47 protein-coding genes and 2 tRNA genes (1 of these 49 running past the window's edge) are annotated in these 57,671 nt (G+C 40.3%); 28 read left to right on the top strand and 21 right to left on the bottom strand.

Going from position 1 to position 57,671, the window contains the following annotated elements:
• The coding region (locus C7B70_RS27780) for an AMIN domain-containing protein (protein ID WP_146134056.1) at nucleotides 1-887 on the bottom strand (887 nt) is incomplete at its 3' end.
• A 783-nt stretch (nucleotides 888-1,670) separates the two neighbouring features.
• On the opposite strand from C7B70_RS27780, the gene C7B70_RS13995 reads away from it, so the two are divergent.
• The gene (locus C7B70_RS13995; RefSeq protein WP_233220934.1) at nucleotides 1,671-1,946 is read left to right on the top strand and encodes a hypothetical protein; all 276 of its coding nucleotides are present in this window, start codon (nucleotides 1,671-1,673) and stop codon (nucleotides 1,944-1,946) included.
• Here the strand turns inward: C7B70_RS13995 and cobJ are convergent.
• Nucleotides 1,943-3,751, bottom strand: a complete 1,809-nt coding sequence (gene cobJ, locus C7B70_RS14000) for a precorrin-3B C(17)-methyltransferase (RefSeq protein WP_106369648.1) — start codon at nucleotides 3,749-3,751, stop codon at nucleotides 1,943-1,945. The genes C7B70_RS13995 and cobJ overlap by 4 nt on opposite strands.
• 153 nt (nucleotides 3,752-3,904) lie before the next feature.
• Complete coding sequence (locus tag C7B70_RS14005) at nucleotides 3,905-5,464, bottom strand: NAD(P)H-quinone oxidoreductase subunit N (RefSeq protein WP_106369649.1); 1,560 nt, start codon at nucleotides 5,462-5,464, stop codon at nucleotides 3,905-3,907.
• Nucleotides 5,465-5,864: 400 nt separating this feature from the next.
• On the opposite strand from C7B70_RS14005, the gene topA reads away from it, so the two are divergent.
• From topA to C7B70_RS14020, 3 genes are all read left to right on the top strand, one after another.
• Nucleotides 5,865-8,483: a type I DNA topoisomerase gene (topA, locus tag C7B70_RS14010; protein ID WP_106369689.1), complete on the top strand. Its 2,619-nt coding sequence runs from the start codon at nucleotides 5,865-5,867 to the stop codon at nucleotides 8,481-8,483.
• Nucleotides 8,484-8,542: 59 nt separating this feature from the next.
• Complete coding sequence (locus C7B70_RS14015) at nucleotides 8,543-9,373, top strand: SWIM zinc finger family protein (protein WP_106369650.1); 831 nt, start codon at nucleotides 8,543-8,545, stop codon at nucleotides 9,371-9,373.
• A gap of 64 nt (nucleotides 9,374-9,437) precedes the next feature.
• Entirely contained in the window at nucleotides 9,438-10,112 is a 675-nt protein-coding gene (locus C7B70_RS14020; RefSeq protein ID WP_106369651.1) for a VWA domain-containing protein, read from the top strand.
• Between the two features lie 60 nt (nucleotides 10,113-10,172).
• Here C7B70_RS14020 and C7B70_RS14025 read toward each other — a convergent pair whose 3' ends face one another.
• The 5 genes from C7B70_RS14025 to C7B70_RS14045 form a co-directional block, all read right to left on the bottom strand.
• A complete protein-coding gene (locus C7B70_RS14025) occupies nucleotides 10,173-11,567 on the bottom strand; it encodes an MlaD family protein (protein WP_106369652.1) in 1,395 nt (464 codons plus the stop codon).
• 62 nt (nucleotides 11,568-11,629) lie between these two features.
• Nucleotides 11,630-12,451: an ABC transporter ATP-binding protein gene (locus C7B70_RS14030; protein WP_106369653.1), complete on the bottom strand. Its 822-nt coding sequence runs from the start codon at nucleotides 12,449-12,451 to the stop codon at nucleotides 11,630-11,632.
• A 135-nt stretch (nucleotides 12,452-12,586) separates the two neighbouring features.
• Nucleotides 12,587-12,658, bottom strand: a tRNA-Gly gene (locus C7B70_RS14035).
• Between the two features lie 36 nt (nucleotides 12,659-12,694).
• A complete protein-coding gene (locus C7B70_RS14040) occupies nucleotides 12,695-15,775 on the bottom strand; it encodes an efflux RND transporter permease subunit (RefSeq protein WP_106369654.1) in 3,081 nt (1,026 codons plus the stop codon).
• Between the two features lie 2 nt (nucleotides 15,776-15,777).
• Complete coding sequence (locus C7B70_RS14045) at nucleotides 15,778-17,100, bottom strand: efflux RND transporter periplasmic adaptor subunit (protein WP_233220935.1); 1,323 nt, start codon at nucleotides 17,098-17,100, stop codon at nucleotides 15,778-15,780.
• 175 nt (nucleotides 17,101-17,275) lie between these two features.
• On the opposite strand from C7B70_RS14045, the gene selD reads away from it, so the two are divergent.
• Both selD and C7B70_RS14055 read left to right on the top strand, forming a co-directional pair.
• Nucleotides 17,276-19,468, top strand: coding sequence for a selenide, water dikinase SelD (selD, locus tag C7B70_RS14050; protein ID WP_106369655.1), 2,193 nt, complete (start codon nucleotides 17,276-17,278; stop codon nucleotides 19,466-19,468).
• 632 nt (nucleotides 19,469-20,100) lie between these two features.
• A complete protein-coding gene (locus C7B70_RS14055) occupies nucleotides 20,101-22,197 on the top strand; it encodes a cytochrome-c peroxidase (protein WP_106369656.1) in 2,097 nt (698 codons plus the stop codon).
• A 69-nt stretch (nucleotides 22,198-22,266) separates the two neighbouring features.
• Here the strand turns inward: C7B70_RS14055 and C7B70_RS14060 are convergent, their stop codons facing one another.
• Complete coding sequence (locus C7B70_RS14060) at nucleotides 22,267-23,670, bottom strand: hypothetical protein (protein ID WP_106369657.1); 1,404 nt, start codon at nucleotides 23,668-23,670, stop codon at nucleotides 22,267-22,269.
• Between the two features lie 82 nt (nucleotides 23,671-23,752).
• Between C7B70_RS14060 and C7B70_RS14065 the strand changes: the two genes are divergently transcribed.
• A complete protein-coding gene (locus C7B70_RS14065; protein WP_106369658.1) occupies nucleotides 23,753-26,995 on the top strand; it encodes an alpha-mannosidase in 3,243 nt (1,080 codons plus the stop codon).
• A gap of 104 nt (nucleotides 26,996-27,099) precedes the next feature.
• On the opposite strand, the gene psbN is transcribed toward C7B70_RS14065, so the two are convergent.
• The gene (gene psbN, locus C7B70_RS14070; protein ID WP_106369659.1) at nucleotides 27,100-27,231 is read right to left on the bottom strand and encodes a photosystem II reaction center protein PsbN; all 132 of its coding nucleotides are present in this window, start codon (nucleotides 27,229-27,231) and stop codon (nucleotides 27,100-27,102) included.
• A gap of 86 nt (nucleotides 27,232-27,317) precedes the next feature.
• Here psbN and psbH point away from each other — a divergent pair, with 86 nt between their 5' ends.
• From psbH to pth, 3 genes are all read left to right on the top strand, one after another.
• Nucleotides 27,318-27,527 carry a photosystem II reaction center phosphoprotein PsbH gene (gene psbH, locus C7B70_RS14075; protein WP_106369660.1) on the top strand — a complete coding sequence of 70 codons (210 nt, stop codon included), beginning with the start codon at nucleotides 27,318-27,320 and terminating at the stop codon, nucleotides 27,525-27,527.
• 126 nt (nucleotides 27,528-27,653) lie between these two features.
• The gene (locus tag C7B70_RS14080; RefSeq protein ID WP_106369661.1) at nucleotides 27,654-27,965 is read left to right on the top strand and encodes a TatA/E family twin arginine-targeting protein translocase; all 312 of its coding nucleotides are present in this window, start codon (nucleotides 27,654-27,656) and stop codon (nucleotides 27,963-27,965) included.
• Nucleotides 27,966-27,982: 17 nt separating this feature from the next.
• Nucleotides 27,983-28,618, top strand: a complete 636-nt coding sequence (pth, locus tag C7B70_RS14085) for an aminoacyl-tRNA hydrolase (RefSeq protein ID WP_106369662.1) — start codon at nucleotides 27,983-27,985, stop codon at nucleotides 28,616-28,618.
• 60 nt (nucleotides 28,619-28,678) lie between these two features.
• Here pth and rpsU read toward each other — a convergent pair whose 3' ends face one another.
• Complete coding sequence (rpsU, locus tag C7B70_RS14090) at nucleotides 28,679-28,858, bottom strand: 30S ribosomal protein S21 (RefSeq protein WP_009632535.1); 180 nt, start codon at nucleotides 28,856-28,858, stop codon at nucleotides 28,679-28,681.
• Between the two features lie 205 nt (nucleotides 28,859-29,063).
• Nucleotides 29,064-30,734, bottom strand: a complete 1,671-nt coding sequence (locus C7B70_RS14095) for a transglutaminase domain-containing protein (RefSeq protein ID WP_106369691.1) — start codon at nucleotides 30,732-30,734, stop codon at nucleotides 29,064-29,066.
• 215 nt (nucleotides 30,735-30,949) lie between these two features.
• Here C7B70_RS14095 and C7B70_RS14100 point away from each other — a divergent pair, with 215 nt between their 5' ends.
• The 3 genes from C7B70_RS14100 to C7B70_RS14110 are packed head-to-tail and all read left to right on the top strand — an operon-like array spanning nucleotide 30,950 to nucleotide 35,759.
• On the top strand, nucleotides 30,950-33,748 hold the full coding sequence (locus tag C7B70_RS14100; RefSeq protein WP_106369663.1) for a cation-translocating P-type ATPase: 2,799 nt from the start codon (nucleotides 30,950-30,952) through the stop codon (nucleotides 33,746-33,748).
• A 55-nt stretch (nucleotides 33,749-33,803) separates the two neighbouring features.
• Nucleotides 33,804-34,925 carry a DNA replication/repair protein RecF gene (recF, locus tag C7B70_RS14105; RefSeq protein ID WP_106369664.1) on the top strand — a complete coding sequence of 374 codons (1,122 nt, stop codon included), beginning with the start codon at nucleotides 33,804-33,806 and terminating at the stop codon, nucleotides 34,923-34,925.
• A gap of 42 nt (nucleotides 34,926-34,967) precedes the next feature.
• Nucleotides 34,968-35,759 (top strand): peptidoglycan recognition family protein, encoded by a 792-nt coding sequence (locus tag C7B70_RS14110; RefSeq protein ID WP_106369665.1) that lies wholly within the window; start codon nucleotides 34,968-34,970, stop codon nucleotides 35,757-35,759.
• Between the two features lie 74 nt (nucleotides 35,760-35,833).
• Here the strand turns inward: C7B70_RS14110 and C7B70_RS14115 are convergent, their stop codons facing one another.
• Nucleotides 35,834-36,208 carry a hypothetical protein gene (locus tag C7B70_RS14115; RefSeq protein WP_106369666.1) on the bottom strand — a complete coding sequence of 125 codons (375 nt, stop codon included), beginning with the start codon at nucleotides 36,206-36,208 and terminating at the stop codon, nucleotides 35,834-35,836.
• A 347-nt stretch (nucleotides 36,209-36,555) separates the two neighbouring features.
• Between C7B70_RS14115 and C7B70_RS14120 the strand changes: the two genes are divergently transcribed.
• Entirely contained in the window at nucleotides 36,556-39,396 is a 2,841-nt protein-coding gene (locus tag C7B70_RS14120; RefSeq protein WP_106369667.1) for a UPF0182 family protein, read from the top strand.
• A 47-nt stretch (nucleotides 39,397-39,443) separates the two neighbouring features.
• Nucleotides 39,444-39,515: transfer RNA gene (locus tag C7B70_RS14125), tRNA-Cys, on the top strand.
• A gap of 211 nt (nucleotides 39,516-39,726) precedes the next feature.
• On the opposite strand, the gene C7B70_RS14130 is transcribed toward C7B70_RS14125, so the two are convergent.
• A complete protein-coding gene (locus C7B70_RS14130; protein WP_106369668.1) occupies nucleotides 39,727-40,335 on the bottom strand; it encodes a CAP domain-containing protein in 609 nt (202 codons plus the stop codon).
• A gap of 148 nt (nucleotides 40,336-40,483) precedes the next feature.
• On the bottom strand, nucleotides 40,484-41,224 hold the full coding sequence (locus C7B70_RS14135) for a metallophosphoesterase family protein (RefSeq protein ID WP_106369669.1): 741 nt from the start codon (nucleotides 41,222-41,224) through the stop codon (nucleotides 40,484-40,486).
• 149 nt (nucleotides 41,225-41,373) lie between these two features.
• Between C7B70_RS14135 and C7B70_RS14140 the strand changes: the two genes are divergently transcribed.
• Nucleotides 41,374-41,982 carry a tRNA-(ms[2]io[6]A)-hydroxylase gene (locus C7B70_RS14140; RefSeq protein WP_106369670.1) on the top strand — a complete coding sequence of 203 codons (609 nt, stop codon included), beginning with the start codon at nucleotides 41,374-41,376 and terminating at the stop codon, nucleotides 41,980-41,982.
• Between the two features lie 189 nt (nucleotides 41,983-42,171).
• Here C7B70_RS14140 and C7B70_RS14145 read toward each other — a convergent pair whose 3' ends face one another.
• From C7B70_RS14145 to ndhC, 3 genes are read right to left on the bottom strand one after another with little or no spacing between them, the layout of a single operon-like run.
• Nucleotides 42,172-42,711 carry an NAD(P)H-quinone oxidoreductase subunit J gene (locus tag C7B70_RS14145; protein ID WP_106369671.1) on the bottom strand — a complete coding sequence of 180 codons (540 nt, stop codon included), beginning with the start codon at nucleotides 42,709-42,711 and terminating at the stop codon, nucleotides 42,172-42,174.
• Nucleotides 42,712-42,713: 2 nt separating this feature from the next.
• Complete coding sequence (locus C7B70_RS14150) at nucleotides 42,714-43,445, bottom strand: NADH dehydrogenase subunit K (protein WP_106369672.1); 732 nt, start codon at nucleotides 43,443-43,445, stop codon at nucleotides 42,714-42,716.
• Nucleotides 43,436-43,798, bottom strand: coding sequence for a photosynthetic/respiratory NAD(P)H-quinone oxidoreductase subunit C (ndhC, locus tag C7B70_RS14155; protein ID WP_106369673.1), 363 nt, complete (start codon nucleotides 43,796-43,798; stop codon nucleotides 43,436-43,438). The genes C7B70_RS14150 and ndhC overlap by 10 nt, the downstream gene beginning before the upstream one ends.
• A gap of 321 nt (nucleotides 43,799-44,119) precedes the next feature.
• On the opposite strand from ndhC, the gene C7B70_RS14160 reads away from it, so the two are divergent.
• The 6 genes from C7B70_RS14160 (at nucleotide 44,120) to C7B70_RS14185 (ending at nucleotide 46,409) form a co-directional block, all read left to right on the top strand.
• Complete coding sequence (locus tag C7B70_RS14160) at nucleotides 44,120-44,452, top strand: rubredoxin (protein ID WP_106369674.1); 333 nt, start codon at nucleotides 44,120-44,122, stop codon at nucleotides 44,450-44,452.
• Between the two features lie 90 nt (nucleotides 44,453-44,542).
• The gene (locus C7B70_RS14165; protein WP_106369675.1) at nucleotides 44,543-45,550 is read left to right on the top strand and encodes a photosynthesis system II assembly factor Ycf48; all 1,008 of its coding nucleotides are present in this window, start codon (nucleotides 44,543-44,545) and stop codon (nucleotides 45,548-45,550) included.
• A 183-nt stretch (nucleotides 45,551-45,733) separates the two neighbouring features.
• Entirely contained in the window at nucleotides 45,734-45,982 is a 249-nt protein-coding gene (gene psbE / locus C7B70_RS14170; protein WP_009634024.1) for a cytochrome b559 subunit alpha, read from the top strand.
• Nucleotides 45,983-45,988: 6 nt separating this feature from the next.
• Nucleotides 45,989-46,117: a cytochrome b559 subunit beta gene (gene psbF, locus C7B70_RS14175; protein WP_106369676.1), complete on the top strand. Its 129-nt coding sequence runs from the start codon at nucleotides 45,989-45,991 to the stop codon at nucleotides 46,115-46,117.
• 9 nt (nucleotides 46,118-46,126) lie between these two features.
• Entirely contained in the window at nucleotides 46,127-46,249 is a 123-nt protein-coding gene (locus C7B70_RS14180) for a photosystem II reaction center protein L (protein ID WP_106369677.1), read from the top strand.
• 40 nt (nucleotides 46,250-46,289) lie between these two features.
• A complete protein-coding gene (locus C7B70_RS14185) occupies nucleotides 46,290-46,409 on the top strand; it encodes a photosystem II reaction center protein J (RefSeq protein WP_106369678.1) in 120 nt (39 codons plus the stop codon).
• 83 nt (nucleotides 46,410-46,492) lie between these two features.
• Here C7B70_RS14185 and psaI read toward each other — a convergent pair whose 3' ends face one another.
• Nucleotides 46,493-46,615 carry a photosystem I reaction center subunit VIII gene (gene psaI, locus C7B70_RS14190; RefSeq protein ID WP_106369679.1) on the bottom strand — a complete coding sequence of 41 codons (123 nt, stop codon included), beginning with the start codon at nucleotides 46,613-46,615 and terminating at the stop codon, nucleotides 46,493-46,495.
• A gap of 164 nt (nucleotides 46,616-46,779) precedes the next feature.
• Nucleotides 46,780-48,105 carry a hypothetical protein gene (locus tag C7B70_RS14195; protein WP_106369680.1) on the bottom strand — a complete coding sequence of 442 codons (1,326 nt, stop codon included), beginning with the start codon at nucleotides 48,103-48,105 and terminating at the stop codon, nucleotides 46,780-46,782.
• A gap of 139 nt (nucleotides 48,106-48,244) precedes the next feature.
• On the opposite strand from C7B70_RS14195, the gene C7B70_RS14200 reads away from it, so the two are divergent.
• From C7B70_RS14200 to C7B70_RS14225, 6 genes are read left to right on the top strand one after another with little or no spacing between them, the layout of a single operon-like run.
• Nucleotides 48,245-48,724 (top strand): hypothetical protein, encoded by a 480-nt coding sequence (locus C7B70_RS14200; RefSeq protein WP_106369681.1) that lies wholly within the window; start codon nucleotides 48,245-48,247, stop codon nucleotides 48,722-48,724.
• Nucleotides 48,724-50,229, top strand: a complete 1,506-nt coding sequence (locus C7B70_RS14205) for a tubulin-like doman-containing protein (protein WP_106369682.1) — start codon at nucleotides 48,724-48,726, stop codon at nucleotides 50,227-50,229. Before C7B70_RS14200 ends, C7B70_RS14205 begins: the two co-directional genes overlap by 1 nt.
• 12 nt (nucleotides 50,230-50,241) lie before the next feature.
• Nucleotides 50,242-53,565, top strand: coding sequence for a hypothetical protein (locus C7B70_RS14210; RefSeq protein ID WP_106369683.1), 3,324 nt, complete (start codon nucleotides 50,242-50,244; stop codon nucleotides 53,563-53,565).
• Nucleotides 53,547-54,575: a hypothetical protein gene (locus C7B70_RS14215; protein WP_106369684.1), complete on the top strand. Its 1,029-nt coding sequence runs from the start codon at nucleotides 53,547-53,549 to the stop codon at nucleotides 54,573-54,575. Before C7B70_RS14210 ends, C7B70_RS14215 begins: the two co-directional genes overlap by 19 nt.
• A gap of 52 nt (nucleotides 54,576-54,627) precedes the next feature.
• On the top strand, nucleotides 54,628-55,464 hold the full coding sequence (locus C7B70_RS14220) for a hypothetical protein (RefSeq protein ID WP_106369685.1): 837 nt from the start codon (nucleotides 54,628-54,630) through the stop codon (nucleotides 55,462-55,464).
• Nucleotides 55,465-55,482: 18 nt separating this feature from the next.
• Nucleotides 55,483-56,493 carry a hypothetical protein gene (locus C7B70_RS14225; protein WP_106369686.1) on the top strand — a complete coding sequence of 337 codons (1,011 nt, stop codon included), beginning with the start codon at nucleotides 55,483-55,485 and terminating at the stop codon, nucleotides 56,491-56,493.
• A 191-nt stretch (nucleotides 56,494-56,684) separates the two neighbouring features.
• Here the strand turns inward: C7B70_RS14225 and hisS are convergent, their stop codons facing one another.
• Nucleotides 56,685-57,671, bottom strand: the 3' portion of a protein-coding gene (gene hisS / locus C7B70_RS14230; protein ID WP_106369687.1) for a histidine--tRNA ligase. 297 nt of this gene lie beyond the right edge of the window; 987 of the gene's 1,284 nt are visible here — the last part of the coding sequence; its start codon lies off the right edge, out of view; it ends in the stop codon at nucleotides 56,685-56,687.

A 57,671-nucleotide genomic window follows, 5' to 3' on the forward strand; every position in this document is an offset into this window, starting at 1 on the left:
ATTAGTCCGCTTTCTGTAAAGCTGTCTTTGAATCCATCTCTCAAGGTCGTTGAATCTGCAAAACCTCGAATATTGAAGTTATCGATAGTACCGCCGAAGTTGTTTCCCGAAAATACGCCGCTAACATTTCGCAACGCTTCTTCTAACCGAGTCACCTGGCGATCTTCTAAAACCTGTCGCGGTACTACCTGAATAGATTGAGGAATATCGCGGATTGGCGTATCTGTTCTAGTGACTGTGGTTGCTTCAGGAATATTGTAGCCGTCTTCTTGTCTCCCCGTAACCAGAATTTCCGGTATTTCCTCTGGTTCCTCCGGGGGTGTTGTAGAGGGTTGTGACGGCAGTGTTTGTGCTTCCTCTAATCCTGTACTTGGTTCTGCCGAGGGTGTTGCAGAAGGCTGTGACGGCGGTGTTTGCGCTGTACTTGCCGTTGGCACAATGCCAAAAATTAAACCCTCCTCGCCGTCAAATAACTCAATTTGTGGTGCGGCATTTTCTCCGTTTACTGTGACGCGGATAGTATTAGCATCAGAGTTAGTAATGCTTACGCCAGCAATTCCCCTAACAGGTTTGTCTTGATTGAATACCGTCCCAGAGGGTAAGCGCAATTGAGCGTTTTTGATATCGGCAATAAAACTATTTCCCTCACTCCCCTCGACAACTTCCAATTTTTCGCTGTTGGGAGACTGCAATATTAGCTCAATTCCAAGCTCGGTAGGGTTGATTTTAACTCCAGTAATTTTTACTACTGCTGGTGTTTGTGCTAACTGAGTAGGAGTTGCGATTACTTTTTGTCGATCTTGTCCCTGTACTCGCTTTGTTTTTACCTCCTGAGCAAGGGCGGAATCGATCGCCAATACCCCAGCTAAACCTGAAACCAATAGCATCTGAAGTAACTTCTGTAGCTCCACTTTTAAACCCCAAACTTAACTGTCCTTCATTAGCCGTAGTCAATCGGTACTTATTGAATAGTCTTGGCACTACTTAGGCTAGTAGACTCAGAGTTTATTGCAAATAATACTTATCACGGTCAAAAGTGATTATTGCAAACTATTTGCATTTTTAAAAGTAGGCAACCAAGAATAAATTTAAAGTTACGCTGGAAAATTGAGCTAAGTTTTTAGAACATAGTAAGTAGAACTATTGCATAGCAAGACTTTTGAGGTTTTAGACTCAATTGTAATAAAAAGCTAATTTGTTTTCATTTAAACAAATTATTATTTTTTTGAGCTGATAAACGAATTGACATCTATCTTTAGACGTAAATAAGTATAATCTATTAAAAAATGCAGACACATCTTATTGCAAATATTTGTAAATATATAGAGGTTAAATGTGACTAAACTAATAAAGTAATTTTGTACAATTGAGAAGTAGTAGCAATAAAAACTTAGATTAGCACTCAGATAAATATTTCCGCTCCAGAGCGGTTTACCGTGCCAATTACTGCACAAGAAGTCTATAACTAAGTCGTTCGGAGCTTGCCATCAACCGACGAGTAGTTACGTAGCGATTGCCACATTGCCTGTTAAAATGGTTAGTAGGTTATCAGAGTGCTTACTGCTGCCCAATTAGAGACTTTATATCCCGTCGGCTATTAACTGATATACATCATCCTTCAGCCCATACATCTCATTTGTGTTGATAATCCGACTCGTAACGTTTATACATTGGCTGGATATAACGCAGAAATTGAGTTTCAAATCTTACCCCATGGGGGTTTGCGGATGAGCCGAGCTAATTATGATGCAATGTCTAAGGCTGAGTTGAAGCAATATTTTCTTACTCATCGTGGCGATCGCGCTGCTTTACAAGCATACTTAGATAGAATCAATGAGCGTCCCCTGATAGTTATTGCTCATCTTAGCGATCCTGATTTTGATGAAAAAGTCCAAGCCGCGATTCGCCAAAAACTTGAAAAAGCTACTTGTAGCGATCGTGTTTAGCTGATATTTAAAGCCTTTGCATCGCCAAAACCAAGATAACCGCGTGGGGTAATCATCCAATTATTGTGAGTGCGAGTAGTTTGGTTGCCAATTAATACTGTAGTCAACATATCAACAGATGTATCGAGTAATTTATCTAAAGTAGTTAGAGTAATTTGCTCATCGGGGCGATAGGCAGAACGAACGATCGCAACAGGGGTACTTGGATCGCGGTATTGTAAGAAAATGGCTGTTGCGCTCGCTAATTGTTGGGTGCGAGTTTGCGACTTAGGATTGTACAAAGCTGTAATAAAATCGGCTTGGGCGGCGGCGGTAAGCCGTTTTTCGATGGTTTCCCAAGGTGTAAGTAAGTCGCTTAAGCTAATAGCACAAAAATCGTGCATTAAAGGCGTTCCCACGCGAGAAGCAGCAGCTTGTAAAGCACTAATTCCCGGAAATAGCTGGACGCTGGGGGTTTTTCCATCCCAGTTAGCTGCTTGCAATTGTTCCATTACTATCCCCGCCATCCCATAAATACCGCTATCGCCGGAAGATACTACAGCCACCGTTAAACCCCAATTTGCAAGCTCTATAGCTCGTTCGGCGCGTTGGCGTTCCTGGGTAATGGGCATTGCTTCAATAATTTGCTCTTTTTGCAGTAAGGGGGCAATTAAATCTATATACAACGAATAACCAATAACTACATCAGCAGATGCGATCGCAATTTGCGCTGCGGGGGTAATTTGGTCTAATTGTCCTGGCCCCGTACCAACTAGCAATAGTTTACCTGTACGCCCAGTATATTCTTGTGCTGAAAGTGCGATCGCAATTGTTACCGCACCCATAGATTTAAAAATCTGTTTAGTAACTAATAGGGTTTGACTACCAGAAGCACTCAAAGCGGCGGCTTCGGCAACGCTGGGGGTTCCAACTTCCGATTTAACGACTTGCGAAGGGTTTGGAACAGTAACAGCGCTTAAAACCTCTTTACTAAAGGTAATTAAAGGTAAATCCCGTTCTTGGCATAGTTCAAGTAATCCCACTTCATCAGCTTTTATGTCGATAGTTGCAATCCCGGCGATCGCACTTTCTGCTAACTCATACTCTAAAAATACCTTTGTAATAGCCTTTGCGATCGTTTCAGTAGGCGTTCCACGTTCGCAGCCAATCCCCACCCACAAAACTCGCGGATGCCACTGTATATACGGATTTAATACAGGTTCAACAGTTCGAGCAGTAATATATATTTGGGCTTGGGGCGATGGGGAATCGTTAAAACTATAAGCTTTTTGCCACAAGGTAGAACCTGCTTCTTGAATCACTTGTACTGATTCACCCCGCGCTACCACCGCACTTACACCCGTCCAATCGCCGCCACCACGTCGCCAACCAAAGGGAACTCCTAACATATCTATAGCAGGAAGCCCCAAAGACGAGGAAACTCCTGTTAATACTGGGGTTGCACCGATTAATTGAGCAATTAATGTTGTTAATTTATCAGCACCGCCTTGATGTCCGCTACATAGGCTAATTACAAATTTACCCGCTTCATCTACTACTATCACCGCCGGATCGGTTGATTTATGCTGCAATAAAGGAGCAATTAACCTGACGACAGCCCCCGTTGCTAAACAAAATACTAATGCTTGCTGTGTTTCCCACAAAGTAGCTACATGAGTTTTTAAATCTCCCTTATATATTTTCGCTGCGGCAATATTGGCGAAAGATTCGGGAACCCAAAGCTGCGCGCCGATAGTATGACATAAAGGCTGTAAAGTTTTGGTAGCATTCGGAGTAAGTGCGATCGCAGCTATCGATTGATTCATCAAATTACCTATATTCCATAAACGAAGGGCGCACTACTCAAGTACGCCCCTAAACAATTGTCTTTAAATTAGTAGCTAGTTAGGTAACTCACTTCTTAAAAAGGAAGACTTCAAAACTTTTCCCTCTTTGTTGACGTGGGTTAGGGGGGATCTTTACTCGCTGACAACTTCCTTTAAATTAGCTGCCGTTTTCAAAGTGCTAACAATCGAAGGTTGCAATATTGGCGTATTGGCAACAGAATTATTAGCCAAAGTAAACAACGGATTAGACAAAATCCCCGCTAAAGAAGTCGCTACCAAAGTCAAGATTAAACATACTTGTATTGGGCGCATTCCGGGCAAATCCCAGCGAATTTCGGGATAATTCTTCACCGATTCCGACATTTCTTGAGGTTCTTTGACTACCATCATCCTAACTACGCGGATGTAATAGTAAATCGAAATTACCGTAGTTACAAGACCTAGCAAAACTAACCAATATTGCCCAGCTTGCCAACCTGCCCAGAATAGGTAAATTTTCCCAAAAAAACCAGCCAAAGGCGGAATCCCACCCAACGACAGCAAGCAAATACTTAAACCCAAAGTCAAAAGCGGATCTTTTTGGTATAAACCAGAGTATTCGCTAATTTGGTCAGTTCCCGTGCGTAAAGAAAAGAGAATCACGCAGCAGAATCCGCCCAAATTCATAAATAGGTAAATTATTAAGTAAAATACCATACTAGAATAACCAGCTTCCGTCCCTGCAATCAAGCCAATCATCACAAAGCCAGCTTGAGCAATGGAAGAATAAGCCAGCATTCGTTTCATGCTAGTTTGAGCTAGGGCGACAACATTACCCAAAACCATACTAAGTACAGCAAGGGCGGTAAATACAAATTGCCACTCGGCGGTAATTAGCGGAAAAGCTGTTGTCAAAAGCCGAATTGCTAAAGCAAAACCCGCAGTTTTTGAACCTACCGATAAAAAAGCAATAACTGGAGTTGGTGCGCCTTCATAAACGTCTGGTGTCCATTGGTGGAAAGGTGCAGCAGATATTTTAAAGCCAATTCCGGCAATTACAAATACTAAAGCAATTAGCAATCCTAAAGATTGTTCGCCGTTGATGTTGGGAATATTAGCCGCAATAATATCTAACTGGGTTTCTCCGCCGGAAAGCCCGTACAGTAAAGAGACTCCGTACAAAAATACTGCGGTACTCGAAGCGCCAATTAGCAAATATTTCAACGCGGCTTCATTTGATCGCGGATCGCGCTTAGTGTAACCTGCCATCAAGTACGATGAGATACTCAGAGTTTCTAGGGAGATGAAAATCATTACAAGTTCGTTCGCCCCAGAAAGGAACATTCCCCCCAAAGTCGCACTCAGCATAATTGTAATAAATTCAGCTAACGCCGTACCCGATTGCTCAATGTAGCTAATTGACATCAAAATTGTGACGGCGGTAGATAAAACAATAATCCCGCGAAAGACAATACTTAAGTCATCGCTATTGAATGCACCCAAAAAGCCGATGGGGTTGGGATTATCCCATTGCCAGTATAAAGCTGCGATCGCACTTAATAATCCGGCGATCGCTCCGTAGGGAATCCAACGCGCAGCACTGCGCCCCCCAATTAAGTCACCGACTAAAACCACCAGAAGGGTAGCAATAATTATCCCTTCAGGTAAAATTGTCCCAGCGTTCAACTGGGCTGCAAGCGTGGCAAAATCCATACTTTGTATAGGCTGCCGTTATCAGGCATAAAAACTAACCGTGTTTATTGTATTGTCTCTCCAACGGATTAGGGACATTTTGTTGATTTATTTCTGCAATGTTTATCCTCAAACTTAGCGATTTTACCTTTAGCAATCTAAAAAACCTTAAACCCTTACCAAGTCTGCAAGGAATTTTGACACCATTTACAAAACTCCTAAAAAGCATAGCTGGCAGCAATTGCACGCCCATTCTCTACCCCTAGTTGTAGGCACTAACTGTAAATATAGGTTAAAGATTGAAATAACTTACTTTAAATAAATATTATCCGCTTAAAAAATTCTCTCTCTTGACAACAGGAGGGAAATTCTTTAATCCTTGGACTTATTAGCCTCGTTGCTACTTGCTCAAAAAGTTCCCATGCCAACCCTCGTTATTGTTGAATCTCCGACTAAAGCCCGTACTATTCGCAATTATTTACCCGCAGGCTACCGCGTGGAAGCTTCGATGGGACACGTGCGTGATTTGCCCCAATCGGCTAGTGATATTCCGGCGGCAGTAAAGTCGGAAAAATGGGCTAATTTGGGGGTGAATGTAGAAGCGGATTTTGAACCTCTGTACATCATCCCCAAAGATAAGAAAAAAATTGTTACTCAACTAAAAGAGGCACTCAAAACTGCCGATGAATTGATACTTGCCACTGATGAAGACCGAGAAGGGGAGAGCATAAGTTGGCATTTATTGCAAATATTAAAGCCAAAAGTACCCATCAAACGGATGGTGTTTCATGAAATTACCTCCGAAGCAATTAAAAAAGCCTTAAAAAATTGCCGCAATATTGACGAGCAAGTAGTCCGCGCTCAAGAAACTAGACGAATTTTAGATCGTTTGGTAGGCTACACTTTATCGCCCTTGCTGTGGAAAAAAATAGCTTGGGGACTGTCTGCCGGACGAGTACAATCGGTAGCAGTATTGTTGCTAGTAATTCGAGAACGTCAACGCCGCGCTTTTCGCCAAGGTAGTTATTGGGATTTGAAGGCAACTTTAGAAAGAGAAAAAACCCCTTTTAGTGCCGTATTAACAACTCTTGCAGGCACGAAAGTAGCCACAGGTAGTGATTTTGATGAAGCAACAGGGCAAATTATCGCTGGGCGCAAAGTAACGCTACTTAGCGAAACAGAGGCGCGAAATCTCCAAAAACGTCTAAAAGGTAAGCCTTGGCAAGTAACCGGGTTAGAGGAGCGTCCTGTCACCCGCAAACCAGCCCCACCCTTTACTACGTCTACATTGCAACAAGAATCTAACCGCAAACTGCGATTATCAGCACGGGATACAATGCGGACGGCGCAAAGTTTGTACGAGCAAGGGTACATTACCTATATGAGGACAGATTCGGTGCATTTATCCGCCGAAGCGATCGCCGCGTCCCGTAGTAGTGTAGAAAAACTCTATGGTAAAGAGTATCTTAGCCCCGCCCCTCGGCAGTATACAACCAAAAGCAAAGGCGCTCAAGAAGCCCATGAAGCCATCCGTCCGGCGGGTAATACTTTTCGCACTCCTCAAGAAACAGGTTTAAGCGGTAGAGAAGCGTCTTTATACGATTTGATTTGGAAGCGGACAGTAGCAAGTCAAATGGCTGATGCGAGACAAACCCAAGTATCTGTGCAAACTAAAGTAGAAGATGCTGGTTTTCGTTCGAGTGGCAAACGAATTGATTTCCCTGGGTTTCTCCGCGCCTATGTAGAAGGTTCTGATGACCCCAATGCGGCGTTAGAAAATCAAGAAGTAATCTTACCAGCTTTGAAGGTAGGCGACTCTCCAGATTGTACTAAACTAGACGCGGTAGGTCACGAAACCCAACCCCCCGCTCGTTATACCGAAGCTTCATTAGTCAAAACTCTAGAAAGTGAAGGCATTGGGCGACCTAGCACCTATGCAAGTATTATTGGCACAATTATCGATCGCGGTTACGCCCAGTTGACAAATAATGCTTTAATTCCCACTTTTACCGCTTTTGCTGTCAGCGCCTTATTAGAAGAACACTTCCCCGATTTTGTAAATACTAGCTTTACGTCAAAAATGGAGCAAACTTTAGATGATATCGCAACGGGAGAAGTTAAATGGTTGCCTTACTTGCGCCAATTTTATTCTGGAGACAAAGGATTAGAAACTTTAGTTAAAGAAAGAGAAAGCCAAATTGACCGAACTAAAGCTACAACTGTACAGTTAGACGATTTAGAAGTCAAAGTCCGCATTGGTAAGTTTGGCCCCTACGTTGAATCAAATAACGGGAATGGAACAGTTACAGCTTCAATACCACCAAACTTGACTCCCGGCGATATCAGTTCCGAACAAGTGGAAGCGCTGTTAAAAGGGCCAAATAAAGTTGGTCAGCATCCCGATACGGGAGAAACAATTTATCTTAAAATTGGCAGCAATGGCTATTACTTGCAGTTGGGCGAACCTTCCGAGGAAAACAAAAAACCTAAAACTGCTTCATTACCTGCGGGTGTGACTCCTGAAAATGTGACTTTAGAAATAGCTGTTAATCAATTAGCTTTACCTCGCGCTTTGGGGGTTCATCCGGCTACTAATGGTAAAATCCAAGCAGGACTCGGCAAGTTTGGGCCTTTTATTGTCCATAATCAAAGCAAGGATGAGAAAGACTACCGCAGTCTTAAAGGTACTGATGATGTATTTACAATTTCTTTAGAACGAGCTTTAGAGATTTTGTCAGAACCAAAAAAAGCTGGGCGAAACAAGTCTAAGCAAGCTTTAAAAGAGTTGGGTTCTCATCCGGTGGACAATGAACCTGTAAATATCTACGATGGCCCCTATGGTGCGTATATCAAGCACGGCAAAGTTAATGTCGGTTTAGCTGAAGGTCAAACTGTTGAAACAACCACCTTAGCTATGGCTTTAGAGTTATTGGCGACTAAAAAACCTGCCAGTACCCGCACTACTAAAGCTAAGTCTACAACTACTACTAAAAAGACTACAACAACTAGGTCTAAAGCTAAATCAAGTTCAAAACTATAGGCTATGCGATCGCCTTATTGTCATAATAAAGAGCGATCCATCACATTACTCCTGAAAAAATGACAACTTACAACGCGCTTACAAGCCGTGAATGGTGGGCGCAACGCTGGTTAGATTTATTAGACTCCTACCGCTTCAAAAAGCGTCTAGAACGGGCGAGAAACTACTCAAGACAAGGAAACGTCCTTAGCATCAAGTTTCAGGGCGCTAAAGTGACAGCCGAAGTCCAAGGAACAGAAGTAGAACCTTATCAAGTTTCTTTGTCTTTAGAGTCTTTTACAGAAGAACAGTGGGGTTTTGTGATTGAAACAATGTCCCATCGAGCATTTTTTGCCGCCAAATTGTTAGCGGGAGAAATGCCCCAAAATATTGAAGAAGTATTTACAAGTAACGGCGTATCGCTATTTCCGTTTAGTTTGAGCGATATTCGTAGCAAGTGTTCTTGTCCTGATAAAGCTAACCCTTGCAAGCATATAGGCGCAGTATATTATCAATTGGGCGATCGCTTTAGCGAAGATCCCTTTGTCTTATTTCAACTGCGCGGTAGTTCTAAAGACAAAATTATCGCCTCTTTGCGCCAGCTACGCAGTCATAGCAATATTGAAGAAACTCCCGAAATTAACAGCAATTGCGCTCCTAATCGTTCTCCTACCCTAACTATTGCTCAATTTTGGCGCTATGACCGCCCTTTAGATCCTAATTTAGTTGTAATTGCACCCCCCGTCAGCAGCGAATCAATATTAGATATATTAGGGCCCATACCGCTATCGATAGATGGGACAGGAAACTCTAACTTTGATGCTACAGTCTCAGAAGCTGCGATCGCCTATTTAAGTAATGCCTACGAACAAGTTAGCCAAAAAGCCGCAATTTCGGCGATGAATCTGTAAAGCAGATGCGAGGATTCTACTCGTCCAGTAAACTAGAAATTCTAGTCCTATAATTGCTCTTACTATGCCTGATTTTTTAAGACTTGAGGATGCGGTTGAATTTGCTGAAAACCCAGAACCCCGTTGTCCGTGCGTATTGTTACTAGATACTTCTGGTTCAATGCAAGGAGAGGCAATTAACGCCTTAAATGAGGGATTGAAAACCTTTAAGGAAGAACTAAACCGCGACAACTTAGCCAAAAAGCGAGTTGAAGTAGCAATTATTACCTTTAATAGCGATGTAAATATCGTCCAAGATTTTATTACCGCCGACCAATTTGACCCACCAACCCTCAAAGCCCAAGGCTTGACAGTCATGGGTTCGGCTATTCATAAAGGTCTAGATATGGTAGCTAGTCGCAAAGCCCAGTACAGCGCCAACGGGGTAGCTTATTATCGCCCTTGGGTATTTTTAATTACTGATGGCGAACCTCAAGGTGAACCCGATAGTCTCATAGAACAAGCCGCACAACGCATTAAAGAAGATGAAGATAATAAGCGTGTAGCTTTCTTTGCTGTCGGTGTAGAAGGAGCAAATATAACTCGCCTTTCGCAAATTGTTACCCGTAGTCCTTTAAAGTTAGTCGGTTTAAACTTTCAAGAGATGTTTATCTGGCTTTCTGCAAGTATGCAGCGCGTATCGCAATCAAGAATGGATGAGCAAATACCTCTACCTCCTCCTGGTTGGGGCATTATTTGAGTTTTGGGATGGGAGGATATCTAACTTCTTTCCCCGCCAATCCAAACAGGGAAACAATTTTTATGGCGCTTCCTTTCTGTCTTCCTGCTCCACTAAAGGTAAGATAGGTTTTAGAGTTTTTCGTAGCTCGAAAAACTCTGCTTTATCAAAGGGCATGACAGAAATAGGATAACTATTAGCAGTCATATTTAAACTTTGCTCTATTGATGTATCATCTAAACTTTCAGCTACTTGTACTTGCTGTTTTAAACTATGCTCTAGTGATGTGCCATCTAAACTTTCAGCTACTTGTACTTGCTGTTCTAATTGTTGTGTGGAAGATACCAAACCACTCAAACCATCAACGATTTGGCGGACGTTTTGGCGAAACTTAGGATCTCCCGTTAGTTCGTCTAAATCGGAAGTAATTTTTTGGGCATTAGCAAAAGTTACCCGTGCCGAGTCTAAAGTTTGCTGCAATAACAATATATTACTAGGGTCGTTTAGCGCGTTAGAAGCATTGCGGAGGTTTACCGAAGCTTCCGCAGCGTTAGCCGATAGGGTTTCTAAGTTTTGGATTAGTTGCCCTTGGTTAAAGCGATTTAGAGTTGGGGATAATCCGCTAAAGGTTCCTTGCAACTGTTCGCTTGCCTGATTGAGATTATTTAGGGTAGTAACTAAAGTCGAGCGATTCGTGGTCACTAAATTATCGACATTATTTACTAAGCGATTGACATTAGCAGTTGTAGTATTTAGCCTGTCGGCAGTAGTGCCAAATTGAGTGATAGTTTTACTGCTAGAAGCGCTAATCTCATTGGCGGCTTGCTGTACTGAAGTTGCCGCCGTAGAGAATGTTCCTAATTGCTGGCGAGTAGACTTTGATAATCCTTCAAGTTCGCGGGTAAGTTGGGTTACTCCCGCCGCCGCAACGGCAGCATTATTTACGGCTGTATTAAGGTTTGTGTATAGTTTTTCATTGCCGTAGATACTGGCAAAATTGGTAGAAGAACGAATCAGCGCATCTAGACTAACGCCAATTTTACCTTGGAGCTTAGAGCCGTTACAAATAATTAAATTACGATCGCAATTTTCATCTAGAGGTTTAGCAACAACTAATTGCGGCGGTAACTGACCTTGGGGAGTAATATCAATACTAACCTCGCTAATTAAACCCGATTGATTAGCTTCAATTACAGCATTGCGGGGAATAATAATATCGGCAGGACTAATTTCTATTTCAACTTCTACGCCGTTTGCGCCTGGTTTAATTGCCGCGACACTACCTATATTTACCCCACGATAGCGCACGACTGCCCCGTTTTGGATGCCGCCGACATTGCTAAAAGAGACAATGGCTTTATAGGTGCGTTGATTTAGTTGTACTCCCCGCAGCCAAAGAATCGATCCGCCTAATATTGCTAATCCTAGGAGAATTAATAAACCAACAGAGCCTTCTCGAACTGTGCGCGATCGCATTAAACTATTCTCCTACCTATTAGCATTTTGCTTGCTTTGTCCGACCGGGGTAAAAGGCTGCTTCACCCAATAATATGAATGGGCCCTTCTACACTACCGCTCATAAATTGCTTAATCAACGGATGATCGGTAGTTTGAGTATCGTTTTGGGTTCCCTCCCATTGCACTTTACCCTGATATAAAAAGATGATGCGATCGGCAGTGCGGCGAATTGTACTATCTTGGTGAGTAACGATCGCATAGGTGCTACAAACTCCGTGGACGCACTGCAACTGACGGATCAAGTCTTCAATTACTGTAGAGGCAATCGGATCTAGTCCGGCGGTAGGTTCATCGTACAGTAACACCTCTGAGGCATCTTTGGGATTATTAGGGTTTGACATAATCGCCCGTGCAAAACTGACACGTTTACGCATTCCTCCCGATAACTCGGCTGGGTAACGGCTACCAGCGTCTCCTAAGCCTACCATTTCTAGTTTTTGCTTGACCAGTTCTTTGATGTGCGACTTTTTGAGGCGGGAATGCTGAAACAACGAAAATCCCACGTTTTCCTCTACCGTCAGCGAGTCAAATAGGGCGGCTTGTTGAAATACCATGCCAATACCAATGGGATCGTTACCATCTTCTATTAATCCCGATCTTAAGTTTCCTTCTACATAGATTTCTCCCGCATCTGGCGCTAGTAACCCTGCTATAATCCGTAAAATCGTTGATTTACCCGTACCCGAAGGGCCGATAATTGCTAAGGCTTCTCCTCGGTAAAGTTTTAGATCGACATCATCTAAAATTACACTTTCTCCAAACTTTTTACTGATGCCTTTTAACTCAATGATTGGATCAGTAGTTTTAGGTAAGGGAGGTTCACTTGTGTTAATGTTCTGCATTTCACCTCATTACTGAAATCTGACAATTTTGGTATAGGGGGAGAAACTGCTGTTTAATTTTTCTTAATCGTCAGCTAGTAGAAAGTTACATCAGCGCGATCGCATCAATTTGGATAGTAACTGCAAAACGTTAAAAGCGGGTAATCGGACTCGAACCGACGACATTCAGCATGGGAAGCTGACGTTCTACCACTGAACTATACCCGCAAAACTGACTAATATTATACCACTATTTAGCGTCAGTTATTCTACAACTTGCTTTACTTTTGATTTTTTGCGCCAGCCATGCTTAAACTTTTTAAGTAGCCAGGATTGGAAACTATCTACATAAGTAAATAGGACTGGTACTACTACCAAAGTTAGCAGTGTAGAAGTTGTAAAACCGCCCATAATCGCAATGCCCATCGGACTGCGAACTTCAGCCCCCGCCCCCAATCCCAAAGCTAGGGGGATAGTTCCGGCTACAGTGGCGAGGGAAGTCATCAAAATTGGTCGGAGGCGCGATAACCCAGCTTCTATTAGTGCTTGACGCTGGGTTTTACCTTCTTCTAAGTTCATGAGGGTGTAATCTACTAACAAAATTGAGTTTTTGGTCACAATTCCCATTAATAAAACAATCCCAATTAGGGCGTAAAGTCCAAGGGCTTTTTGGGCAATCAATAAACCTAATAGCGCCCCACCCAAAGATAAAGGTAGTGCCACCATAATTGTAAGCGGGTGCAGGAAGTTATTGTATAACAGTACCAAAATGGCATATATACACATAATCGCCAAGGCTAAAGCGCCGCCAAAACGCCCAAAGATTTCTTGCATAATTTCCGCATCTCCCGCACTTTGGCGCACAACGTCAGGAGGCAAGCGATTTAAAGCTGGTAACTTGTCTACTGCTTTCACCCCATCGCCTAGAGCAATACCTTGTAAGTTCGCTTCTACAGAGATTTGACGGGATCTATCGTAGCGATCAATTTGCGCTGGGCCACTACCATAACGGATCTCTGCTACGGCGGTTAAAGGAACTAAAGTATTGTTTCCACCAGGTACGCGCAGATTTTTTAAAGTATTAATATCTTCCCTGGCAAATTCTGCAATTTGAACGCGGATGGGAATTTGGCGATCGCTTAGATTAAATTTAGCTAAGTTCGCTTCATTATCGCCAATAGTAGCTAAGGATGCTGTTTGAGCAATTGATTGAACTGTAACCCCCAAATCAGCAGCTTTTTCAGGATTGGGAATAATCAAAATTTCGGGTTTAACTAAGCTTGCAGTAGAAGCAACTTCTACTAATCCTGGTACGGTTCGCATTTGCTTTTCTAAATCATTAGCTACTTGTGTTAAAGCTTGCGGATTTTCGCTTTTGAGGACAATAGTTAAATCTTTTGAACTCCCCGCCGATCCTTGGCTTTGAAAACTAATTCTCGCCCCAGGAATTTTTTGCAGTTGGGGACGCATTTGTTGCTCGTATTCTACTTGAGATAATTCTCTTTCCGTTTTGGGTTTAAGGTTAACACTCAGCGTTGCCGAATCTATTTTTTGAGTAGTTAATATATTTTTAACGGCGGGATTAGCGCGGAGAATATCTGTAGCTTGGGCGGCTACTTTGCTTGTGTCTGCTAGAGTTGAGCCGGGAGGCAATTCAAGCGTAACTGTAGAGATACCTAAGTCACCGTTATCGACAAATCCTTGGGGAATGAGTGGAATTAGGGCTAAACTACCAATGAAAAAAGCGATCGCAATTAAGATAGTTGTCAACCGATGACTTAAAGCCCAACCTAGTAACTGTCTATAAGGTTGAAATCGCCGCCTGCTATTACGGGTTTCATCTTTTTGAATTTGCTTAGTTGTTTTGGCTTTAAACCAAGTAGCCCCTAACATCGGGGTAATAGTCCGCGCTACTAAGGTTGAAAAAATCGTTGAAACTGCAACTGTTACGCCAAAAGGTTGAAAAAATTGCCCAGGAATACCGCCCATAAAAGCCACAGGCAAAAATACTGCAATAATCGTTGCAGCGCTGGCTAATACCGCTAACCCAACTTCCGCCGCCGAGTCAAAAGCCGCTTGACGGGGAGTTTTGCCCATAGCGATATGCCTTTCCATATTTTCGACTTCAACAACGGTATCGTCTACCAAGTTGCCCACCGCCAACGCCAACGCCAGCAAAGTCATGTTGTTGAGGGTGTAGCCCAATGCTTGTTGGACAGCAAAAGTCGGCAGAATAGATAGAGGAAGTGCGATCGCTGTAATTAAAGTTGCCCGCCAATCGCGCAAAAATACTAAAATTGTCAGGACGGCTAGAGCAGAAGCTTGGATCAAGTCGTCAATGGTGCTTTCGTAAGATTCGCGGACAAAATCACCGCGCGTAAAAATTAATTCTAGTTTTACATCCCCAGCGAGGGTTTTTTGCAGCTTTTCTACAGCTTTAATAACTCCTTCTTCTACCGATACTAAGGTTGTACCTGTGCTACGCAGTACCGAAAAAGCAACTACGGGCTGATTATTGAGATAAGCTGCTGTCCTTTGTTCGCCAAAACTGTCTTCAACTTCCCCTAAACTAGCTAAAGGAACAAAGCTACCATTGGGTAGCACTATTTGATAGTTTTGCAATTCTTTAACTGTAGCGGCGCTACCGAGAGTGCGAATACTTTGTTCGCTACCGCCTACTTCGGTTCTTCCACCGGGTAAATTGACGTTAAAGGCGCGGAGTTGATCGTTTACTCCCGTTGCTGTAATTCCCAATGCTTGCAAGCGATCAGGATCGATATTTATTCTAATTTCTCTATCTACACCACCATCGCGGCGGATTTCGGCAACGCCTTTAACTGATAAAAGGGCGCGGCTAATTGTTTCGTCTACTAAATTGCTTAATTGCTCTACCGATTGTCGCTCAGACACTACGGCATAAGTCATAATTGGGCCGCCAGAAAATTCTAACCTTTGAATAATCGGCTCGTTAATGTCTTGGGGTAAATTTTGGCGAATTTGGGCTACAGCGTTGCGGACATCATTAGTAGCGCGATCGCTATCTGTCCCCAAATCAAAGTTAATAATTGTCGTGGAAACGCCATCGTTGACGGTAGAAATTGTATTATCAATGTTGCCTAAACCCGCTACCGCGTCTTCTATGGGCTTGGTTACTTGAAATTCTAATTCTGTGGGGCCCGCCCCTGGTTGGCTAACGGTGATGGAAACGGCAGGAACATCAATATTTGGATTGATATCAATTCCTAAACTTGTAAAGGAAAACCAACCAATAATTGTGAGAAATAAAAATAAAACTATTGTCGGTACGGGGCGACGAATTGACCAAGCAGAAAGGTTAAAATCCATCGTTATTTCCCTTGTACTACCTGGACTTTGTCGCCATCTTTGAGATAGCCAGCCCCCGCAACTACAACGCGATCACCTATTTTTAATCCGTTAACTATTTCGACATTGTTTTTGCCAATTACTTCCCCTACAGTGATTTTTTGACTTCGTACTATATCCCCATCAGTTAGCACAAAGGCGATCCCACTGCCGTCACTTTGAGGTAAAACAGCTTTAGCGGGTATAGCTATTCCTGGGACATTGGCGATCGTAATTGCTCCACTTGCGAACATTCCCGGACGCAATACTGTTGCTGGCAAATCTATTCTGACTGTAGCTTCGCGGCTTTGGGGATCTACAAGGGGCGCTATTTCCCTAACATTACCTTGCAAGCGCAGACGCGAATCTGCGTCGCTTGTAACTACTACTGGAGAGTTAATTTTTACTTGATTTAAGTTAGTTGCGGGTACCTTTGCCTGCAATTCTAAAGAGCCATTTTGAATAATTGAAAATATTTTTTGCGTACTATTAGCTACATCGCCAACTTGGGCTGTTTGTTCAGCAATTACCCCACTAGCGGGAGCGCGGACTATAGTTTGATCTAGTTGGGTTTGTTGTTGTTGGACACGGGCAATACTAATGCGAACATCGGCTTCGGCGCTGGCAATATTTGCCTGGGCGACACTAATCGCTTCTCGTGCAGTTGTAGCGGTAGTTGAACGGGTTTCTAATTCTTGACGACTAATTGCGCCAGCGTCAGCTAGTCCTTTATAACGTTGATAATTGCTGTTAGCTTCGGCTAAAGTAGCACGAGATTGAGCCAAAGAGGCTTGTCTTTGCCTAACTACGGCTCGATTGGATTCTACTTCGGCTTTTGCTTGAGAGATTTGAGTTTGCAGTACAGAACTATCTAAAACTGCTAGAGTTTGTCCGCTTTTTACAGAATCTCCTTCATCTACCAAAATCTGTTTAATTTGTAAACCTGTAGCTTGAGGCAAAACTGGGATTAAGTCGCGTGCGTTGACTGTACCTGTAACGCTAAGAGTACGGGCGACGGGGGTAAGCTCCGCCGATGCAATAGTTACGCTCATTGACGGCGCTAAATTCACACTTTGGGGCGTAACTGCGGGTTTAGTCGTGGGACGATTCATAATAGTCATCCCTAACCCTGTTAAACCAATCCCTAGCCCTGTACCTACTAATAACGGTACTAGCCAACCTCTAGAACTCTGAGGTGGTTGTGGGGTGGGAATAAGGTCTATTTCTACCTCTTGCTCAAATTCTTCTATTTGTTCCCTTTTTGGAATAGTTTTTTGACTTTCAGCGATATTTACAGTTTCAGTCACGCGATCGCCTACCCGTTATTTTATAAAAAACTTCGCACTCTAATTAATATATCTCAATATTTTTGCTTATTTGGGAAATCTATGCGTGTCACTAAAGGAGGAAATTAGGCTCAATACTTCTGGCGGGAAAAACAGCAAGATAGAATAAGTCGCAAAAATCAACCTTTTAACTTTTATGCAGCAAACAAGCGCTCCGATTACTAAAGATTTGGTGTTAATTGGTGGCGGTCACAGTCATGCGATCGCGCTGAGAATGTGGGCTATGAAGCCTCTAGAAGGGGTGAGAATAACGTTAATTACCGAGTCATCAGATACACCTTATTCAGGAATGTTACCCGGTCATATTGCCGGATTTTACACTTATGAAGAATGTCATATAAATTTGCGGAGTTTGGCTCAATTTGCCCAAGCGCAACTATATATTGATACTGTTGTGGGATTGGATTTGGTCAACAAACAAATTCTCTGCGCCCATCGTCCGCCTGTAAGTTTTGACCTATTATCTATAGACATTGGCAGCACTCCCGCCAGTGTAAATGTACCAGGTGCGGATAAGTATGCGATCGCAGCCAAACCTGTAGCCAAGCTTTTAACTCAATGGCAGCAAATAATTGAAGAAGTTAGCAGTACGTCTAAACCTATTAGTTTGGGGATTGTTGGCGGTGGTGCGGGGGGTGTGGAATTAGCTTTAGCAATGCAAGGAAATTTGCAACGATTAAGCACTAATGTAGCAATCCACTTGTTTCATCGGGAGGCGGAAATTATGCCTCACTATGGCGGTTGGGTGCGTCGCCATTTGCAAGCAATTTTGATAGAAAAGGGAATTAATTTACATCTGCAAGAAACTGTTATCGACGTACAACCAAATAAAATTAGTTGCGAGTCGGGACTTAAAGTAGAATGCGATCGCATTTTTTGGGTAACTCAAGCCTCTGCACCTAGCTGGATTAAGGAAAGCGGAATTGCTACCGATTCCCAAGGGTTTGTGCAAGTAAACGATTATTTACAGGCGGTTTCTCATCCTTTTATCTTTGCGGCGGGAGATATTGCCACAATGATTAATTATCCGCGTCCTAAAGCTGGCGTATTTGCCGTTAGACAAGGAAAACCTTTGTTTAATAACTTACAAAAAACTTTGTTAGCGGGGCGTTTACAGCCCTACAAGCCGCAAAAAACCTATTTAAGTTTAGTTGGAACGGGAGATGGAAAGGTGATCGCTTCTTGGGGCAATTTTGGCTTAGGTGCATCTGGTTTGCTATGGAATTGGAAAGACAAAATTGATCGTCAGTTTATGGATCGTTTTCACAAATTACCATCAATGTCTGAACCTATAGTAGAGATGCGTTGTGCGGGTTGCGGTTCTAAAGTGGGTAGTACGGTTTTAGAGCGTGTATTGCAACGATTAGAAAGAATTGAAAACACTCTAGATATTATTATTGGTTTAGATGCTCCCGATGATGCTGCGGTAGTAAAAGTACCTGAAAATAAATTAATGGTACATACTATTGACTATTTTCGCGCCTTAGTAAATGACCCGTTTATTTTTGGACAAATTAGCGCCAATCATTGTTTGAGCGATATTTTTGCGATGGGTGCAACTCCCCAAAGCGTACTTGCGATCGCATCTATCCCTTATGCGACTGAATCTATTGTTGAAGAAACTCTTTATCAAATATTATCTGGCGCTCTCAAAGTCTTAAATCAAGCCCAAATTCCTTTAATTGGCGGACACACTACCGCAGGCTTAGAATTAGGTTTTGGTTTATCTTGTAATGGGTTAGCAAGTCCGCACCAATTGCTTAAAAAATCTGGGATGCAACCAGAGCAATTATTAATATTAACTAAACCATTAGGTACAGGAACATTATTTGCCGCAGATATGCGTTTTCTCGCAAAAAATCAATGGATTGATGGCGCGATTGAGTCGATGCTATTGTCAAATCAAGGGGCGGCTACTTGTTTAATGGAATACGGAGTTACAGCTTGTACAGATATTACAGGTTTTGGATTACTTGGACACTTAATAGAAATGGTGAAAGCTTCTAACGTTAGTGTAGAATTAAACATTGATGCTATCCCAATATTAGAGGGAGCTAGAGAAACAACACAAAGGGGAATATTTAGTTCTTTGCATCCTGAAAATCTCCAATTTTCGCGTTACATCGACAATATAGAAAAAGTTTGCGACTGCTTAAATTATCCAATACTATTCGATCCGCAAACTTCTGGTGGCTTATTAGCAGCAATTGATAGTAAGAACGCAAACGCTTGCGTTACACAGTTACAAGCTTTGGGATATTCGCAAGCTACAATTATTGGTCGTGTTGTCCAGCATTCAAAAGATTATAGGGTACATCTCAATGCCTGAGTGCGATAGAGCCACAAGCTCGCAGAGCTTCGCCTTTTTGGTTGAGTTTGATTAAAAAGGCTTTGTTACTCACTTTTAATCTGTAATCTTCAGTAGAGTGTTGGACTTGGATTATTGGAATGATAACCATCGTTGCCATACTATCTCGCTATTTTCATAAAAGATATTCAGCCAATAATCAATTGAGCATTGCTACTACTTAAGACATAGATTTTACTTTGGACGTATCTTAGACATAAAGTTTACATATCCTAGACATTTGTTAGACATTTAAGATGTTTGCAAGTGTAACAATAAGAGCATCCTTAGCTATGGCTATATAGCTATTAATAAAATACTTTCATCTACCTTTAGAATAAGGTGATAAAATGTAGTGCGATCGCTCACAATCAAAAATGACAATCTTTACTAAAGTTTTGATCTAAACTGAAGTTGGGAAAAGTCAGAAAAAAAGCTTTTGGGTTATTAGTCATAACCAAGTTTGAGGTTAAACAACCACTTATAGATGTTTGACTAAGTAAATAGTGAGGAAATAAACAATATATCGCCCTCTCTGATAGCAAGACGTTAGAAAGTTCTTGCTAAATTTTAACGTGCAGTAAATTAGTAATAAATCCAGGGGAATTGATAACTTGCCAGAGTCAGATTTAAAAAAAGCAAGTGCTAAAACAGTATTAAAATTGCGTAAAATTTTACGCAGTATTGTACTTATACCAAATAGATTTTTAGCGCTAATTACTAAAGCTTCAAAAAGCCTAAAAAGTAGCGTAACTATAGCCGCACTGGTAACGATGGCAATTTTAGCCGGACATACAGTATCAGCACAAGTATCGCCACCTTCTCAACCTTTAGGTTCGTTAAAAAGTGTAGCCATTCCTGAACCTAGCAATTTGGGAGAATTTGTTAAAAACAAAACCGCCGCAATTGAGCTAGGAAAATCTTTATTTTGGGATATGCAAGTTGGTAGCGATGGGTTGCAATCTTGCGCCAGTTGTCACTTTCATGCAGGGACAGATACAAGAGCAAAAAATCAACTTAGCCCAGGATTATTGCGAGTAAATGCTGATGGCAGTCCAAATCCAGATGAAAAGGTCAATCTCGGTGGACTGAATTATATCCTCAAGCCTAGTGATTTTCCTTTCCACAAACTATCAGATCCAGGCGATCGCAAATCCACAGTTTTAGCCGATACTAATGATGTTGCTGGTTCTCAAGGTGTAGACCTCAATAAGTTTAATGACATTACTCCTGGTAGTGCCGTAGACAATATGACCTTAACACCAGATCCAGTATTCAAAATTAATGATATTAACACTCGTCGAGTTACAGAGCGCAATACCCCAAGTTCTATCAACGCGATATTTAACTTCCGCAATTTCTGGGATGGACGCGCTCAAAATGATTTTAATGGCGTGAATCCTTTTGGTTCTAGAGATCCTAATGCTTACCTTCTCAAAGCAGCAACGAAGCAGTCAGCGCTAGAGAAAGTCAAAATTAGCCTCAAAAATGCTTCTGCAGCTTCTCAAGCCGTAGGGCCACCATTAAGTGATGTGGAAGAATCTGCTACTGGTCGAATATTTCCAGATGTCGGTCAAAAATTTAACAGCGTTAAGACGAAAAAGCTCCCTAGAGAGATTGGTAAAAAACTAAAATCTCTAACACCACTAGGTAAGCAAGTAGTCCACCCACAAGACAGCGTACTGGGTAAGTACAGCCAAGCACCAAAACCAGGCTTGAAGTTAAAAACCTACGAGAAGATGGTTCAAGATGCTTTTCAACCCCAGTGGTGGGACTCGAAGCAAATTATTGAAATCGGTGCAGACGGTTACCGAGCTTTTAAGCAGCCTCAAGGCGCATTGAACACCAATCAGTTCACTCTAACGGATTACAACTTCTCGTTATTTATGGGGTTGGCAATTCAGTTGTATGAAGCTACGTTAGTTTCAGATAATGCACCTATTGACCAGTATTTTGATGGTAATAGTAACGCTTTAACTACTCAACAAAAGCAAGGAAAAGAGCTTTTTGAAGGTAAGGCTAAGTGCATTAACTGTCATGGTGGGCCAGAGTTTACGAATGCTTCAGTCAGAAACGTGCAAAAAGAGCGTTTAGAACGGATGACTATGGGTAATGGTGGCGAGGCTGTTTACGATAATGGCTTCTACAACATTGGAGTTAGACCTACTTTAGAAGACTTAGGTGTAGGCGGAAAAGATCCTTTTGGTAATCCTCTTTCTGATTCGCGGATGGCGCAACAAGGTAAGTTTACAGATCCAAATTTGAGTCCTCCAATTAGTTCAACAGAAAGAGTTGCTGTTGATGGCTCTTTTAAAACTTCTGGCTTGCGTAACATTGAATTAACTGCTCCTTATTTTCACAATGGCGGACAGTTGACTCTCAAACAAGTTGTTGAATTTTACAACCGAGGTGGAGACTTCCACAAGCAAAATATCGACGATCTCGATCCTGATATTGAAAACCTTGGTTTAAGTGAAGATGAACAAAACGCTTTAGTAGCTTTCTTAAAATCGCTAACTGATGAGCGCGTTCGTTTAGAAAAAGCACCTTTCGATCACCCACAGTTGTTTATTACTAACGGACATCCTGGAAATACTAAGTCTGTCACTAATGACGGTACAGGTAGAGCTACAGTTACTATGTTAGAAATTCCTGCTGTTGGTCGTAATGGCGGTACTGGTACAGAGAATTTTCCCGCGAAAGCTCTATAGAATCCTCTAAATCCAGCTAATTTTTTGAAGTACAGGCAATTGCGCCTGTACTTTTTTAATGGCAATTATTTAACGTTGCTGTAACCAATGCCAAAATTTTACTAATGTATTTTCTAACCACAACATACCAAGGTCTAGCCATTCTAATAATTGTTCTAAAGGATGCTTGACATAGCCCATTGCGATCGCAGGTGTTTCAATCCAATCTGGCTTAGGTTCTAAGCGCTCGGAAGATTTAGCAGTGACGCTATTACTTAAGTTGAATGAATGGGAATTTGTCGCAACTGCTTTTAGTTTTTGAGAAATCTGAAGATTGGGGCTTAATGAGTTAGGTTGAGCTTTAGTTATCTTGGTAATTTGAGGAGTTTTTACAGTTACAGAAGCGGAGTTTTTTTGAGTTGGTTGTCGCCAGCGCCTAAGCAAACTGTTTAAAGCATACTTGTTTAATTTTTGATCAGATTGAGTTACATTTTTATTTTGTGGTAAGTGAGACGTTGAATTTGCAGGTTTTTCTAAAACTAAAGATTGTTTTGCTAAGTCTTCAGTCCCAAATAAATCGCTCATTTCTAACCAAGGATCTTCTAAGTTATTTGTTGTAAATTCAGGTAACTTAGGAATGCGATCGCCTCTGGCGCTGCGCTCCGCGCAATCGCGTTTAAAAAAGTAATCTATAGCCGCCCAAATCAATCCCTGAATCTGAAAAGCCTTTGTAATACTAGCTATAGGCGCTAAATCTGTTTCAAATTTGGCGAGATTGCGATCTAAGGATGCGATCGCACCATTGGGAAAAACACTTAATTTTCCTTGCTTTTTATCTCTTTGCACCCAACTAACTATGCTGTTAACTGGCGCTAATAACCAATTTTGACGAGCGGGGAGTCTTTCGCCTTTTGATGGCAGTAACCTTTGTAAGCGCCAACAAGTAACTTCGCTAATAATTCGTGCTTGCAATACTTGCTGCTGATGGCTAGTTAAAATATCTAAAATTTCATTAGTAGGGGAAACTAAGACTAATAAACGGTTTGATATTAAGCTGGCTATTCCCTGGATAGGACGATTTTGGACTAAAAAATTAGAACTCTCCTGTTCTGTAGGTTCTAATAATTGGGAAGAATTGGCAGTAGTAGATAATTTTGTATTGACTTTAGGAAAAAACTTATTCCATAAAAATCCGAATAAATTTTTAGATGGTGCTGTAGTTACAATCTCCTCCTGTGAAGGTAAATCCCCAACTAAAAGCAGGACTTGTTTAATAGGTGTATCAACCGTTTTTGGTGTGTTTGGTAACTGAGGTAAGTTTTGTTTTGCAGCAGATTGGGGCAGGGATGGATAAAATACAATCGGCGCTATCCAACTTGTAACAGCTTGCAAAGATTTCCATGCACTACTGAGGCGATTTGTCAAAAAACGCGATTGATTATGAATAAAACTAAAAAGCCTGCTTTGATAACGGTTAGAAGCAGCAGAAGCCATAAGATTATTAGCGTAGTAGAGAAGCGCAAAAAAACCTTTGCATCTTCAATGGTTTAATATATGTCCCAATCTTATCGAAAATATGTACTATTTAACTCCCCAAGAGAGCAACTTATTGTCCGATACGATCGCCCGTTTGCGATCGCAAAGTCTTTTAGACATTATCCCTCACTGGCAAGTATATCAAGCAGACATTTCCCTCACCGAAGTTTTAGGTAATTTAGCGCCCTGGAATTGCAATAATTGGTCGGTAAAAAAATTAAACGAAAAAGGTCATATTTCTTGGTCTAGCGGACAAAAAGTATTGTGGTTAGTTCAAAAAATAGTAGTTCCCGACACTCTGCAAAACTATCCTCTAACAGGCTTATCTCTAAGACTTGCTTTGACTTGGTGGGCGGAGAAATCCCAAATTTTTGTCAACGGCGAACTTATCCAAGAGGGAGATTTATTCGATTGCTCAACGAGAATTTTACTTAGTCCCCAAGTGATACCAAATCAAGAAATAATTGTTGCTCTGCGTCTAGTAAGTCCCAGCCACGACAACGGCGCATTAGTAAAAAGTCAACTTATTTATCAATCAAATAACCAGGAAATCCCCGAACCTGGTTTTGTTGCCGATGAATTAGCAATTTTACAGCAGTATTTAACAACTATTGGCAGCGATTCACCTATACAAATCGATGCTTCTGTTGACTGGTCAGCATTACCAGATAAAGCCAAGTTTGAGCAGAGTCTTTTACAACTGCGCTCTAGAATGCAAAATTTTAGCCCTCAAATCAAACAGCGACAGATTTATTTAGTTGGTCATGCTCACTTAGACTTGGCTTGGCTGTGGGCGATTAGCGAAACTTGGGAAGTTGCGAAGCGGACTTTTACATCAGTTTTACAATTGCAAGCAGAATATCCCCAATTAACCTTTTGTCATTCCACCCCAGCAATTTATAGCTATATAGAACAACATTGTCCAGACTTATTTGCAGCTATTCAAAAGCAAGTAACCGCCGGGAGTTGGGAAGTTATCGGCGGCTTGTGGGTAGAACCCGAACTTAATTTAATTGATGGCGAATCGATTGTACGTCAATTACTGTATGGGCAGCGTTATGTATTAGAAAAATTCGGCAAAATTTCTACCGTTGCTTGGTTGCCAGATACTTTTGGTTTTTGTGCAACACTACCTCAAATTCTTGCTAGTGGTGGAATTGAATACTTTGTTACTCAAAAACTGCGTTGGAACGATACCACCCAATTTCCTTATGATGTGTTTTGGTGGCGATCGCCTGATGGTACAGAATTATTTAGTCTCATGTCTGCGCCCATTGGTGAAGGTATAGATCCTGTCAAGATGACAGCTTTTAGCTACAACCATGAAAAGCAAACTAATTTACCATTATCTATGTGGTTGCCGGGAGTTGGCGATCATGGGGGTGGCCCTACCCGCGATATGTTGGAATTAGCCAAACGTTGGGAATCGTCACCTTTATTTCCGACTCCAAAGTTCACCACTACTGAAAAATATTTACAAGACATCCAACAAGCTTCTACATTCCCCGTCTGGGACGACGAACTATATCTAGAATTTCATCGCGGCTGTTACACTACTCACGCCGACCAAAAGAAGTTTAATCGCCGATGTGAAGCTTTGCTATATCAAGCCGAGTTGTTTGCTTCCTTGGCAACTATTAGCGCTAATCTGACCTACCCCAAAGCGGAGATAGAAGCTGCTTGGAAAAAGACACTGATTAACCAATTCCACGATATTTTACCCGGCTCATCTATTCCCCAAGTGTATGTAGATGCCAACGCAGATTGGCAAGAAGTGGAGGCAGTTACTACAGAGTTGGTGCAAAAGTCTTTAAATGCGATCGCATCTCTCATCACTCTCCCCTCTCCACCCCAACCGCACAGTATCCCAATTATTGTTTTCAATCCCCTTAACTGGGTTTCTTCCCAAGTTGTGACGATTTCCTTACCCACCTCAGGGCGCAAATGGGACGTATACAACCATTCTGGCGATAAATTACTTACCCAGCTTACCAGCGAAACAACTTTAGTATTTTTGGCAAAAAAAGTAGAGAGCATTGGTTATTCTTTGTTTTGGCTGAGTCCTGCAACGGCTGAAACTCTTGCAAACTCGTTAAAAAACCGGGATTTAGTACCTACAGGCAATACTATAAGCCATAATAGCATTTTCATATTACCAGAAAACCGACCCCCTAGTCAAATTAATAGTTTAGAGCCAAAAGATTGGGTTTTAGAGAATGAATTACTCCGGGTAATTGTCGATAGTAATAGTGGTAATTTAAGTAATGTTTTCGATAAAAACAATAATAGAGAAATCCTCAATAAAAGTGGAGGAAATCAACTACAAGCATATAAAGATAGTGGTCAATATTGGGATGCTTGGAATATAGATCCAAACTACAAGCAATATCCCCTAGAATCATCGCAACTAAAATCTATTCAATGGATAGAAAAAGGCGCAATTCAAACTTGTTTACGAGTAGTAAGACAATTAGGCAAATCTGAATTTTCCTGCGATTACATCTTACAGAAAGATTCACCCATCCTAAAAATAGCTACCACCGTAGACTTTAAAGAAAGGGAAGTATTAGTAAAAGCTGCTTTTCCTTTCAACTTTGAAACCGATAGCGCTACTTTTGAAATTCCTTTTGGGACTATTTCTAGACCAACTAAACCCACAACACCAACGCAAAAAGCTAAGTGGGAAGTCCCGGCTTTGCGCTGGGCAGATTTAAGCACTGATGACTACGGTGTAAGTTTGCTCAATGATTGCAAATACGGCTACGACAGCAAACCTAATCAACTAAATCTAACTTTGTTGAGAAGTGCTAGTTGGCCAGACCCCGAAGCCGATCAAGGACACCACGAATTTACCTATGCTATTTATCCTCACTCTGGCAATTGGCAAACTGCCCAGACCGTCCGGCACGGCTACGAATTAAATGTCCCCTTTCAAGTAATTCAACTACCAGCAACTTCTAGTTCTAAACCTGGAACTCTACCAGAAGTTGGGAGTTTTCTAAATTTATCCGCCGATAATCTAGTTATAACTGCCTTCAAACAATCGGAAGACAACCCGCAAGAGTGGATTTTGCGCTGCTATGAATGTCATGGATTAGTAGCAGAAAAAGTATCGTTGCAAAGCAATTTAGGATTAGAAGTAACTCAACAGGTAGATATTTTAGAGCGTCCTACTCAAACAAACTTTGATACTATGCCTTGGAAAATAACTAATTTTGTAGTTTTAAGGGGGAAGTGCGATAGAGCCACAAGCTCGCAGAGCTTCGCACTGATTGAAACCTAATCTTTGTCTTAAAAGCTACACCACCCAAAAATTACCTAGTGTTTAGTCTTAAACTCTTACCAAACACCATGTAATTGGGGCTTTAACCTCAAAAAAGTAGAAATTTAATCTTCGTGGTCTTCAAAAGGATCGCTTAATTCCTTAGAAGGAGGCCCGAAAGAAGTATAGATCGATACGCCAGTTATGGCAATAACGATCGCAAAGACAGAAATGCTAAGAACTGTTGCGGGTTCCATGAGCTAATTTTAATAATGAGTGCTATTCCTATAGAATATTACAGAACATTAAAAAAAGCTTCTAGAATTTATTAAACGGGTAAGCTATGGCACAACGGACTTGGTTAGGAGAAATCCTCAGACCCTTAAACTCTGAATACGGTAAAGTTGCTCGCGGTTGGGGAACAACACCCGTTATGGCTGTCTTCATGTTGCTATTTTTTGTCTTTTTGCTGATTATTCTGCAAATTTACAACTCATCGCTACTGATTGAACGAGTAGACATAACCCCAGATTGGTCAACTTTAGGCAACTAAATAGTAGTATTTTCATTTTTATTTAGGTAGTGTTTTTCCCGGCTTGTCCGGGTTTTTTATTGAGATGCTACCCAAGGAGCTACTGTACCTAAGCTAAGATCGGTAAAGAAGTTGTAGGAATTGGATATGAATGTATTTGGCATTGGTTTACCAGAAATGGCTTTAATTATGGTGGTAGCGCTGCTGATTTTTGGGCCGAAAAAGTTGCCAGAAATCGGTAAAAGTATGGGTAAAGCAATTCGTAGCTTTCAAGACGCTTCCAAAGAATTTGAAGATGAATTTAAACGCGAAGCAGAGCAAATAGAAACTGCCGTCAAAACCACCGCCGAAATTGAACCAAAACAAATAACTCCCGCACCTAGCGAAGCCGAAAATATAGCTCAAACTTCACCCATACAAGAGCCAGAAAGTCAAGTTATTACTTCCGAAGCTAACTAAAAGTTAAAAAATACCCAATGACTGAGGCCCCAGCTTCCCAAATAGTAATTCCCCAATTAATTGTTGGCTTAGGTAATCCCGAACCAAAATACGATCGCACTCGTCACAATATCGGCTTTGCGGCAATAGATGCGATTTCTCGTGCTTGGCAAATTAACCTATCGGAAAATCGCAAATATCAAGGAGAATTTGGCGAAGGACAAAAGCAATTAACCAAAATTCGCGTGCTTAAACCGCTTACTTATATGAATCGTTCCGGGCAATCAATTCGCGCCGTGACTGATTGGTTTAAGTTGCCGCCAACATCGGTATTAATAATTTATGATGACATGGATTTGCCCCTGGGAAAACTACGCTTGCGCTTATCAGGCTCCGCAGGGGGTCACAACGGCATGAAAAGTGCTATTTCTCACCTTGGCAATCAAAACTTCCCCAGGCTGCGTATAGGCATCGGTAAACCCCAAAACTCTGTAGCGGGAGACGATGCTAATACTATCTCTTACGTGCTGGGACAATTTAACGCCCAAGAATCTGTTATGGTTACGGAAATTCTTAGCTTAGTAGTTGATTGCGTAGAACTCTCTTTAAAGCAAGGAGTAGAACAAGCAATGAATCGCTACAACAACCGGAGTATTTTGGTAAAAAGTAACTAACAATAAAGCGGATAGGGTTTCTGCTTCCCCATCCGCTTTATTAACAATTCAAGAATACTTTTATCTAAAACGACGCTTGCGTCTAGCTGCAACTAATTTGCGCTTGCGCTTCTCAAGCGGTGTTTCAAAATGCCGATGATATTTCACATCCGCTAAAATCCCTGCTTTGGAAACTTGCCGTTTAAACCGACGTAATGCTGAATCTATGCCTTCATTTTCGCCTAATACAACTTGGGTCATTCTTACTCCTTCTAGTACGTAACTTTATTAATTATGAGCTTTGTTTAGCCGAAATGTAAATAAAACAAGGCAGGGCGAAGTCCTTGCTATTTGATTTTTAATCAAGCTACGCCTTCAACTGTCTCGGACTTAGCGGTTGATATCGTAACACACAATCGTTACCTTAGCTTGCCTTGAGGCTAAGGGACGTAACGCTTTAAACTTATCAAAAACCCGGTAATTCTTCGAGAATTGTAAATCGAATATGGTTGATCGCCAAGTCTCCAATTGAAACGTCTTCTAACTTGACACCGGAAGATGTAAAAGTTTCAAAAGTAATCCCTTTACCAATTTCAATATGATACCAAGCCAAACCCATAAAAAACCGTGATGGATAAGGGCCAGTGTCGGAGATATCATCGGGGTTAGATTCCATCGGTAACCAACCAATTCCCGGCACGTAAAATTCTAACCAGACATGATTAAAATCCGGTTGCAAAGGAATGTTTTTTTGTTCAGGGAAGGGGGGACATTTATAACGCCCAATAGTGCGGCAAGCGATGCCATTTAAGCGCGATAAAGCAAGCAAAACACCCACGTACTCGCCGCAGGAACCAACACCCCTTTCTAAGGCGATATCTGGGCTATCAATGTGAGGTTTAATTCCGTAGGAAAGTTGGTCGTAAACGTAATTGCGGATATTGTACATTTTCCGCAACAAATTTGTTTCTGTGCCAATAGCTTCACGAGCCGCACGAGTAACAATAGGAGTATCCATTGCTAAATCATCATCATCTACCAAATAACGATCGCGCAACTCCTCGTCTAATTCGGGAATTTTCTCCAAATCTTTAGGCGTAAAACGATACTTAATAGAGCGCACTTCGATTAATGCTTTCCAACCAAATATATGTCGTTCGCCGGGCTTAATACTATCAAACTTAAATACTGCTACTTTTTGTCCGCTTACTTCTTCAGTAATAAAAGGTATACCAACACTTTCAACACTTCTAACTTTTTGGCGATCGCTAGATGATGGTAAAGCAATACGCCATTCTACCTGCTCTATATCTACTTCTTCTAAAGGTGCTAGTTCTTCGACATAAGACATTTCGATTAAATAGCCATTAGAAAGGGCAAAGTGTCCCTGGGAATTGTATTGATAATCGAGGGGATGAATAAAAGTGCGATCGCGGTAAGTTAATTCGTGGGAGGGGTCAGCGTTGGGATTATCCCGAATATAAACTTCCTCCCCGGCGTAAGCTACGTATAGAGTAGATAAATTAGTTTCAGAATTAGTATGAAAAGCTAAACCTGTAGGACGTTCAAAAGGAGTCAAAACGCTAAACTTAATTGCTCCCGTTGCCCGGTCGAGACAGTATACAGTTTGTTCGGTGCTATCGCTAATCCAAATTTCTTCGCCACGAATAGTAATATTTTGAATACCTACCCCCGGAGCATAAAACTTAGTAATTTGTCGCCTTGTATTGCGATCATAAATGAGAATGTAGCCAGATTTTTGAGAAGTCACATAAACCGTTGATTCCCAAACAGCAACACCATCAGCTTGATAAGGCAAAGTTACAAAAGATTTAAGGTGAAATTCTCCCCTAGGACAGAAGTAAACAGTGCCACCTTGGCTAAACCATAAAGTGTCATCCCATAAACACAAACCCGTTACATCAATAAAATCTGTAGCCTGGCGAGTATTAAGAATAGTTGTATTGTCAGTGACAGGATCTATTTGTAATAAATGCCCCTTTACTGTGTCAATCGCCAGGAGTTGATCGCCTAAAAAAGTAATGCCAGCAATGGCGGCAGCACCAATTGGTCTAATTGTTCTCCGTTGTTGTTTTGACGAGTCATGGCTACGGGAAATCGAGTCAACAGGATTCATACTAAATAAAACTAAAAATCTGATACCAATCGTAAACAAATTTCGCTACTTTAAACTGTAAGCGGTGAACTTGGGTTTGGTTAGCCTAAAAACTGCAAGAATGAGCAATTGAGCTAATAGTTATAATTTATAAGCTCAATTTTTGAGAATCCCGTCGATTTATCGGGGGGAATAGGTCAAGATTCTTAGTAAGTATTTTTCTAAAAGCTACCCCCATGTCTGCAAATTCTCTGCCTAAAGAAGCCGCCGTCTGGCACAACCTAGAAATTGACAAAACCTTACAAGTGCTGGAGAGCGATCGCACCTCCGGTTTAAGCTCCACTGAAGTACAGCAACGCCAAGCGCGATACGGGCTAAACGAGCTACAGGAAACCGCCGGACGCAGCCCTTTTGTAATTTTGGTCGATCAGTTCAAAAACATCATGTTGTTAATGCTGATAGCTGTAGCAGTCGTATCGGCAATTTTGGATCTCAGAAGCGGTAGTTTTCCCAAAGATGCGATCGCAATTTCTTTAATTGTGATCCTCAACGGCATTTTGGGCTACCTCCAAGAAAGTCGCGCCGAAAAAGCCTTAGCCGCCCTCAAACGTCTTTCCTCGCCTTTAGTAAGAGTGTTGCGCGATGGCAAACTTAGCGAAGTCGCCGCCAAAGAATTAGTCCCAGGAGATGTAATGCTCCTTGAAGCAGGAGTACAGTTAGCCGCCGACGGACGGTTGATAGAAGAATCTAACTTACAAGTGAGAGAATCAGCATTAACTGGAGAAGCTCACGCGGTAGAAAAGCAAGCCGAGTTGCATTTACCAAAAGATACAGCTTTGGGCGATCGCATTAACTTAGTATTTCAAGGCACAGAAATCGTCCAAGGACGCGCCAAAGCGATCGTTACGGGTACGGGAATGCAAACCGAACTGGGACGCATTGCAGCGCTATTACAGTCGGTGGAAAGCGAACCTACGCCATTGCAAAAAAGAATGGAGCAACTAGGCAATGTTTTAGTTTCTGGCGCTTTAGGTTTAGTTGCTTTAGTCGTAGGAATTGGTGTCCTCCGAGGGGGTGCTTTTGAAGAACTGTTGGAAGTATCTTTAAGTATGGCTGTAGCGGTAGTTCCCGAAGGCTTACCTGCCGTAATTACAGTAACTCTTGCCTTGGGAACCCAACGCATGGTAAAACGCAAGGCATTAATTCGCAAACTCCCCGCCGTAGAAACTCTCGGTAGCGTTACAACTATTTGCTCAGATAAAACTGGCACGTTAACGCAAAATAAAATGGTGGTGCAAAATGCTTATACAAATCACCGCGCGTTTAAAGTTACAGGCGAAGGTTACGAACCAAATGGAGAATTTCAAATAGATGGAACTAAAGCTAATAGTCAAGAATACCCAGAATTACAAGCATTATTAGTTGCTTGCGCCCTTTGTAACGATTCAAATTTACAACAAGACCAAGGACAATGGATTATCATCGGCGATCCTACTGAAGGCGCTTTACTATCTTTGGCGGGTAAAGCTGGAGTAGAAAGAGATCAATGGCAAGCTCGTTTACCGCGCGTCGCTGAATTTCCCTTTTCCTCTGAACGTAAACGGATGAGCGTTATTTGTACGGTAGAGCCTGAAGTTAGCAACCAAGCATTGCAAAATGGTTTGCTAGAGGCACAAAGCTATGTAATGTTTACGAAAGGTTCCCCGGAATTAACCTTAGAAAGATGCGATCGCATCCATACAGGAGATCGCATTGTCCCCGTTACCCAAGAGCAAAGAGCGCAAATCCTCACTCAAAACGACCAAATGGCAGGTAATGGCTTGCGCGTACTGGGTTTTGCTTACAAACCGCTTACAAATGTACCCCCAGACAACTCTCAAGAAACCTCAGAGTTGGGTTTAGTGTGGCTGGGATTAGTGGGAATGCTTGACGCACCGCGCCCAGAAGTACGAGATGCTGTAGCCAAGTGTCGTGTAGCTGGAATCCGCCCGATTATGATTACTGGAGATCACCAACTTACAGCAAGAGCGATCGCGGCGGACTTAGGAATTGCTCAAGCGAGCGATCGCGTTTTAATTGGGCAAGAATTAGAGCGGATGAGCCAAGAGGAGCTAGAACAACAAGTAGATTTAGTTAGCATTTACGCTAGAGTTTCCCCCGAACACAAGTTGCGGATCGTCCAAGCCTTACAAAAGCGGGGTAGATTCGTAGCTATGACGGGGGATGGAGTCAATGATGCACCTGCACTCAAACAAGCCGATATTGGTATCGCTATGGGCATCACAGGTACAGATGTGAGCAAAGAAGCTAGTGACATGGTTTTGCTAGATGACAACTTTGCTACGATTGTCGCCGCAACGGAAGAAGGAAGGGTTGTTTACACCAATATTCGCCGCTTTATTAAGTACATTTTGGGTAGTAATATCGGAGAAGTAATTACAATCGCCGCCGCCCCAATTTTAGGACTAAGTGGGATTCCCTTAACTCCCTTACAAATTTTGTGGATGAACTTAGTTACTGATGGCGTACCAGCTTTGGCTTTAGCGGTAGAACCCGCCGAACCAAATGTTATGAATCGTCCTCCCTTTAATCCGCGCGAGAGTATATTTGCGCGGGGATTAGGTTCTTATATGGTAAGAATTGGAATTGTCTTTGCGATCATTACGATCGCCCTGATGATCTGGGCTTACAACTATACCAATGCCCCTGGTTATCCCCGCGATCCCAACACTTGGAAAACAATGGTATTTACTACCTTGTGTATTGCTCAAATGGGTCATGCGATCGCTATTCGTTCCAATACTCAGCTAACTATCGAGCTAAATCCTCTATCTAATCCCTTTTTGCTTGGTGCTGTCGTGGTGACAACTTTCTTACAGCTATTGCTAGTTTACGTTCCACCCTTACAACAATTTTTTGGTACTTACTACCTGTCTCCTTTTGAACTAGCTATTTGTTTCGGCTTTAGTGCTTTAATGTTTGTCTGGATTGAAGGCGAAAAATTATTTGTACGTTTGGTTAAAAAAGGAGGATAAGAGGAATTTTTAACTAAATTCTGCTCTTAGGGCGCATAGGTGCGCCCCCTATACTATGTATCTCAAAACCTTACAAATTCGCCAGTTTCGCAATTACAAAGATCAAAAAATCGACTTTCTCGCCCCGAAAACAATCTTAGTTGGCGATAACGCTCAAGGAAAGTCGAATTTACTTGAGGCTGTGGAATTATTAGCCACCTTGCGATCGCATCGTAACAGCCGCGATCGTGATTTAGTTAGAGAATCTGAACCTGTTGGACAAATTTCCGCCACTATTGAGCGCCAAAATAGCACCAATGATTTATCTATAACCTTACGGCGCAACGGTCGCCGTAGCGTTGCCAAAAATAGCGAAACTCTGCGCCGTCAGTTAGATTTTTTGGGGGTACTAAATGCCGTACAGTTTTCTAGCTTAGATTTAGATTTAGTACGCGGTGGCCCAGAACAACGCCGTCATTGGCTAGATACTTTATTAATTCAGCTAGAACCTATTTATGCTTACATTTTGCAGCAATACAACCAAGTATTACGACAGCGCAATGCTTTTTTAAAGAGAATTCAAGAATTGGGCATTAAAAGCCACGAACAAGAATTAGCACTTTGGAATGTACAACTAGCGGTTGCAGGTTCTAGAGTTACGAGAAGGCGATCGCGTGCTGTAGAAAGACTAGCACCAATTGCCCAAGCTTGGCACTCTAGCATTAGTGGCAGTACAGAAATTTTAGCAATCCAATACGCGCCAAATATATCTTTAGAACAAAATGAACCAGAGCAAGTACAGCAAGCTTTTTTAGCCAAAATTGCTACTAGAGAAGTCGCTGAACAGCATCAAGGGACTACTTTAGTTGGCCCTCACCGCGACGAAATTGAGCTAATTATTAATCAAACTCCCGCTAGGTCTTATGGTTCTCAAGGTCAGCAACGTACATTAGTTCTAGCACTTAAACTTGCAGAATTAAAATTGATTGAAGAAGTAGTTGGAGAACCGCCTTTATTATTACTTGATGATGTTTTAGCGGAATTAGATTTAAACCGTCAAAATCAACTACTTGATGCTATCCAAGACAGATTTCAAACTCTAATCACTACTACACATCTCGGTTCTTTTGATGCTCAGTGGTTAAAATCTTCTCAAGTTCTTACCGTCCGCGCTGGGCAAATCTCAAATCAAATATAGAACACATTATAATAATGCTTATTGTATTTAAAAAATAAGAATATGAGGGGCAATGTTTGGATCATTAGAGGATTATTAATTCTTCCCCAGCTTGCAGCTTTAATTATTGTGGTAATTATTGGGCAAACTAAGCCCCAAGACAACTTAGACGTTACATCAATGCCAGCTATACCTAATAATATTACAAGTCCAATTATCCCCCCACAAAAAATTACTAATACTATACCAAATAACCAAATCAATAAGGTTGAATTTGTAGCAAGTTATCAACCTAAATACGAGGTTAGCCGGGCGCATCCTAACAACTACGGACAGCGTTATTCTCAAGATGTGAATGGTAGACCAGTAAATAATCAACCTATTATAGTCATTCATGAAACTGTTAATTCTGCTACTAGCGCTATAAATAATTTTCAAACTCCTCATACTAATGAAAATGCTCAAGTTAGCTATCACACTTTAATTAAGTTAGATGGAACAGTTATTTATATAGTACCGCGAGAGTTTCGCGCTTTTGGTGCAGGAAATTCTGTGTTTAGGGGTGAAAATGGCATTGAAACTGTTAAGACGCATTTACAGTTTCCTCCCTCAGTTAATAATTTTGCTTATCACGTTGCTTTTGAAACACCGCCAGACGGTCGAAACAACAGTAAAAGTCATAGTGGTTATACCCAAGTGCAGTACAATTCTCTCGCTTGGTTAATTGCTCAAAGTAGCGTCTCTGAAGCTCGAATTACTACCCATAAAGCTGTAGATCGTTCGGGTAAAAGAATCGATCCTAGAAATTTCGATTTCCGAAACTTTTTAATTGTACTAAGGTCTTATCGTCGGTAAGAAGTAAGATATATTCATCTCATTTTTAAGCTGCTTAAAATAATTAAATGCTCTTTATTATTTAGCTATTTTAATCAAAACAATTTATTCTCCTTAGCACAGTAGTCCGAACAATTTACTGCTTTTTCTGTCATCACGCTAGAAGGATTTACTGCACATTTAAGATGAGGATCGTTAGAGTAAAAATTACAGTTTTTACAGGGTATTTGCTCTAAAGTTTTAATGTTAACAGCAATTGCCTTGCGCGCAAGTCTAACTCTCTTTGACAGCATCAAAAAGATGGCTGCCCAACATATAACAAAACAAACAATTCCCCCTAACATAATAGAATCTGATGTAACTCTCCCTAGAGTTTTTACATTTTCTACTTTTAGATCGCTCTGGGTTGTCTGAGCAACATCATTATTCTTATCTGCTAAATATTGTTCAATAATTTTATCGCTATCCATATTAATTACCTTTAAATGCTTAATACCTACCTATATAATATTAAATTACCTATTTTTAACCCTCCATTCAGTGGAGGTTAAAAAATATTGGAGCTTTGCAAGTCACCCTACTAAATTTACTTTATTTCCAATTTTATACATCTCCCTAAATCAATAACTTGCCTTGGAGCTTTTGTATAATTAAACACGCTGGAGTTGAAAATTAAAGAACTAAATATAAATTTAACTTAATTCTAACCGTCAAAATATTACTTTTATATTCGAGCGCAGCAAAATAGTTAATTAAATAATCATAAAATTATTACGATATAAAGTGTAACTCAGGCTTAAGCCAATATAAAAAATCTGTGGTTTGGAAACGGGGCTTGCAAATAACCAGCCTATTGACAGGGTTATGGTTACTATGGGGAATACTGGCACAAATAGGGGCAGAATTTCTTTGGTTTCAAGAAGTTGGCTACTTACAAGTGTTGCAGTCACGGCTAATGGCGCAAGCTTTAGTATGGATAACCGCAAGTAGTATAACGGCGCTTTACTTAGTCGGAAATTTACAAATCGCCCAGCGACTAAAATATTCTCAACAATCGCAGGTGTTGGTAGGAGTAAAGAACTCCCCCACTATTAAATTAAACTGGCTATTACCGGGAATACTGGGATTAAACTTACTTGTAGCTTTATTATTATTTCACTACAGCAAAGTTGCTTGGAGTTACTGGCAGCCGATTAACTTTAGCTTACCGAATATCTCGCCGCCGATTCCACCCTTATTTACTCTAGAATCAGTCTGGCAAATGTGCCAGCAACTAAGTAAGCAAAGCTTGACAATTGGTTTGTTATTAAGCAGTATGCTCGCACTGCTAATATATCCCCAATTATTGTTAAAAGTAATCGCGCTATTACTCAGTGCGATTATGGGTTTAGTTCTATCTGCACACTGGGCGAACCTACTGCAATATCTGCATCCTACAGCTTTTAACAGTATTGAACCTTTATTTAACAAAGATATCAGCTTTTATATATTTACTCTGCCAATTTGGAGACTGGGAGAATTTTGGTTAGTAGGATTAGGTTTATACGGTTTAATTGCTGTAGCTATTACTTATTTACTATCGTCCGATAGTTTGAGTCAAGGAAGGTTTCGCGGATTTTCTCGCCAGCAGCGACAACATTTATTCATTTTGGGTAGCAGTTTGTTGTTGATAGTTGCCTTTAGCTATTGGCTAAGTCGCTACGAATTATTGTATTCAACGCGGGGAGTTGCTTACGGCGCAAGCTATACAGACATTGCAATTCAACTGCGAGGTTATACACTGCTAAGTATAATGGGGATAGCGATCGCAATATTGTTATTGACAGGTGCTATTGCCAAAAAGTCAAGTTTTATAGCTTATATATTAGGACTTTATGCCACAATTGCGATCGCTACTGATTTAATCCTGCCGACAGTAGTACAGCGCTTAATCGTTCAACCCAACGAACTCGCTAGAGAGCGCCCCTATATAGAGCGGAGTATAGCTTTAACTAGACAAGCTTTCGACTTAGAAAACATTGAAATTCGCTCCTTCAATCCTCAAGACACCCTAACTTACGCAGATATTCAAGCTAACGAGCTTACTATTAATAATATCCGCCTATGGGATCGCAAGCCCTTATTAGATAGTAATCGCCAGTTACAACAAATCCGCCTGTACTATAAGTTTCCTGACGCAGATATTGATCGCTATACCCTGCAATCTGATTCCACAGCTTCCCAAAAACGACAGACTTTTATTGCTGCACGAGAATTAGATTATAGCGCCGTACCGCAACAAGCCAAAACCTGGGTTAACAAGCGTCTAATTTACACTCACGGCTATGGCTTTACCCTCAGCCCCGTAAACACTGTAGCCCCTAGTGGGTTGCCTGATTACTTTATTAAGGATATAGGAGGCGCTACCGCTCTAGACACTTCTAGCCCCGCTATTAGCGCCAGTATTCCCATCGGACAACCCCGGATTTATTACGGAGAGATAGCTAATACTTACGTGATGACAGGGACTAAAGTTAAAGAATTAGACTATCCCAGTGGCAACGACAATGTTTACAACACTTACGATGGTAGAGGGGGAATTAATATCGGTTCCTTTTGGCGTAAAAGTTTATTTGCTAGATACTTAAACGATTGGCAAATGTTACTAACGCGAAACTTTTTGCCTGACACCAAAGTATTATTTAGGCGCAATATTAATCAACGGATTCGAGAAATTGCTCCTTTTTTACAATACGATGGCGATCCTTATTTAGTAGTAGCAGATACCAAAATAAAGCAAGAGGACAATTATTTGTACTGGGTAGTTGATGCTTATACCACAAGCGATCGCTATCCTTATTCAGATCGAGGCAGTCAAGGAATTAATTACATTCGCAACTCCGTTAAAGTTGTGATTGATGCTTATCATGGCTCCGTTGACTTTTATATTGCCGATCCAAAAGATCCAATTATTACTACTTGGCAGCAGCTATTTCCAGGATTATTCAAGCCTCTTAGCGCTATGCCTGCAACGCTCCGTAGCCATTTACGCTACCCAGTAGACTTCTTTAATATTCAATCGGAGCGGTTAATGACTTACCACATGACCGACGCGCAAGTTTTCTACAATCGAGAAGATCAGTGGCAGATACCTAATGAAGTTTATGGGAATAAAACCAAATTAGTAGAGCCTTATTACTTAATTACTAGCTTACCTGATGCACCTTTTGAAGAATTTATTTTACTACTGCCCTATACTCCCAAACAACGCACCAACTTAATTGCTTGGTTAGCAGCGCGTTCCGACGGCGAAAACTACGGTAAGTTGTTACTTTACGAGTTTCCCAAACAGCAATTAGTTTATGGAACTGAGCAAATTGAAGCGCGAATCAATCAAGATCCAGTAATTTCGCAGCAAATTTCCCTATGGAACCGCCAAGGCTCTAGAGCTATTCAAGGCAATTTGTTGATTGTCCCCATTAAGCAATCTTTGCTATACGTAGAGCCAATTTATTTAGAGGCCGAGCAAAACAGCTTACCAACTTTAGTTAGAGTTGTTGTTGCTTACGAAAACCGGATTGTGATGGCAGAAACCTTAGACCAAGCTTTAAAGGCAATTTTTCAAGCAAAAGAAACAACTACTCCCGCTATTATTCGTCCAGTAGGGGAGCCATCGTAATTTGGGAGCATAATCTGTTAATATAGCGATCGCACTTATTGAAGAGCGGCGACATAGCCAAGTGGTAAGGCAGAGGTCTGCAAAACCTTTATCCCCCGGTTCAAATCCGGGTGTCGCCTTGTTTTACTATACCAACAATTGCCCCAAAACCCTGGTTTATCAAGCATTGCCGGGGTTGTTAATAGTCGTAAATGTACCTAGATGTACCCTAATGTACCCAGAAAATTAGGCACGTTTTAGGCACGACGTAGATATAGCAGCAAAGATTAATCAGGCTAATAGACGACTGTGATCAGGCGAAGTAGGAATTAAATTCTGTATCAACTTTGCTTAACGAAGTAAGAAGATTTGAGTAAAGTAATACTCTCCCTTTAGATTCATTGCCACGCCCACTCCTGTTAGTTCGTACTCACTATCAATAGTTGTCGAATTATCGCCATAAACATCCTGTAACCAATTATTGACGTTTGCTTGAGCGGGGTTAGCGTAGCCTAGGGTCATACCAATAGCAGTACCAGCGCTTTGATAAGGGCCTGTCTTAATAATCTTTTGATTAAGCTGATCTAAAATTTCACGATCAAAAGAAATATCACCTTTAGCCATAGCTTCACTGTGTTCTCGTGCCTGCTGACTGAGCCAGCCATCTAAAACAAGCGGCGATAAGCCTTTAGATTCACGATGCTCGTTTATTTGTTCGTAGACCGATTGCTCTAAAGAATTAATCGATTGAGTTGATGAGGCATCTTTCGGGAAGAATTTCTCTCTCCGAAAATGCCGTTCTGTATCACTGATATTTGATACAGAATCAACTTGTACTGTATTTGCTTGTAGCGAATTAATGTAATTAGAAAGATATAAACACAGAAACACAATGCCCAAAGCAATCAATGGAGTTGGCTTTTGTTGTCGCGGTCGCAGTTGATGCCAATGCCGATACATTTATATAAATATTAATTGTTCCCGTTCTATTATCGTTACCAGTTAGAGGCGAAAGGCTCCGAGGTACTACGGTAATTAAAATAAAGTTTTGGCGATCGTCCTGACAACTGCCTAAGCATTGCCGTAAGCCCACCGCGCGCGTATCCTCTTAACGGCGCTTAATTTTAGTTGGCTCAATACTTGTTACTGCTTCATTCAACGGCAAAATCCGGCTGCGCTGCTGATGAACGTTGAATTGGTATACTTGATTGTTTGTAATATCAAATCCCGTCAACCAACCACTTTTAGGGTGATAAGCTCCGGTATCAATATCAATCCAACCTTGTCCTTGAGCAAGTTTGCCCGGCGTAACACCAGGTAAGGTAAAAGTAATCGTATGACCAATCACAATTAACTTATCGCTAAAGTAAGGTGCTTCCATGCTGTGAAATTCATCTCGTATCCAGCAAAGCTGCTCGGAAGTTTGGGCTTCGAAAGGTATTCGGGGATCAACCCCTGCATGAACTAATAAAACATCGCCTAAATCTAAGTAAATAGGCAATTTTTTCATCCATTCTAAATGTTCTTCGGGAATGGTCGAATCTGGATAGCTGGTAATAGTTGCGTACCCACCACTATAAAGCCATGATTGTTGTACCTGAGCCGCCATAGCACCACCGCTTACAACATCTATTAGCATCTGCTCATGATTGCCCAATATACAACCAGTAGCGTTTTGTTTGACAAACTCTACTACTTTTGAGCTTTGCGGCCCCCGATCGATTAAGTCTCCAATAAAATAAATTTCATCTTCTTTACCAGGGGCGATCGCTTCCAATAAACCCATTAACCCGTTATAGTGACCGTGTACATCCCCAATGACGATGCGACGATTACTTGTTTCTTGCATTACAATTCGATCCTTAGTTTTTAAAATAACTGAATATCTTTACTACAGCCTGTTTAGCTTCAATTTCGAGAAATAATTAAATAAATCATCTACCACTACCTTTAATTGTAATTCCGTCTTAATAATTTGATATACAATCATTAATATTTATGACAACAAATGTATCTCAAGTAACAGCTACAATTAACGTTTTAAAGCAGCCGACGCGCGAAGAATGGGTAGCTCAAGCGATCGCTAACCTAGACGAAATATTGCTCGATCATTCTCACTGCGAACGCAAGGCGGCGGGTGTAGCAATAAACTTGATGTTTCGCTATCCCTCCCATACGCTACTCGTCCGCAAACTGACAGCAATCGCCCGTGAGGAGTTAGAACACTTTGATCAAGTCAACCAATGGCTAGAAAAACGAGGTATTCCTTTAGGTAATCTTTCTTCACCGCCCTACGCTGCTAAGTTAAAAACCCAAATTCGCCATCAAGAAAGCGATCGCTTATTAGACTCGTTATTAGTTTCTGGTTTAATAGAAGCCCGTAGTCACGAGCGATTGGGGTTATTAGCCGAATATTTGCCACAGCCGGAACTTGCTCAATTTTATCGCAGTTTAATGGCATCAGAGGCACGTCATTACGGTATCTACTGGCTGTTAGCCGACACCTATTTTGATAGTAAAATTGTCAGCCAGAGAAGGGAAGAATTAGCCGTTTTTGAGAGCGAAATCCTAGCAACGCCCCATTTTGAACCAAGGATTCATAGTTAAAATGGTTCAAACTCAATACCAATTTGTAATTCGAGATTGGTAAAGCCGCGATCGCGCAACCGCCCAGTAACGGGCTTGGCGTTTATCTCAAATTTTTAAATATTCTCCCCTTTTAAAGGGGAGTTAAAAAGCGGTGTAGCTTAACCTGACCGCTTTATTGACGTGGGCTGGGAGAACCTCCTTAGAGCGTTAAAAAGCATCCTGCAACTCGTAGAAGTCGGGGGAAATGTAATCTTTCCGCAAGGGCCAACCAACCCAATCTTCCGGCATCAAAATCCGCTTTAAATTCGGGTGTCCTTCGTAGACAATCCCTAACATATCAAAGGTTTCGCGCTCTTGAAAATCGGCAGTTTTCCAAATCCAGTATACAGAAGGCACTTTAGGATCTGTTCGCGGTAAAAACACTTTAACGCGCACTTCTTCCGGGCGATCGGCATTGTCACTAACTTTAATTAAATGATAGACGCTAACCAAATCTTGCCCAGCACCTAAATCGTAGCCGCACTGGAATTGTAAATAGTTAAATCCGTAAGCATAAAGCGCCGTAGCCAAGGGGAGCAAGTATTCACGGTCAACTTTAATAATTTCTGTCCCACTGCGATCGCGCTCTATCGCTTCATGAGCAAAACCATTTTTGGTTAACCACTGAGATGTTTTCCCAGCTTCTACTAACTGCGATGCTTCGGGCGTGATCTCTTGAGTTTGTTCAGGTATTGATTCCTCAGCCACTTTTACGCCTGCTCCTTCTCTATTTGCTGTAAAGCTGGTGCTACAGGCATTCCCATTCCTTCAGTCAATTCTTTAGGTGCATTAGTGCGGGTTTCTGACTGCAAATACTTACCTGTCAAGACTGAATCCACTATTTTCATATTGTGGGTAGTGCTGTAATAGCGGTGAATTTGCTGAATTTGACCGCGCTCTTGAATGGAATTATTACTAATTTTTTTCCGCAATTTGATAATTGCATCAATAATTGCTTCCGGGCGAGGCGGACAACCAGGTAAATAAACATCTACAGGAATTAGCTTATCTACCCCTCTAACTGCTGTAGGTGAATCGACGCTAAACATTCCCCCAGTAATTGTGCAAGCACCCATAGCAATCACATATTTAGGATCGGGCATTTGCTCGTAAAGCCTTACCAATTGGGGAGCCATCTTCATGGTGATCGTTCCCGCAGTAATGATTAGATCGGCTTGCCGGGGGCTTGAACGCGGAATTAAACCAAAACGGTCAAAATCAAACCGCGAACCGATTAGTGCCGCAAATTCAATAAAGCAACAGGCTGTCCCAAATAGCAAGGGCCATAAGCTCGAAAGTTTTGACCAATTGTACAGGTCATCTACCGTTGTGAGAATGACATTTTCTGAGAGTTCTTGAGTAACGGCCGAGCGATCAATGGGGTTAATAATTCGCTCTTGCTGCTCATTAGTATTCGGTGTCTTATTAATATTCAAGACCATTCTAAAGCTCCTTTACGCCAAGCATAAACCAGGGCAATTACCAGAATTGCAATAAAAATCAAAGCTTCTACAAATGCCAAAAGTCCTAGGCGGCTAAAAGCCACAGCCCAAGGATAAAGAAACACTGTTTCTACGTCAAAAACGACGAAAACCAGCGCAAACATATAGTAGCGGATGTTGAACTGAATCCAAGCGCCGCCAAAGGGTTCCATCCCCGACTCATAAGTAGTACGTCTTTCTGGACTGCTACCACTGGGGCGGAGCAGTTTGGACGCGGAGAGAGCTAGGGCGGGAACCAGGCTACAGACTAGGATGAAGCCTAGTAAATATTCATAACCACTGAGGACAAACACTTATAATTACCGCTCTATTTTGTAAATATTTTTGTTACTTACTTGTACCAGTATATCGAGCTAATTGTCACCACTGCCGCAAAAACCAGTATTTAGTTAGATTGTGGTGACTATAGAAAAAGATAATCTTTGCCAAAGACAGAGAGAAGGGGATTTTAATATTTTCCTCCCTTTTTAACAGGGGATTTGGGCGATCGCCTATCCACCAAACTTATAGACTTAGCCGCAAAATTATTAATTGATTTATGGGAAAAGCTGCGCCCTATGTCATAATTTTTAACAGAGATTTAAGAAACTGGTCTACAATTTACCATTTAAGCCATGAGCGACCCTGCTGTTGAAATAGTGCTAGACCGCTACGAATGCCGTGCCTGTGGCTACGTTTACGAACCTGATAAGGGAGACAGCAAGCACCCTATCGATCCGGGGACTCCTTTTACGGAACTACCCCAATCTTGGCGATGTCCGGTGTGTGGGGTGAGAACTTCTCAGTTTGAGAATATTGGCCCTTCTGGTACAGCGTCAGGTTTCACAGAAAATCTTAGCTTTGGGTTGGGTGTAAATAAACTAACGCCAGCACAAAAAAACTTACTGATTTTTGGCGGCTTGGCTTTGGGCGTATTATTTTTTCTCAGTTTATACGGGTTACAATAACTACGCAATTATGAAGTAAAGTGACTATTTTACTTAGATATAGGCGATCGCACACTGCAATTAATTTTTCAATAAACCTGACAAATCCTAATGCTTTCACTTTTCTCTTTTGGACGACGAGTTGTTGTACTTTTAGCAGTTGTCATACTGTGTATCGGTTGTAGTAGTGTAGCAACTCTCGATCGCAACCCCTGGCAAGTGCTTAACGTACCCTCGGAAGCTAATTTTCAAGATATCACTTTTACAAACGACTCCCTACACGGCTGGCTCGTTGGTAGCAAGTCCACAATTTTAGAAACCCACGACGGCGGCGACTCTTGGCAACAAGTTAGCTTAGACTTGGACGAAAAAAATAACCTATTTACTTCTGTAAGTTTTGATGGCGACGAAGGCTGGATTGCTGGAGAGCCTTCTATACTGCTTCACACCACCGATAAAGGCGAATCGTGGTCGCGGATTCCTTTAAGCGAAAAGTTACCCGGAAAGCCCGATACAGTTATTGCTTTGGGCGCAAATTCCGCAGAAATGACTACCGATGTCGGCGCTATCTATCGGACAACCGATGGCGGCAAAAATTGGAAAGCAATGGTACAAGAAGCAGTTGGTGTATTGCGGAATATTGATAGATCCGATGATGGCAAATATCTAGCAGTCTCAGCAAAAGGCAACTTTTACTCTACTTGGGAACCCGGTCAAGAGGCTTGGCAAGGTCACAACCGCAATAGCTCCCGGCGCGTTCAAAATATGGGTTTTGGCAAAGATGGGCGGTTGTGGATGTTAGCAAGGGGCGGTCAGATTCAGTTTAGTCAGCCAAATACTCTAGATGAATGGGATAAAGCTCAATATCCAGAATTTTCTACTAGCTGGGGATTAATTGACTTAGCTTATCGGACACCGGAGGAAATCTGGCTTTCTGGGGGTAGCGGTAATTTGCTTTGTAGTTTTGATGGTGGCAAAACTTGGCTTAAAGACCGCGAAATTGAAAATGTACCGTCTAATTTGTACAAAATAGTTTTTGTCAAACCCGACCAAGGATTTATTATTGGTCAGCGTGGGGTTTTGCTGAAGTATCAACCCGTGGTTGAAGCGGCAGCTTAAAATTTAATTCTATAGGTATATATTCCTATAAAAAAAAGATACCGTAACTCCTAGGTTTTGAGGTGAGTTTCGTAGGATAATAGTTGTATCAGGCTAGAAAAAATTAGCTTTTAATGTAGAGGTATTACTTTATTATTTAGGGAAGTAATACCCAGCAATATTTGTTGAAAAGGAGAAACTTGAATGTCAGGAGTTACCGGAGAGCGTCCATTTGGGGACATCATTACTAGCGTTCGTTACTGGGTGATTCACAGTATCACCATTCCAGCATTGTTTATTGCTGGCTGGTTGTTCATCCAAACAGGTCTAGCTTACGATGCTTTTGGTACGCCTAGACCAAACGAATATTATACGCAAGGACGGCAAGAATTGCCCATCGTGCGCGATCGCTACCAAGCTAAACAACAAATCGACAAATTTATCGGTAAGTAATTTAACATGACAAACGCTAATCAACCAATTCAATACCCAATTTTTACAGTTCGCTGGATAGCCGTTCACACTCTTGCTGTACCGTCAGTATTTTTCTTGGGTGCGATCGCTGCTATGCAATTTATTCAACGATAGGAGAAACTAATGCCAGATAGATTACCTAATCCTAATAGGCAACCTGTTGAACTAAACCGCACTTCGCTGTTTTTAGGCTTATTACTTGTTTTCGTGCTTGGTATCCTGTTTTCTAGTTATTTCTTTAACTAAAAATCAGGCTACGGTTTAGTTATTAACAGAGGATAAAATTATGAACGCAAGCGGTAAAATTCCTTTATGGGTAGTAGCTACTATTGCCGGACTAGGTGTAATTGTAGTTGTAGGAACCTTCTTTTATGGTTCTTATACTCACATGGGTTCATCTTTGTAATTAACAAGTTAGACGTTAACTAACTACTTAGATTAAAAAACCGCCTTTTTAAACATTGGCGGTTTTTTAATATTCCTAGCTACCTAATCATTTACTGTATCTTCGCGCTCAACATACAAGAACATAAATACTAAACCTATAGCCGGAAAAACTAAGCAAGTTAAGGGAACTAAAAGCGATGGTAAGTAAGAAGCTGAAAATAACATCCGTTAAATCTCCAATATCGATAAAACAATTATTGAACTTGACTGTACTGCAAATTGTCATCAATTACCCAATTTATCAAGATTTTTAACAAAGTAGTTAATTATCTTCCCTGACTGCCAACATTTATCTATCTAAAAGTAGAAGTCATTTTAAGATAATGTACTCAATTTTTCTTAATCGCATAGCAAAATCGACCAATACTAGATTTGTTTACAGTCATCAACTCTGTAGTGATAGATTTTAAACCTTGGAAAAAGGGTAATAAATTATTAGTTTTTGCGCCATCAAAACTTGATTCGTTGGAGTTCCATTTTTCCCACCATCCCCAAGTTTTTAAGTCTTGGGGAAAGACATCTACAGTAAATAAATAAACGCCTGGATCGAGATTATTAGAATTAATTTGAGTATAAAAACGGATGTTATTGTTGTCTGTTCTCCAGTTGTTTAGTTGCAGTGCTTTTGAGCTATTTAATGGTTGAAAGCTTTTGGTTGTAGGGTTAAAAGATTGAGCAACCGAACTAATAGCAACTGCCGCAGTTTCAATAGGTAATGTATAAGGTAAGGGATTGTAGGGCGCTTGATAACTTATACTATAATTATCGTCAGTATTTTTATTTATATTAATAATTTCAATTGGTTGTTCGTCTACTTTTACTAGCACTTTACCGTCATTAATAGTTTTTAAGCGCCGGATTCCCTGCGGTAGGTCTGGGAGGTTATCTGCTTGAAAAGTAGAGGCTTGACGGACGATTTGCGGATAAAAGATTGTAAATTGCTCATATTTAATTAAATTAGCGCTCGTTTTTTTGATTTCATCAAAATAATTAGAAATATTACCGTAGTTACCTAGTACAAGCACGTAGAAAGGTCTAAATTGCTCTATTTTTTTGCCTTGAGTGCTGTAGGAAAATTGAGTATTTTTAATGCCTACATCGTAAATTATGCCATCAAATTCGCTTCTAATAGCTAAAATTCCGACAGCGTAACCTTTTTGTAAATAATCTTCTTTCAGCTTTTTTAGAACTAAATTAGTATCTGAGTTTTTTTGATATAAGTCCGTAACTATAATAGAAATTCGATCTTTAGCAGCAGGGGTAATAGCTGATTCAATTTGACTTACTCTAAATACCGGATTTTCTCCCTGATAAAATTCTGGTAGTTTTGCTTGTAAGTAAGCCTGTCTATCGATTTGTTGCTTGGCTATACCAAAGCGGAAATATTGAACTATCGAGGTTTTCCAAGTAGTTGTAGAAGCTCTATCGAGCAAGTCTAATGTTTGTGCGTAACGACTATTTGTAAAGTTTTTTGTAAATCCCTGCATTGACGGCGTACCATCAATTTGAATTAGGGTGGTTACTGAGTCAGATTTTTGGTCAATTGGTGAGGTTTGGTTATTTAAGGGTACGCAAGTAGGAATGACAGTTTTAGGTTTACAAGAAGTCATCAACAAGCTGGCTGCGATCGCAACTAGCCATCTGAGTTTAATCATGTTAATTTGTACCGTAAGATGTTAAAAATATACTTTAAACTTAAGATTTTTCTACTAAGTATTTAGACAATCGCTACCGTAGCATAGAATACTAAATTTTAACAGATGTCTTGACCGTACCTATAGTTTGGGAGAGAAAATGGAAGCGTGGATATGGGATGTTATTAGAATTGTTATTGTCAGTTTAATTGGTGCAGCAATTATGTTTTTATTGCAGCCTTGGCTGTATCAAAATGGCATTATCCCTTTAAACGATGTAGAGCCAGAAGCTTGGGTTGGAGATAATTATATTATTGGCGCAGTTACAGTATTTTCAGTTTCGATTATTGCCGTAATTCTCTGGTATGTAATAGCAGCAAAAGCAAAAGTTCAAAGTGCTAAAGAAACCTCCTCAATGGCAATACTTTGGTGGGTATTTTTACTGTTGCCAATAATCAGTATTTGTGCAGCAATCTACTTTTTTAATCAGAGTAATGATGCCCTACTATCTGTAACCGGATTTTTTGTCTTTGATATCTTATTTTTATATTGGTTTTCCACAGCAATAAGTTCTCCACGCTCATTGATGTTTGTTGTCCCTGGAGCCTTTTTTCTGCGTAACTTATTTGGTTTAAGGTAATGACACTTTATATTATTGCAATTGGTGGAACGGGTGCAAGATGCGTTGAAGCAATCACTCAGTGCGCCGCCGCCGGGTTGTTTACAGAAGAACCGATTAAAGTTGTATTTGTGGATGCGGATGAGTCTAATGGTAACTTATCTCGTACTAGCGAAACCATCAAAACTTATCAAGAGGGTTACGAATTAACAAAAAACAATGCTCAAATTCCTTGGATGCAAACGCCTATTGAATTATTAGGTTTTTGGTCGCCATTTAGTAATAGTACAAATAAAACTTTAGGTAGCTTTTTAAATTACAACAGTTATAAAAATAGTCATCCATCTTTAGGTCATTTATTTGATGTTTTATACACAAAAGACGAACGCGAAACTCCCTTAGATGTAGGGTTTAGAGGTAGACCTGCGATTGGTTCGGCAATTATTAGTCAAGTCAATTTTGATGAAACGGAACAAGAACCTTGGACAACATTAATTAAATTGATTCGCGCTGATTTGGGGACGGGAAAATCGGTACATATATTTTTATGTGGCTCAATTTTTGGGGGTACGGGAGCTTCTGGATTTCCGACAATTGGGCGGTTATTGGTAAATAAATTGAGTAGGTTAGAAGGACGGGACAGATTAAAAATTGGCGGACTATTGATGTTACCTTATTTTGCTTTTTTAGTGCCAAATGAGCAAGATGATAATGGAATTTATGCCCGTGCTGACCAATTTTTACTTAATACTGAATCTGCCCTGCGTTACTATGTAAATGAAGCGCAAAGTACCTTTGATGCTGTTTATATGCTAGGGAATCAAAACCCTAGTAATGTAAAATTTAGCATTGGTAAAAATAGCCAATGTAATGAGCCGCATTTTATTGAATTGTATGCAGCTTTAGCCGCAAAACACTTTTTGCTAGATGCCGATAGTGGTGAATCAGGTAAAGTAATATTAATGGGGCGTAATTCTCCCGGACGGATTACTTGGAAAGATTTACCAGATAGTGAAGAAGTAAAGCAAAAGCTAGTAAATACAACTCGGTTTGCTTTTGCTTGGATGGCAAATCTTGTTCCAGAACTTGCTTATGCAAGCAAGGTAGGTGTTAAGGGATTTCAGAAACAAGCTCCTTGGTTTTCTAGTTTTTTCCGCCCCGTACAAGGTTTATTTGGAATAATTGGCAGTAGAGAGATGCAGAGTTTGCCAGAATTTAATGATGCTACTGAACAACAAGCTATTGAAACAATTAAAAAATGGTGTAATAGTTATTTGCGCTGGTTGAATAAGTTGCATTTTTCAGGAGATAATATCGAGCTATTTAGACCGGAAATGTTTACGGGAGGAGAAGGTAAAATCAGCGCTGAAAACTTTGCGGGGCTTGTATTTGAAGATAGTAGAGACAAAGATAAGCGATCGCAAGATACAATTCAAGTATTAAAAGAAAAGTTAGATGCCAAAACTTTGGGACAAGCGGGTACTGTTGGATTAGCGAAATCCCTTTATTTACAGTGTAAACCTTAAATTAAACTACTAATGAATAGTGACCGAATCGAAGAAAACTCTACTTTTTTGCTGCCAAAATTAAAATCGAATACTGATTTAAAATCCACTTCGCCTGGACAATGGGACATTAGACAATCTGTAGAGTTTCAAAACGTTGCTAAAAGCTTAGATTTTAGTGCAGGCGGAGAAGATATTAAAAGTGTAAGTTCTATTCCTAATATGTGGGCGCGTCCCCTTTCAATGGAAATGGCGTTACACATTAATGACTATCCAATTCGCCGCCAAATGGTCGAACAATGGCAAGGAATGTTAGCGGCTTTAGCCTTAGCAGAAGTGCGGGGATACGATATTAAAACTAAGTTATTGGAATTAGGTAAATTAAATCAAATTGACGATTTTGCTCGTTCTTTAGTAGAGCTTCTACCGTCACCTGTAAACTCTTTATATAGCCTTGATGGTAAGCATCCTTGGCAAGATATTTATGTATTTTTATGGCAAGGAAAAGCTGTAGGAATGACATCGCCTAGTACATTAATTTGTCCTTCAGAAGAAGGTGACTGGACGGGATTACCTTGGTGGAATAATGGTAAGTTAGGTTCCCCCGTAAATTTTCTCAATGCTGATGAAAAAAATCAATTAAGTTTGTGGTTAGAGAGGCTACGGAGAGAATTATATAATCATGGCGGTAATCGCAGTCCTTTAAATACAATTGCCGGACTAATAATAGAATTTCAAAGTAGTTTACAAAACAATATTTCTATCCTAACAGACGTACCAGAAGAAACCTTAAAATCTGCCTTTAGTATTAATCCGCAGTTTTTTGGAGATGAGCTTAATAGAGGCGTACTAAAAGCTTTAAATACACCGCTTAAAGCCCAACCAAAACCCTCTAGCGTCCGTTTGATTCCTAGCTTGCAAAAGCAGAATGTTAGAGAGTTACTAATTATTGACCTAAATGTTGATAAAAAGTGGAATCAGCCACCACAAAATATTTGGATACACGACACAACTAATTTAACTAGCTTAAACTTAGAAGCTTTACGCAACAAACAACTTATTTGGGATGTACGTTGGATAGAATCTGAAAAGTTGTTAATGCCAGACTTTTATTTTATTGCTCAAGAGAATGCTTTACCTGGCTGTTTGCTTCCGGTTGGTTGTCAATTACTTAGTTACAATGGACAACGCATTACACCATTAATTCCTATTAACCCCATCCTGTTAGAATACTTTACACCAGAAGATTTAGTTAGAAAGATTAGCATTGAATCTATTAATGGTAATACCGGAGTACGGATAGTTTTAGATTTACCGCTTTATGGATTAAATGAGGGTAAATCTACACAAAATTATCGTTTAGTACGTGAGTATCCAATTAGCGAAGACAATGTATTATCAGAAGTCCCTGTATTAGAGTTATGGCCCAACTTTAAAGCTGATAATTGGCAAGAATATTATGCTTTTTATTATGATGGAGAATACGGGGATGATACCTTTCAAGTTCAGCTACCAGATGCGGCGGAACCGCACCCTTTTAATGATGGGAGAGGGATTTATCAAATTGCTCGATTAACAGAGTTTCCGGCTTACATTAGCTGTCATAACAGCTTGAGAAATCAATTAGGGTTAATGCTGCTCAAAACTCCCCAGCAAGTAGGCAAAACTCATGCTAGTGACTGGACGGTTGGGGTTGATTTTGGTACGTCTTTTACCAATGTCTATGTCAACCGCGATAATGTCGTTACGCGATTTAGTTTAGAGTCACTGCACCTAATGGTAACAGAGAGCGATGCTGATGCGCGCGATCGCGTAATGATTAATTATTTTATCCCCACTGAGCCACCTTTTCCTTTATCTAGCGTTTTGACAACTAAAAAAAGCTCAAGAAAAAGTGATGAGCAAACTAGACAAGTTTTAGACGGTAGAATATACATTCCTAAAGATAGTGATTCGTTTAAACCTGACGAAGAAGGAATCAAAACTTATTTAAAATGGTCAACAGAAAACCTAAACTTTAATCGTTTATTTCTTAAAAATTTAGCGTTACAAATTACCGCCGTAGCTGCGAAAAATGACGTTAAAAAAATTCAATGGTCTTTATCTTTTCCTTCAGCTTTTTCTAAAAGCGATAAAAATAGATATATCAGAACTTGGCAAGATATAACTAAAGAAATTCAAGCAAGAACCGGAATTGAGCAAAGCTGTCCAAATGCCGATGATGACTACTTTTATCGAACTGAAAGTTTAGCTGTTGCTCAGTATTTTGCTGATAAAGAAGGATTTAACTTAGTTAATAGCACCTGTATAGATATGGGTGGGGGAAGTTCAGACATTTCGATTTGGGAAGAAAACAATCTCGTTCATCAATGCTCAGTTCAACTAGCCGGAAAAGATTTGTTTTCTCAATTTTTAGAGATAAACCCTAAATTTCTCAAACGCCATTTTGATGTTGATATATCTCAATGGCAAAACTTAAGAGGTGCAAAATTTTCCGCTAAGTTAGATGTTTTGCTGCGTCAGAAAGGCGACTATTGGCTCAATCATCAGCGAGATTTGGTTGCAGAAGATAAAGAGTTTCAAGAACTCATCCAACTAACAGCAATAGGAACCGCAGGATTATATTATTACGTGGGTATATTACTGCGAGTTTTGCATACAGAAGGGAAATATAACAAAAATAAAATTACTCCAGTTTATTTAGGTGGAAATGGCTCTCGTTTCTTGCATTGGTTAGCAGAAGGAGGACAATTTAATCGCAACTCTGAAGCTAACGAATTATTTAGTATAATTATGAGTTCAGCTTCAAAGTTTGATGATACCCATGAAGATACTTTGTTAAGTTTTGCGCCTAAAGATGAAGTAGCTTGTGGATTAGTATTGAGTGATAGTAAGCTCACAGGATTAACAAAAAAAGACGATTTGGTTTTAATTGCTGGCGAAGTATGTAGGATTAATGGCGAACCTATAGACTGGGATTCTCGTTTGAGTATAAAAGCCAATGAATTAGATAGTTTTGCTATAGAAACCAAAATTGAAAGCTTTTCTATACCGGACGAATTAAAGCAATTACCCAAGTTTCTCTACGCTTTTCATGCTGCTTTAAGAGTGTTACAGATTGAAGGTATTAAGCCTTTAGAAACATACAAAATCTTAAGAGAATACTCGGTTGAGCAAGATAGGTTGGAAAATCAAAAGTTGTGGAGCGATGTTGATAAAGAACTGACTGCATCTTTGCTCAAAATACGGGGTAATACAGACGATATTCGGCTCGAACCGCCCTTTATTTTGGCATTAAAAGCGTTGTTAAGTGTATTAGGTAAACGGTGGGCTGAAAAATGGAAAAACAGAGTTTAATTAAATATTATTGGGCTTTATTGGTAGTGCTGGTTTTATTAGCTGGTTCTAATCATGCTGTGGCTCAAACTTCATCTTCAAGTCCTAGCCCTACCGTTAAAGTAACTGTAACTGCATCTCCTACATCGTCAAGCAGCGCTAATCAGGATAAAAGTTCTCCTGATAAGGAGTCTCCGTTTCCTCTAATAATTTCTATACTTGCATTAGTAGCTAGTGGAGGTGCGATCGCATTAACAATTCTTAATAGCAAAAAATTCATTAATAGAATTCAAGATGATGATAAAAAACATACTGAAGAAATTAACTTGATTAAAGAAAACTATCGCAAGCTTTCCAGTTCTCAGATAAGCTTACAATCTAATAAATCGCTAGAAACAAGCAGTCGTAGCACCTCAGAATATGATACTAATATTTATTTAGAAGCAATGATTGAGCGTCATTCTGAACGAATAAGCGAACTTGAAGGTAAGTTAAAAGTTACTCAAAGTAACCAGCAATCAAGCATTTCTTCTAACCATACATATTTGTCAAACCAATCTCGCAATCAAGAGCCTGATTTTAATCCTTTCAATCAAGTTAATGGCTTATCTCAATCTACTAATACTCAACCATTAGAAAACCTAGCCTATATTGAATTAGTAAATATTTATAGAGATAATCCAAAACTATTAGAACAAAAAGCAATTAAAGTTTCCGAAGATAAAGACAGTATTGCTAGACGACACTCTGATAGTAGTCAAAAAATAGTTTTAGAAAAAGCAACTAATTCTAATTATTGGGTTATACGTGATGAGGTAGGTGTAGATTGCTGGTTATTACCAAAAAGTAAGCTGAGAATCGATCAATTTAGATACGAAACTACTAAAGCGTTATTTGAATGTCATGGTTATCAGTCAGAATACTCTACCTTTAAGCTAGTAAAACCTGCTAAAGTAATTCCTCTTTCTAGTGACGAACAAACATGGCAACTTGAAGAACCAGGTATACTTGAGTTTTCTGTAGAAGCTTAAAACCGTTAACTATATAGGTAAGAAAATATACGAATACAATAATCGTTGTACCATGTCATTCAAGGAACAAGAATTAGTTGAACTTTACAATGAATCTCCAAATTTTTTAGTTAATCAAGCTGTGAAAGTTGCGGTTAATCAAAAAAGCATTACAGCAAATAATAGCGATTCAATTATATTAGCGAGTATCGGTAATGGTAATTATTGGATTATTTATGATGTAGATATCAACTACTGGCTGCTACCAAAAGCTAAATTAAGAATCGATCAATACAGGTATGAAACAGTTAAGTTATTGTTTGATTGTAAGGATTATGAACCAGAGTATCATAGTTTTGAACTAACTAAACCTGCTCAGGTGTCAATACTTGCTAATAGCTCCGAATGGAAACTAGAGAAAAGGGGAGTATTGAAGTTTATTAATCCTTTGAAAACTCAAAACAAAAACGATGGAGGAAACATAACCATTGGTTGCGAGAAATATTTAACTAATCTACCTCTGCAACCTTTAGTCTATGGGGAGTTATTAGATATTTATAACAATAACCCAAAGCTTTTAGAAAAAAATGCTATTAAGGTATTAGAGACGGTCAATAGTATTAATAGAAAACGTGCAGGAGTTAGCCAACAAATAGTTTTAGAAAAAGCAACTAAATCTAATTGTTGGGTTGTATATGATAATACAGATAAAACTTGCTGGTTATTTTTCAAAAACAACATGAGAATTAGCGAGTACAGATATCAAGATATTCAAGCTTTGTTTGAGTGTTACGATTATCAGCCAGATTATTCAAGCTTCAAGCTCCTAAAACCTGCTAAATTAATTTCTTTAGCTACAGAGGAGCAAAAATGGATAGTTGAAGAACTAGGTATAATTAACTTTATTTAATAAAAACTTTTTATAACTATGACCTGGTTTAGCTGGTTACTACTAATATTATGTATAGGATTATATGTACGAGTTTTTAAGCTTTCTCGAAAAAATAGAAAGATTAGGGAAGTTGAGTATCTGCTAGAAAATCAACGTTATACTATTCTTGACTTATATTCTCAGTTGCAAAAACAACATGATTTAGTTGAAGACTTAACTTATCACTTAAATCAAAAAGGTGCTGGCAAGAAAAAGTATTCACAGCGTAAGTTACCAGAAATAAATCAAGATAGTTTTGACGAGATTAGTAGTATTAGTACAGTTGTTTTGCAAGAGCAAGAAATAATTGAAATTTATAATAGTGAACCAACTTCATTATTAAGCAGTGCGGTAAAAGTTTCAGTTAAACCAGAAAGTATAATAAGCACTAATAAAAATGAGCCAATCATACTTGCAAATATTGGAAATGGCAATTATTGTTTAATTCCTGATACAGATATAAACTATTGGTTGCTACCAAAAGCTAATTTGAAAATAGATCAATACAGGTACGAAACAGTTAAGTTGTTATTTGAATGCGATGAATACGAATTAGAGTTTGACAATTATCGCTTAGATAAGCCTGCTAAAGTGTCTCTGCTACCCAATGAGCGAGAATGGAAACTTGAGGAGCGGGGGGTACTGAGGTTTGTAAACTCTTTATATGAGGAGCTTGTCGATCTTTATAATAATAATATAAATGTATTAAGTACCTATATTGTTGCTAAAGTTTCTCCGTCTATTAATGACAAACAAGTTATCTTAAAAAAAGCAGTTAGTTATGATTACTTAACTATTGATGGCGAAGATAATAATTATTGGTTAGTACCAAAAGAAGATATAAAAATTCATTTTTCAAAATATCAAGAACTTCAAAATCTATTTGATTGTGACGGTTATCAGGAAAATTATTCAAGTTTTATACTCGCCAAACCTGCCAAAGTATCAGCTATTTTAGAACAAATACATTGGCAGTTGGAAGAAAGAGGAAAAATTGTATTTATATAAGAGATCCCCCCCAACCCACGTCAACAAAGCGGGAAGCATAGCTACACCGCTTTTTGACTCCCCTTGGAAAAGGGGGGAGAATATTTAAAACTCCTTTGATAAATTAAAACTCTTTCGAGAATAGGGAGGAGATAGGAATCTTTAGTATTGGCTACCATCAGAGAAACTTTTAAATCTTTGTACACTACTGCTTAAGTTTTATGGCTGTCGATTTGTTGGCGTAAGTCGTTTGTAGTAGCTAGTAAATCTGTTTGAGAGGTTGCAGTTTGTTCTTTTGATGCCATCCACTTTAATTTGACACTGGAAGTTGCAGCTTCTTCTTCCCCTATAATTAAACACGCGATCGCACCACTACGATCTGCCCTGGCAAATTGCTTTTTAAACCCGCTCCCACTTAAATCTAACTCTACACTAAACCCTTGTTGACGAAGCTTTTGAGCGATTTTAAGGGCTTGGGCTTCGGCTTCATCGCCTTTAGAAACTACATAAAAATCTATTACTGGTGCGGGTAATGGTTGCAGTTGTTGCAGCAAGATAGTTAAACGTTCTAAACCAATCGCCCAACCTACTGCTGGAGTTTCTACGCCCCCTAGCTGGCTCACTAATCCATCATACCGACCGCCGCCACACACTGTTGCTTGCGCCCCTAAATCGTCGGAGATAATTTCAAAAGCGGTGTGTGTATAGTAATCTAAACCCCTCACCAAGCGCGGATTTACTTTGTAAGCGATATCTAAACTTGTCAATAACTGCTGTACTTGCTCAAAGTGTTGCTGAGAATACGCACCCAAATATTTCAAAATACTTGGCGCTGCTTGAGCAATTTCTTGGGTGCGCTTGTCTTTGCTATCGAGAATGCGTAAGGGATTGCGAGTTAAACGCTCCTTTGAATCTGCGTCTAATTCATCTTTGTAAGGAGTGAAGTATTCAACCAAAGCTTGGCGATAGTGCTGTCTATCTTCAACATTACCTACAGAATTGATATCTAAGTGGAGATTTTTTAAACCCAAAGTCTGTAAAATGTCGGTAGCGATCGCAATTACTTCGACATCGGCTCTAGGGTCTGCACTACCCAACACTTCTAACCCTAATTGGTGAAACTGTCTTTGTCTGCCAGCTTGAGGGCGTTCGTAGCGAAACATTGCCCCAGTGTACCATAGACGCTGTACTCCTCCTTG

Origin of the sequence: Chlorogloea sp. CCALA 695, from assembly GCF_003003885.1 — a bacterium.
In the GTDB taxonomy this organism is placed as follows: domain Bacteria; phylum Cyanobacteriota; class Cyanobacteriia; order Cyanobacteriales; family Chroococcidiopsidaceae; genus Aliterella.

What these genes read in the sequence shown, in the direction of transcription:
- cobJ (WP_106369648.1), bottom strand. Translation starts at nt 3,751, where the DNA reads ATGAATCAATCGATAGCTGCGATCGCACTTACTCCGAATGCTACCAAA.
- C7B70_RS14005 (WP_106369649.1), bottom strand. Translation starts at nt 5,464, where the DNA reads ATGGATTTTGCCACGCTTGCAGCCCAGTTGAACGCTGGGACAATTTTA.
- topA (WP_106369689.1), top strand. Translation starts at nt 5,865, where the DNA reads ATGCCAACCCTCGTTATTGTTGAATCTCCGACTAAAGCCCGTACTATT.
- C7B70_RS14015 (WP_106369650.1), top strand. Translation starts at nt 8,543, where the DNA reads ATGACAACTTACAACGCGCTTACAAGCCGTGAATGGTGGGCGCAACGC.
- C7B70_RS14020 (WP_106369651.1), top strand. Translation starts at nt 9,438, where the DNA reads ATGCCTGATTTTTTAAGACTTGAGGATGCGGTTGAATTTGCTGAAAAC.
- C7B70_RS14025 (WP_106369652.1), bottom strand. Translation starts at nt 11,567, where the DNA reads ATGCGATCGCGCACAGTTCGAGAAGGCTCTGTTGGTTTATTAATTCTC.
- C7B70_RS14030 (WP_106369653.1), bottom strand. Translation starts at nt 12,451, where the DNA reads ATGCAGAACATTAACACAAGTGAACCTCCCTTACCTAAAACTACTGAT.
- C7B70_RS14040 (WP_106369654.1), bottom strand. Translation starts at nt 15,775, where the DNA reads ATGGATTTTAACCTTTCTGCTTGGTCAATTCGTCGCCCCGTACCGACA.
- selD (WP_106369655.1), top strand. Translation starts at nt 17,276, where the DNA reads ATGCAGCAAACAAGCGCTCCGATTACTAAAGATTTGGTGTTAATTGGT.
- C7B70_RS14060 (WP_106369657.1), bottom strand. Translation starts at nt 23,670, where the DNA reads ATGGCTTCTGCTGCTTCTAACCGTTATCAAAGCAGGCTTTTTAGTTTT.
- C7B70_RS14065 (WP_106369658.1), top strand. Translation starts at nt 23,753, where the DNA reads ATGTACTATTTAACTCCCCAAGAGAGCAACTTATTGTCCGATACGATC.
- psbN (WP_106369659.1), bottom strand. Translation starts at nt 27,231, where the DNA reads ATGGAACCCGCAACAGTTCTTAGCATTTCTGTCTTTGCGATCGTTATT.
- psbH (WP_106369660.1), top strand. Translation starts at nt 27,318, where the DNA reads ATGGCACAACGGACTTGGTTAGGAGAAATCCTCAGACCCTTAAACTCT.
- C7B70_RS14080 (WP_106369661.1), top strand. Translation starts at nt 27,654, where the DNA reads ATGAATGTATTTGGCATTGGTTTACCAGAAATGGCTTTAATTATGGTG.
- pth (WP_106369662.1), top strand. Translation starts at nt 27,983, where the DNA reads ATGACTGAGGCCCCAGCTTCCCAAATAGTAATTCCCCAATTAATTGTT.
- rpsU (WP_009632535.1), bottom strand. Translation starts at nt 28,858, where the DNA reads ATGACCCAAGTTGTATTAGGCGAAAATGAAGGCATAGATTCAGCATTA.
- C7B70_RS14095 (WP_106369691.1), bottom strand. Translation starts at nt 30,734, where the DNA reads ATGAATCCTGTTGACTCGATTTCCCGTAGCCATGACTCGTCAAAACAA.
- C7B70_RS14100 (WP_106369663.1), top strand. Translation starts at nt 30,950, where the DNA reads ATGTCTGCAAATTCTCTGCCTAAAGAAGCCGCCGTCTGGCACAACCTA.
- recF (WP_106369664.1), top strand. Translation starts at nt 33,804, where the DNA reads ATGTATCTCAAAACCTTACAAATTCGCCAGTTTCGCAATTACAAAGAT.
- C7B70_RS14110 (WP_106369665.1), top strand. Translation starts at nt 34,968, where the DNA reads ATGAGGGGCAATGTTTGGATCATTAGAGGATTATTAATTCTTCCCCAG.
- C7B70_RS14115 (WP_106369666.1), bottom strand. Translation starts at nt 36,208, where the DNA reads ATGGATAGCGATAAAATTATTGAACAATATTTAGCAGATAAGAATAAT.
- C7B70_RS14130 (WP_106369668.1), bottom strand. Translation starts at nt 40,335, where the DNA reads ATGTATCGGCATTGGCATCAACTGCGACCGCGACAACAAAAGCCAACT.
- C7B70_RS14135 (WP_106369669.1), bottom strand. Translation starts at nt 41,224, where the DNA reads ATGCAAGAAACAAGTAATCGTCGCATCGTCATTGGGGATGTACACGGT.
- C7B70_RS14140 (WP_106369670.1), top strand. Translation starts at nt 41,374, where the DNA reads ATGACAACAAATGTATCTCAAGTAACAGCTACAATTAACGTTTTAAAG.
- C7B70_RS14150 (WP_106369672.1), bottom strand. Translation starts at nt 43,445, where the DNA reads ATGGTCTTGAATATTAATAAGACACCGAATACTAATGAGCAGCAAGAG.
- C7B70_RS14160 (WP_106369674.1), top strand. Translation starts at nt 44,120, where the DNA reads ATGAGCGACCCTGCTGTTGAAATAGTGCTAGACCGCTACGAATGCCGT.
- C7B70_RS14165 (WP_106369675.1), top strand. Translation starts at nt 44,543, where the DNA reads ATGCTTTCACTTTTCTCTTTTGGACGACGAGTTGTTGTACTTTTAGCA.
- psbE (WP_009634024.1), top strand. Translation starts at nt 45,734, where the DNA reads ATGTCAGGAGTTACCGGAGAGCGTCCATTTGGGGACATCATTACTAGC.
- psbF (WP_106369676.1), top strand. Translation starts at nt 45,989, where the DNA reads ATGACAAACGCTAATCAACCAATTCAATACCCAATTTTTACAGTTCGC.
- C7B70_RS14180 (WP_106369677.1), top strand. Translation starts at nt 46,127, where the DNA reads ATGCCAGATAGATTACCTAATCCTAATAGGCAACCTGTTGAACTAAAC.
- C7B70_RS14185 (WP_106369678.1), top strand. Translation starts at nt 46,290, where the DNA reads ATGAACGCAAGCGGTAAAATTCCTTTATGGGTAGTAGCTACTATTGCC.
- psaI (WP_106369679.1), bottom strand. Translation starts at nt 46,615, where the DNA reads ATGTTATTTTCAGCTTCTTACTTACCATCGCTTTTAGTTCCCTTAACT.
- C7B70_RS14195 (WP_106369680.1), bottom strand. Translation starts at nt 48,105, where the DNA reads ATGATTAAACTCAGATGGCTAGTTGCGATCGCAGCCAGCTTGTTGATG.
- C7B70_RS14200 (WP_106369681.1), top strand. Translation starts at nt 48,245, where the DNA reads ATGGAAGCGTGGATATGGGATGTTATTAGAATTGTTATTGTCAGTTTA.
- C7B70_RS14205 (WP_106369682.1), top strand. Translation starts at nt 48,724, where the DNA reads ATGACACTTTATATTATTGCAATTGGTGGAACGGGTGCAAGATGCGTT.
- C7B70_RS14210 (WP_106369683.1), top strand. Translation starts at nt 50,242, where the DNA reads ATGAATAGTGACCGAATCGAAGAAAACTCTACTTTTTTGCTGCCAAAA.
- C7B70_RS14215 (WP_106369684.1), top strand. Translation starts at nt 53,547, where the DNA reads ATGGAAAAACAGAGTTTAATTAAATATTATTGGGCTTTATTGGTAGTG.
- C7B70_RS14220 (WP_106369685.1), top strand. Translation starts at nt 54,628, where the DNA reads ATGTCATTCAAGGAACAAGAATTAGTTGAACTTTACAATGAATCTCCA.
- C7B70_RS14225 (WP_106369686.1), top strand. Translation starts at nt 55,483, where the DNA reads ATGACCTGGTTTAGCTGGTTACTACTAATATTATGTATAGGATTATAT.